We start from the raw sequence: 56,185 nt of genomic DNA, 5'->3' as shown, positions 1-56,185 counted from the left end.
GCAGCCAGTACGTCAGCCGGGTGCATCCGGCCGGCACGGTCAGCGTCTGGCCGACCGACTCGGTGTGCGTGGAACCGTAACCGGCGAGCCACGCGAAGCGGGTCCCGGTGTGCGCCGACTGGCCCGAGTGGGCGCCGATGGTGCCGGTGTCCCCGGTCCACGGCGAGCTGCCGCTCTCGAAGCCGCCGTTGACGACGGGAGCGGTGTCGCACCCGTCGTCGCCACCGTCGTCGCCGGTGCCCACGGCACGCTGCCAGATGGTGTAGGCGATGCCGTCCGCCGCGCGGTCCAGGCCGGTGGTGTTGATGTTGTCGAGGTTGTCGCACGACCGGTGGTAGCACGGGTCGTACGAGGACCCGGCGGTGCCGCCCCACTTGGCGGCCTGCGCGGAGGTCTTGCGGGCACTGGCGCCCATCGCGTAGCCCGAGGTCGGGATGCCGTACTGCTCGAAGGAGTAGTCGTCGCTGCGCCCGGCGCCCTCGGTGTTCTCCTCGGGCCGCAGGCCCAGCGAGTCCCAGTAGGCCTTCATCGGCGCGGCGGCTGCCGAGGTGACGTGGTTGATGAAGTAGCCGCCGTTGGTGGAGGCGATCATGTCGAAGTTGTAGTACGCCGTGATCGCGGAGCGCTGCGCCGAGGAGAGCGAGCGGACGTAGAAGTCGGAGCCGTTGAGGCCCTGTTCCTCGTCGGTCCACCAGGCGAAGCGGACCCGGCCCTTCATCGTCGGGTTCTGCCGCGCCAGGGTCAGGGCGTTCTCCAGGAGGGCGGCCGAGCCCGAGCCGTTGTCGTTCATGCCGGGCCCCGCCGAGACGCTGTCGAGGTGGGCGCCGAACATGTACACATCGTTCGCGTCGCCGTGCGGCCACTCGGCGATCAGGTTGGGACCGGCGCCGCTGCTGCAACCGGAGGTGCACGGCTGCTCGGTGACGGTGTAACCGGCCGCCTGCAGCTTGCCCTTCACGTAGGCGACGGAGTCGCGGTATCCCTGGCCGGTCGAGCGGCGGGTGCCGCCGTTGCGTCCGGCTATGGAGTGCAGTTCGGTCAGGTGCGCCTTCACCTTCGTCACGTCGACGTCGGGCGACTGGGCGGTGGGCGCGGTGCCGGCGGCGACGGCGGGGAGTGTGCCGAGGCCGAGCACGACGGCGAGGGACAGGCTCGCCACGGCGAATCTTCGTTTCACCTTGGTCCTCCAGAAGTGGCTGAGGGGTGGCCACGCATGGCATGTACGCATGGCGTGTACATGTCGGAGCGGCGAAAGACTCACAGGGGGAGCCGGGGCAGTCAATGGAACGGACGCCCGGGAGAGCAGGTTGTCCGAAAGAAGAACCGTGTGTTCGTTATCCGGACAGGAGGGGAGAGGCGAAAGGCCGGCCCGGACGGAGCCGGACCGGCCTGCTGCTGAGCCGAGGAGCGAGGCGGTTACGCCAGCCCCGGCCCCCGTACCGGAATCGTCGTGAACGTCGGCGCGGGCGCCGGGTCCTGGAAGAAGTCGTTGCCCTTGTCGTCCACCACGATGAACGCCGGGAAGTCCTCGACCTCGATCTTCCAGACCGCCTCCATGCCGAGCTCCTCGTACTCGACGACCTCGACCTTCTTGATGCAGTCCTGCGCGAGCCGCGCCGCGGGCCCGCCGATCGAGCCCAGGTAGAAGCCGCCGTGCGCGTCGCACGCGTCGGTGACCTGCTTGCTCCGGTTGCCCTTGGCCAGCATCACCTTGGAGCCGCCCGCCGCCTGGAACTGCTCGACGTAGGAGTCCATGCGCCCGGCGGTGGTCGGCCCGAAGGACCCGGAGGCGTAGCCCTCGGGCGTCTTCGCGGGGCCCGCGTAGTACACCGGGTGGTCCTTCAGGTACTGCGGCATCTCCTCGCCCGCGTCCAGCCGCTCCTTGATCTTGGCGTGCGCGATGTCGCGGGCCACCACCAGCGGACCGGTCAGCGAGAGACGGGTCTTGACCGGGTGCCTGGTCAGCTCGGCGAGGATGTCGTCCATGGGCTGGTTGAGGTCGACCTTGACGACGTCGCCCTCGGAGTCGAGCTGCTCGTCCGTCGTCTCCGGCAGGAACCGGGCCGGGTCGGTCTCCAGCTGCTCCAGGAAGACGCCCTCGGCGGTGATCTTCGCGACCGCCTGCCGGTCGGCGGAGCAGGACACCGCGATGGCGACCGGGCAGGACGCCCCGTGCCGGGGCAGCCGCACCACGCGCACGTCGTGGCAGAAGTACTTGCCGCCGAACTGCGCGCCGATGCCGATCTTCTGCGTCAGCTCGAAGACCTTCTCCTCCAGCTCCTTGTCCCGGAAGCCGTGCCCGAGCGCCGAGCCCTCGGCCGGGATCTCGTCCAGGTAGTGGGCGGAGGCGTACTTCGCGGTCTTCAGCGCGTACTCGGCCGACGTGCCGCCGACCACGATCGCCAGGTGGTACGGCGGGCAGGCGGCCGTGCCGAGCGAGCGGATCTTCTCCTCCAGGAACTTCATCATGGAGGACTCGTTCAGGACGGCCTTCGTCTCCTGGTAGAGGAACGACTTGTTGGCCGAGCCGCCGCCCTTCGCCATGAAGAGGAACTTGTAGGCGCCGCCGTCGGTCGCGTACAGCTCGATCTGGGCCGGGAGGTTGGAGCCGGTGTTCTTCTCCTCCCACATGGTCAGCGGGGCCATCTGGGAGTAGCGCAGGTTCAGGTTCTTGTACGCGTCGTAGATGCCCCGGCTCAGGGCCTCCTCGTCGCCGCCCGCCGTGAGCACGTTCTGGCCGCGCTTGCCCATGATGATCGCCGTGCCGGTGTCCTGGCACATGGGCAGCACGCCCGCCGCCGCGATGTTGGCGTTCTTCAGCAGGTCCAGGGCGACGAACTTGTCGTTGCCGGACGCCTCCGGGTCGTCGATGATGCGGCGCAGCTGCGCCAGGTGGGCCGGGCGCAGGTAGTGCTGGATGTCGTGAACGGCCTCCTCGGCCAGCTTGCGCAGCGCCTCGGGCTCCACCTTGAGGAACGTCCGCCCGTCGGCCTCGAACGTAGCGACACCCTCGGCGGTCACCAGCCGGTACGGAGTGGTGTCCTCGCCCTGGGGGAGCAGATCGGTGTACGCGAACTCAGGCATCTCGCCCATTCCTCACTCGACATCACGCGCGGCTGGATTCCTCAGCAACGACGGCTGGCCTCCATTGGCAGCGCCAACCAGCGTAAAACCTGCCGACGGCGCCGAGCTTGTGAGGTAAGGCTCAGTGGATCCGGGACCGGTCCGCGACAAGGTTGTCCACAGGGCTAGTCGCGATCTATCGCGTTTCGGTACGCTACTGCCGTGGACCTTCAGAAGCACGCCCCAGCCGCCGCCCCGCGCACCTCCGAGCTGCGCGCCTCGGACGCCGACCGCGACCGCGTCGCCGACATGCTGCGCGAGGCCCTCGCCGAGGGACGGCTCACCGCCGACGAGCACGCCGAGCGCGTCGAGGGCGTGCTGGCCGCCAAGACCGTGGGCGAGCTGGACGTCTTCGTGCGCGACCTGCCCGCCGCCCATCGGGGACCGGAGACCACCGCCCCGGCTCCCCACCGCCCCACCGCCGGCGCCATCCCGGCGGAGCCCGACGAGAACGTGGTGGCGGTCTTCAGCAGCGCCGTCCGCAAGGGCCGCTGGCGGGCGAACCGCCGCATCCACGCCTACGCGGTCTTCGGCAGCGTCGAGATCGACCTCAGCGAGGCGGTCTTCGAGTACCAGCAGGTCGTCATCAAGGCGTTCTCCGTCTTCGGCAGCGTCGAGGTGCGCGTCCCGGAGAACGTGTTGGTGCGCGGCGCGGGCGGCAGCGTGCTCGGCAGCTTCGAGGTCCACACCCTCGACTCCAGCGAGGCCGAAGCCCCCGTCATCTACATAGACGGCTGGGCCGTACTGGGCAGCGTGGAGGCCCGCCCCAAGCGCGGCAAGGTCGTCGCCGACATCCTCGACCGGGTGCACCGGCGCGTCGAGAAGGGTTTGCGCAAGCACGTGTAGGGCAGCACCGGCAGCGGTCGGGAACCCAGTGCATAGGCGCGCGTACAACGGGTAAGCCTTGACGCATCGTCTCTCGCTAGCGAAGCCGTCGTCAGGAGTAGACCCGTGCTGCAACCGCCGCATTCGTCCCTGCAGGTAGCTGCCGTTCCGGCCCAGCGGGTGCCCGTGCGGGACAGGGACCAAGACGCTCCCTGGCACACCGAGGCGGTGTGCCGGCGCGACGAGGCCGGACTGTTCTTCGCCCCCTCCAAGGAACCGACCGCCGCCCGGCTCTCCCGCGAAGAGGCCGCCAAGCGCGTCTGCGCGCGCTGTCCGGTCATGGTCGAGTGCCGCGAGCACGCCCTCCTGCAGCCCGAGCCCTACGGCGTCTGGGGCGGCCTCACCGCCGCCGAACGCCGCGTGGTCCTGGCTCGGCGCCGCCGCCGCGACGTGGAACTCAAGAACGCCGCCCGCACGACGGGCCGCATAGCGGCGGCCGGCTAGAACCCAGACACCCGAAAGGGCACCCTCTCCGCACAGAGGGCGCCCTTTCGACGCCGGGGGCCGCCGCCGACCAGGGGCGCGGGGCGGTGTCCGATCTGCGGCTCCGCCGCGCGGGCGCGACCAGCCACGACGGCGCCGCAGTCGCCACACAACGGGCACCCCCAACTCACTGGGCGCCCAGCGAATCCGACGGAGTCACTTCGCCCGGTCGAAATCCACCGCGCTGTACGCCCGCAGCTTGCTCAGCCGGTGCTCGGAGTCGATCCGCCGCACCGTCCCCGACTTGGACCGCATCACGATCGAGTCGGTCGTCGCCGTCTCCGAGCGGTACCGCACCCCGCGCAGCAGCTCGCCGTCGGTGATGCCGGTCGCGACGAAGAAGACGTTGTCCCCGGAGACCAGGTCGTCGGTGGTCAGCACCCGGTCCAGGTCGTGCCCGGCGTCGACCGCGCGCCGGCGCTCCTCGTCGTCCTTGGGCCACAGCTTGCCCTGGATGGTGCCGCCCAGGCACTTCACGGCGCAGGCCGAGATGATGCCCTCCGGCGTGCCGCCGATGCCGAGCAGCAGGTCGATGCCGGTGCCCTCGCGCAGGGCCAGGATGGAGCCGGCCACGTCGCCGTCGGAGATCAGCTTGATCCGGGCGCCGGTCTCCCGGACCTCCTTGATCAGGCCCTTGTGCCGCGGCCGGTCGAGGATGACGACGGTGACGTCCTCGGGCGTGCGCCGCTTGGCCTTGGCGATCCGGCGGATGTTCACGGCGACGGGCGCGTTGATGTCGACGAAGTCGGCGGCCTCGGGGCCCGTGACCAGCTTGTCCATGTAGAAGACCGCGGACGGGTCGAACATGGAGCCGCGCTCGGCCGCGGCCAGCACCGCGATCGCGTTGGTCATGCCGTTGGCGGTCAGCGTGGTGCCGTCGATCGGGTCGACGGCGATGTCGACCTCGGCCCCGGTGCCGTCACCGACCCGCTCCCCGTTGAAGAGCATCGGGGCCTCGTCCTTCTCGCCCTCGCCGATGACGACGACGCCGTTCATCGAGACGGTGTGGACGAGGGTCCGCATGGCGCGTACCGCGGCACCGTCGGCGCCGTTCTTGTCACCGCGCCCGACCCAGCGGCCCGCGGCCATCGCCGCGGCCTCGGTGACCCGCACGAGCTCCATGGCGAGGTTGCGGTCGGGGGCCTCCGAGGGGACGTCCAGCTCGGACGGGAGATGATGCTCGGTCATCGGAACGCACCTTTCTGATACGACGACGGCCGGATGAGGGTATGGCCACGACTCTATCGTCAGTCCGACAAAATGAGCAGGGGACCCCACGTATGAGCGGAGCGGGCACCTGCGACGATAGGGGGCGTGGCAGGTATGAAAGGCAAGCAGAAGTCGGCCCGGGACATGATTCTGTCCCTCGGGGTCATCGTCCTCGTGGCGGGCGTGATCTGGATCTTCATCCCGCACGACGACGGGGAACCGGACGTCAAGCGGATCGACTACCGGGTCGAGTTGCTGACCGCGCAGCGCGCCGCGTCGTACCCGGTGGCGGCGCCCGAGGGGCTGTCCGAGGACTGGAAGCCGACCTCCGTACGCTTCCGCGGTGACGACGCCGACGCCTGGCACCTGGGGTTCCGGGCCCCGGACGGCGAGTACGTGGCGGTCGAGCAGTCCACGAAGAAGCCGTCCACGTTCATCCACGACGCCAGCCAGGGCGGACAGGTGACCGAGCGGACCGAGGAGATCGGCGGCCGGACCTGGACGCGGTACACGGGCGGCCGGTACGACGCGCTGGTGCTGGACGGCACCGGCGACATGAAGGGCGCGACGACGGTCGTGGCCGGCACCGGGTCGTTCGAGCAGCTCGGCAAGATGGCGGCGGCCCTGAAGCTGGCCTGACCGGCCACCGGCCACCGGCCACCGGGCACCGGGCGCAAGACCTGGACCGCACACCGCGCACCGCGCCCCGCACACTACGACGAAGCCCCCGGCGAGCTGCCGGGGGCTTCGTCGTGATGTGCGGTGCCGCGTGACTCAGACCGTGGTGACGACCTGGTCGTAGGCCAGCCGCGGCGAGCGCGGGAACCAGGCGTCCGGGCCCGGACGGCCGATGTTCACGACCATCAGCGGGGTGTGGTCGTCGTCCAGGAACTCCTTGCGCACGCCCTCGAAGTCGAGGCCGGTCATCGGTCCGGCGGCCAGACCGGCGGCGCGGACGCCGACGATGAAGTACGCGGCCTGGAGGCCGGCGTTCAGGGTGGCCGCGCCCTCGCGGACCGGACGCTCGCTGAAGAAGGCGTCCTTCGCGGCGGGGAAGTGCGGGAAGAGCTCCGGCAGCTCCTCGTGGAACTCGTTGTCCGCGGACAGGATCGCGACCAGCGGGGCGGCGGCGGTCTTGGGCCGGTTGCCCTCGGCCATGTGGGCGACCAGGCGCTCGCGGGCCTCGGGGGAGCGGACCAGCGTGATGCGCAGCGGCGACTGGTTGAAGGCGGTCGGGCCGTACTTGACCAGGTCGTAGATCGCCTGCACCTGCTCGTCGGTCACCGGCTCGTCGGTGAAGGTGTTCGCCGTGCGGGCCTCGCGGAACAGCAGGTCCTGGGCGGCGGGGTCAAGAACGAGAGACATGCGTGATCTTTCTCCGGGGGTGCGTCGGCTCCGCGCGGTGTGGGGACCGGGGGCCGTTGACGCGGACGACACTACGCCAAAGAAGTTCAAGCTTCAACCAAAAGCGGATTGCGGTGATCCGCTTCACATGCCCGCCTGAGTGAAGGGGTCCCGTCGTGTGCGGTGCGCCTATATGACGAAGGGCGAAATTCAAGTCGGACAATTCGCATCTTGACGTATCCCTCGGAGCACTTCGACGCCCAGCTGTGCGCCCTGCGCGACGCCGGCTACCGGACCGACTTCCTGCGCACCGGCCGCACCCCGGGACCGCGCACCGTCCACCTCGCCTTCGACGACGGCACGCTCGGACTGTGGACGCACGCCGACCCGGTCCTGGCCAGGTACGAAATGAAGGCGGCCGCCTATCTGATCACCGGGCAGGTGGGCACCCACCGGCCGTACTGCCTCTCCTGGCCCGAGGTGGAACGGATGGCGCGGCCGGGGCGCTGGGACTTCCAGGCCCACACCCACCTCAGCCACGAACGAGCGGCGGTGGACGCCGCCGGACACGAGCGGTCGGTGCTCACCAACCGGCTGTGGCTCGCGGACGAAGGGCGCGTGGAGACCTCCGACGAGTGCCGGTGCCGGGTCGCGGCGGACCTCGACCGGTCGGTCCGCGACCTCGTGCGGCACGCCCTGCCCCGCCTGCGGCTCTTCGCCTACCACGCTCACCAACGGCGCGGCGCGTCCGCTGCCGGCCGGGCCGCGTGCGGCCGCCCGTGCGCAACGACGGGCCGGAGCGGCAGTGGCCCCGCTTCACCTCGCTGAAGGTCGAGTGACGCGCATCACAGGCGGCCGGCGATCATTTCCCGCGCCGGCCGCGGTCTCAAAGGCACATCACCACTCGTGACCCGTACCCCGTACCCCGCACCTCGTCCACAGGGAGCGCATCGACATGACCGCCACCGTGAAGGGCCCGGCCTCGTACTTCCCGTCCATCGAGAAGAAGTACGGCCGCCCGGTCGCGGAGTGGAAGGACCTCATCCGGTCCTCGCCGCTCACCAAGCACATGGAACTCGTCACCTGGCTCAAGGCCGAGCACGGCCTGGGCCACGGGCACGCCAACGCCCTCGTCGCACACACCCTGGCCGAGGGCACGGCGAAGGAAGGCTAGAGGTCAGAGGTCGATGACGACCTTGCCCCGCGGCGACCAGGCGGGCGATCTCCTCCAGGGCGCCGCGGGCCGCCGGTACGCCGCCGGTACGCCGTCGCCCGGCGATGTTGCAGATGCGGTCGCTTGGGACGCCCAGTTCCCTGGCGGCGTGCACCGTCTCCGTCCCGTGCAGAACCGAGCTGCCGACGGCCATCACCACGATCCTCGACGCCGGCCGTGCGGTGGACGACCTCCGCTCCGACGTCACCGCCGAAGACATCGCCGCCGCTCTCATCGGCATCTTCACCGTGGCCGCCCGGCCGGCCTGACTAGGGCGTGCCATCGCTCCCGGCGGGCGCGTCCTCGGTGCCCGCCTCCTCCTCGGCCAGCGCGGCGTCCAGGCGGGCCCGCGCGCCGTCCAGCCGGCGGCGGCACACCTTCGCCAGCTCCTCGCCCCGCTCCCACAGGGCGAGGGACTCCTCCAGCGTCGTACCGCCGGCCTCCAGCCGCCGGACGACCTCGATCAGCTCGTCCCGTGCCTGCTCGTACCCGAGCGCCTCGGACATCGCCGTCGGCTGCTCCACCTCGCTGGTCATCCACCCACCCTATGCGTCGACTCGTACGGAGAAATCGCCCTCGGACACCCGTGCCCGCAGGGTCTCGCCGGGCTCCACCTCGCCGGGGTCGCGGACCGCGTGGCCGTCGGCCCGCTGGAGCACCGCGTACCCGCGCTGGAGGGTGGCGGCGGGGGAGAGGGCCACCACGCGCGCGTGCGTGTGCGTCAGCTCGGAGTCGGCCCGGTCGAGGTGGTGCCGCAGCGAACGGCGGCCCCGGTCGAGCAGCGCCGTCACCTGCTCGGCCCGCTCCTCGATCATCCGGTGCGGATCCTGTATCGACGGCCGGGCCAGCGCGTGGCCGAGCCCGCGCTCCTCGCGGTCGACGAACGCGGCCACGCACCGCCGGGCGCGGTCCCGCAGCAGCCGTACCCGCTCGTACTCCTCGCCGACGTCCGGCACGACCTTCTTCGCGGCGTCGGTCGGCGTGGAGGCGCGCAGGTCGGCCACCAGGTCGAGCAGCGGGCTGTCCGGCTCGTGGCCGATCGCCGAGACGACCGGCGTGCGACAGGCGGCGACCGCCCGCACCAGCTGCTCGTCGGAGAACGGCAGCAGGTCCTCCACGCTGCCGCCGCCCCGCGCGACGACGATCACGTCCACGTCGTCCCGCGCGTCCAGCTCCTTCACCGCCTGCACCACCTGCGGCACCGCGTGCACGCCCTGCACCGGGACGTTGCGCACCTCGAAGCGGACGGCGGGCCAGCGGTGCCGGGCGTTCTCCAGGACGTCCCGCTCGGCCGCGGACGCCCGCCCGCACACCAGCCCGATCAGCTGCGGCAGGAACGGCAGCGGCTTCTTCCGCTCCGCCGCGAACAGCCCCTCGCGCGCGAGCGCCTTCTTCAGCTGCTCCAGACGGGCGAGCAGCTCACCGACACCCACCGGCTTGATCTCGGCGGCCCGCAGCGACAGCTGCCCCCGCGGCGCGTACCACTCCGGCTTCGCGTGCACGACCACCCGTGCGCCCTCGCCGACCACGTCCGCCACGGCGTCGAACACCTGCCGGTAGCAGGTCACGCTCACGGAGATGTCGTACGACGGGTCGCGCAGCGTCAGGAACACCACACCGGCGCCCGGCCGCCGCGACAACTGCGTGATCTGCCCCTCGACCCAGACCGCGCCGAGCCGGTCGATCCAGCCCCCGATCAGCCGGGACACCTGGCCCACGGGCAGCGGGCTTTCGGGGGTCGAGTTGGCAGCCATGCGCCCGAGCGTAACGGCCGGGTCCGACAATCCGGCACCTGCGAGCCCGTTCCCCGCACCCGCCGACCCACCGCACCAGCGCCCCCTGCCCGCCACCACGCCCGCTGTTCCTGCGGCCCCGGCCTCTCAGCCCGTGCCGCGCTCGTGTCGCCGTGTCTGTGGGGCCTGGGGTCCTGGTTCTTCGGCTCGCGCCGCGCTTGTGTACCCGCGTCTGTGGGTCCTTCGGGCCCGGCCTCTCAGCCCGTGCCGCGCTCGTGTCGCCGTGTCTGTGGGGCCTGGGGTCCTGGTTCTTCGGCTCGCGCCGCGCTTGTGTACCCGCGTCTGTGGGTCCTTCGGGCCCGGCCTCTCAGCTCGCGCCGCGCTCGTGTCGCCGTGTCTGTGGGGCCTGGGGCCCTGGCCTTTCGGCTCGCGCCGAGCCTCTGTCTCCGCGTCCGTCGGTCCTTCGGGCCCGGCCCGTGCGCCGCGTCGAGCCCGTGTCGTGCGGGCCCGGCCTTCCAGTCGCGCCGAGCCGGCGTGCACGCGCGGCCCCCGCCTCACGCTCCCGTCGTCTCCGCGTCCCGCCGCCCCCTCCACTGCACCGCCAGCACCACCAGACCCACCGCCAGCCAGATCGCGCCGACCACCTGGGCCGTCCCCGACGCCTCCACGATCACCGCGACCGTGATCGCCGCGCCCAGCACCGGCACCACCAAGTGCCGCCACCAGCTGACCGTCCCCCCGCCGCGCCGCACCACGAACCAGCCCACCACGCTCGCGTGCAGCAGCGTGAACGCGGTCAGCGCGCCCACGTCGACCACCGAGACCAGGTGGTCGAGACCGTCGTCCCGGCGTGCCGCCCACACCGCCGCCGCCATGGTGATCACCGCCGACACCAGCAGCGCCACGCGCGGCACCCCGGCGTCCGTCCGCGACAGCACCCCAGGCAGCCGCCGGTCCCGGCCCATCGCGAACAGCAGCCGCCCGGCCGCCGCCTGCCCGGCCAGCGCCGCGAACGCCGCGCCGATCGCCTTGCTCACCGCCACCAGATCGTGCAGCCACGTGCCCACCGACGCGTCCACGGCGTCGTAGAACGCCGCCCCCTGCCGCTCCGGCTCCGCCGCAAGCTGCGCCGACGACACCGGTTCGAGGAGCGCCACCAGATACGTCTGCGCCACGAACAGCACGCCCGCCAGCGCCAGGCAGAACAGCAGCGCCCGCGCGACCTTCGCCGAACCGCCGGTGACCTCCTCGGCGAACGTGGCGATCGCGTCGAAGCCCAGGTACGACAGCACCGCCACCGACACCGCCCCGACCACCGCCGACAGCGCGAACGCCCCCTGCGTGCCGTCCCCCGACAGCGGCGACAGCCAGTTGCGCTCGGCCCCGTCCCGCGCCAGGACCACGATCGCCGTGATCACGAAGACGACGAGTACGACGATCTCCATGACGAGCACCAGGAAGCCCACCCGGGCCGCCATCCGCACCCCCCACAGGTTCAGCAGCGTCGTGACGACCACCGCGATCGCCGTCCACACCCACCGCGACACCTCCGGGACCAGCGCCTCCATCGCGATGCCGGAGAACAGGTACGCCACCGCCGGGATGAGGACGTAGTCCAGCATCGCCATCCACCCGGCGACGAACCCGGCCCCGTTGCCGAGCCCCGCGCGCGCGTAGGCGAACACCGAGCCCGCCTGGGGGACCACCCGCACCATCTGCGCGTAGCTGAATGCGGTGAACGCCATCGCGACCGTGGCGACCAGGTAGACGAGGGCGACCGCACCGTGCGACTTGGCGTCCAGCGTGCCGAACACGCCGACCGGCGCCATGGGCGCGATGAACAGCAGCCCGTAGACGACCAGGTCCCTGAAGCCCAGACTGCGCCTCAGCCGCTGTTCCCCACCGGCCCCCGGGGCCGTCGTACCGCTCTGCGCCATGGTGCCTCCGCCAGTGCCTCGGTCCTCGCCCCGGCTTCCGCTTCGGGCTCCGCCTCGGTTTCCGCTTCGGAACGTTCCCGCCAGTCTCCCCGGCAACGCCGCACCCACGCGATCTCTGACCCGCCGAACGCGGCCTTACGATGGGTGCCATGACTGCTTCGCCTGGCCGCCGTGTCCTGCTCGCCGCCCCCCGTGGCTACTGCGCGGGTGTGGACCGCGCCGTGATCGCCGTCGAGAAAGCCCTGGAGCAGTACGGGGCTCCGGTGTACGTCCGGCACGAGATCGTCCACAACAAGTACGTCGTCCAGACCCTGGAGAAGAAGGGCGCGATCTTCGTCGAGCGGACGGAGGAGGTCCCCGAGGGGAACATCGTGATGTTCTCCGCGCACGGCGTGGCCCCCGTCGTCCACGAGGAGGCCGAGCGCGGCAAGCTGGCCACGATCGACGCCACCTGCCCGCTCGTCACCAAGGTCCACAAGGAAGCCGTCCGCTTCGCGAACGACGACTACGACATCCTGCTCATCGGCCACGAGGGCCACGAGGAGGTCATCGGCACCTCCGGCGAGGCCCCCGACCACATCCAGCTCGTCGACGGCCCCGAGGACGCCGCGAAGGTCGAGGTCCGCGACCCCTCGAAGGTGGTCTGGCTCTCCCAGACCACCCTCTCCGTCGACGAGACCATGGAGACCGTCGACGCGCTCAAGGACAGGTTCCCGCAGCTGATCTCCCCGCCGAGCGACGACATCTGCTACGCCACGCAGAACCGCCAGCTCGCGGTGAAGCAGATGGGTGCCGAGGCCGAGCTGGTGATCGTCGTCGGCTCCCGCAACTCCTCCAACTCCAAGCGCCTGGTCGAGGTCGCCCTGCAGGCCGGCTCCCGCGCGGCGTACCTGGTGGACTTCGCCGACGAGATCGACGAGACCTGGCTGGACGGCGTCACCACGGTCGGCGTCACCTCCGGCGCCTCCGTTCCGGACGTGCTGGTCGAGCAGGTCCTGGAGTGGCTGTCGCGGCGCGGCTTCGAGGACGTGGAGATCGTCAAGGCCGCCGAGGAGTCGATCATCTTCTCGCTGCCCAAGGAACTGCGCCGCGACCTGCGCGAGGAGGCGGCGTCCCTGGTGGCGGAGCGGGGCGGCTCCGGGGCGTCGGGGGCCTGACCGGCGGCCGGGCCCACCGCCCGGGTGACCGTCAGTGGTCCGTCGTAACGTAGGGCCATGCAGATCTTCGGCGTGGACATCGGCGGATCCGGGATCAAGGGTGCCCCTGTGGACCTCGACAGGGGCGACCTGGCCCAGGAGCGCTGCAAGGTGCTGACCCCGCACCCGGCCACCCCCGACGGCGTCGCCGACGGGGTCAAGCAGGTCGTCGAGCACTTCGGCTGGACCGGACGGGTCGGCCTCACCTTCCCGGGCGTGGTGACGGGCGGCGCGACGGTGCGCACCGCGGCCAACGTCGACAAGGGCTGGGTCGACACCGACGCGCGGGCGCTGTTCGGCGAGCGGCTGGGCGGGCTCGACGTGACGGTCGTCAACGACGCGGACGCGGCGGGCGTCGCGGAGATGCACTTCGGAGCCGGCCGCGGCCGCAAGGGCACGGTGGTCCTGCTCACCTTCGGCACCGGCATCGGCAGCGCGGTGTTCACCGACGGCCTCCTGGTCCCCAACACCGAGCTGGGCCACCTGGAGCTGGACGGTCACGACGCGGAGAAGCGCGCCTCCAGCAAGGTCAAGGACGACCACGACATGTCCTGGGAGCACTGGGCCCACCGCGTCCAGAAGTACCTCGCGCACGTCGAGATGCTGTTCTCGCCGGAGCTCTTCGTCATCGGCGGCGGGGTCAGCCGCAAGTCCCAGAAGTTCCTGCCCCACATCAAGGGCGTACGGGCCGAGATCGTCCCCGCCCAGCTGCAGAACAACGCGGGGATCGTGGGCGCGGCGATGCACGCGGCCGGCTGAGCGGGAGCGCTCACGCGGGGGGCCGGTTGCGGGCGGCGGCGGCCCGTCGCCGCATCAGCCGGATCCGGCGGACGATCACGGTCGACCCGGCGACCAGCGTCCCGCCGTACAGCCACCCCGCCTCGGTGGCCAGCGCGGTCACGATCCCCATCAGCCGTCCGCCGAGGCCGCCGTCCCCGCTCTCCGCCACGGGCACCAGGCCCACGGCGAAGGCGATCGGCACGACGACCGGGGCGGTCAGCAGGTCGCCCCGGCGCACCCAGAGCGCGGTGAGCAGACTCACCGGCACGAACAGCACCCCGTACGCGGTGAGGGACGCGCCGAACAGCAGCTCGTCGAGGAAGCCCAGCAGGGTCATCACGGCAGCGCAGAACAGACCGCTGCCGAGCCCGGTCAGCCGCGGATTGGGCATCCTCCGCAGGGCACGCACGACCCGGGCCACCGGCGAACCCGCCCCCGGAGCCGGGCGTCGTGGGCGTGCCGGCTGCACGGGCCGTCCCACCGGCCGCCCGGCCACCCGGCCCACCGGCGGCCGCGCGGCAGCGGCACCGCCCCGCCCCTGTGCGGGCAGCGGCGCCCCGCTTCGTCGCGGTCCGTACTGGGCAGGTCGCGTCCTGTGTTGCTCCACTGGACCAACTTAGGTCGGTTTATGTGCCGAATAGGCCGACAGACACGCCGCCGGGCGTGTCTTGGCCAAGCGTTCGACTCCGCGCGGGTCCGGTGCGGCACACCCCGTAGACTGGTGGATCGGCCCCTGCCTGGCCCGCCCATGCCATCCCATCCCATCCCGCCCCTCCGCATCTCACGTACGGGAAGTCGCAACGTGTCGCTCACGATCGGAATCGTCGGTCTGCCGAATGTCGGCAAGTCGACCCTGTTCAACGCCCTGACCAAGAACGACGTGCTCGCGGCCAACTACCCGTTCGCCACGATCGAGCCCAACGTCGGCGTGGTGGGCGTCCCCGACCCCCGCCTGACGAAGCTGGCCGAGATCTTCTCCTCCGACAAGATCCTCCCGGCGACGGTCGACTTCGTCGACATCGCGGGCATCGTGCGCGGCGCGAGCGAGGGCGAGGGCCTGGGCAACAAGTTCCTGGCCAACATCCGCGAGTCCGACGCGATCTGCCAGGTCATCCGCGCCTTCAAGGACGAGAACGTCGTGCACGTCGACGGCAAGGTCTCGCCGAAGGACGACATCGAGACGATCAACACCGAGCTGATCCTCGCCGACCTCCAGACCATCGAGAAGGTCCTCCCGCGCCTCCAGAAGGAGTCGCGCATCAAGAAGGACATCGCTCCCAAGGTCAAGGCGGTCGAGGAGGCCAAGGACATCCTGGAGAAGGGCGACACCCTCTTCTCCCAGGGCATCCTCCAGGGCAGCGAGCGCGCGGAACTCCTCCACGACCTCCACCTCCTCACCACGAAGCCCTTCCTCTACGTCTTCAACGTCGACGAGGACGAGCTGACCGACGACGACTTCAAGGACCAGCAGCGCGACCTGGTCGCCCCCGCCGAGGCGATCTTCCTCAACGCCAAGCTGGAGGCGGACCTCGCCGAGCTGGACGAGGACGAGGCCCTCGAACTCCTCCAGTCCGTCGGCCAGGACGAGCCCGGCCTCGCCACCCTCGCCCACGTCGGCTTCCGCACCCTCGGCCTGCAGACCTACCTGACGGCCGGCCCCAAGGAATCCCGCGCCTGGACCATCAAGAAGGGCGCCACCGCCCCCGAGGCCGCCGGTGTCATCCACACCGACTTCCAGAAGGGCTTCATCAAGGCCGAGGTCATCTCCTTCGACGACCTGGTCGAGACGGGCTCGGTCACCGAGGCCCGCGCGAAGGGCAAGGCCCGCATGGAGGGCAAGGAGTACGTGATGCGGGACGGGGATGTGGTGGAGTTCCGCTTCAACGTGTAGCGGCTGACATATCACCACGTCGCTGATCTGGCAAACATGCAGGTCAGGGAGGGTCCGACTCTTCGGGGTCGGGCCCTTAGTTCGTTCCCGTGCCGGGATGGGATGAGGGGGCTCGTGCTGGGATGTGCGCAGTTTGGCGTTCGGTGGCGGGGAGTTCGCGAGCGAGATTGCCTTCACGTCTTCTTCACGGCGATATTCCGCGGTCCGGATCCTGCGGAACGTTCCTCGCTGATGCTTTACCCGGGGCGTGACCCGGCTCGGCCGCCATGGCACGTTCAGCTGCGCACCGAGCGGGACTTGGAGCGCGCCCAGGACCTGTTCCGGCTGAGCTACGCCGCACTGTGACGGGCTAGGAACAGGTATTGCGTGCCGTGTGGCGGTGACGGTTATGGATCGTCGTTGTGCTGCCTTTCGACGGGCAATCACGAAGTGGCGGTGGAGGTACAAGTATTCGGCGGCTCCCCGGTTTCGGTAACCGGGGAGCCGCCGCTATATTGCCGCCGCCTTCCCACGCGGCCCTGCTACTGCTGCGGTCCTCTGCTGAGGTTGGTTTCCGGCGTCGGCCCACGTTCTTCGCCGCGGCGAGATCGCTGACCAGGTGACCATCCCTACTCGGATCCGGTTCCGCCACCGCTAGAAGCCGTCGTCAAATGGCGCGCCCACATCAGGAGCGAGTCGAGGGTGATGGCTGCTTGGTAGGACGCGGCGGTCTTGTCGCATCGGGTCGCGATGCCGCTTGTCATCCCTGAGGCGGAAATTGGCGGTGTGACGTACTCCCATCACACCAAGCGCGATTGCGGGCAGTGGGATGACGACGCAGGGGCCGTGAGCAGCGAGGCTCGATGTGTGTCCGGTCCGAACCCCGGCCGACCCTCTCTTGCCTTACCACCTCATGATCTAGAGCGGAGAACTCTGCCGTGGCCAAACTCCTCTATCGACTGGGCCGTATGGCCTTCCGGCAACGCCGGTATGTCGCCCTCCTCTGGGTGGCGCTGCTGGCCGTCGTCGGCTTTGCCGCGGCCAATGCCCCGGCAGCGCCGGACGACGAGACCGGGATGCCGGGCACTGAGTCGCAGCGGGCCTTCGACCTCATGGATCAGCGCTTCCCCGGTGGCAAGTCCGACGGTGCCGACGCCCGGCTGGTCTTCGTCGCCCCGAGCGGGCAGAAGGTGACTGCTACCGAGAACAAGCACGCCATCGACGATGCCGTGGCTGACATCGCCGAGGGGCCCCAGGTCGATGCTGCCCTCAGCCCGTTCGAGTCGCAGGCGGTGAGCAAGGACGGCTCGACCGCGTACGCCACCATCACCTACAAGGCCAAGGCCACCGACCTCAGCAAGGACTCCAAGTCGGGTCTTGAGGACGCGGCGCAGGCTGCTCGTGATGCGGGTCTGAGGGTCGAAATCGGTGGTTCGGCGCTCGCCAAGGACGAGTTCGGCGGTTCGAGTGAGCTCTTCGGTGTCGCGGGCGCGGCCGTGATCCTGCTCATCACCTTCGGATCGCTCGCCGCTGCTGGCATGCCGCTGCTGACGGCTCTGATCGGTGTTGGGGTTGGTGTGGCCTCGATCACCGCGCTGGGCAGCACGCTCGGTTTGTCCGAGACAACCAGCACGCTCGGGGTGATGCTCGGCCTGGCGGTCGGCATCGATTACGCCATGTTCATCGTCTCCCGCTACCGCGAGGAGCGGTCGAAGGGCCATGAGCCCGAGGAAGCGGTGGGTCTGGCGGTGGGCACAGCGGGCTCCGCGGTGGTCTTCGCCGGTCTGACGGTGGTGATCGCGCTGGCGGGGCTGTCCGTCATCGGTATTCCCATGCTCATGAAGATGGGTCTGGCCGCGGCCGGCGTAGTCACCCTTGCTGTGGTGATCGCGCTGACGCTGGTGCCGGCGCTGCTCGGCTTCTTCCAGCATGCGGTGCTGCCCCGCAAGGCACGCAAGGCCGAGAAGCCGGCCGTGGCCGTGGCCGACAAGCCCAACGCGGGCACCCGCTGGGCCCGGTTCGTGCTGCGTCGCCCGCTGTCTGTGCTCCTGTTGGGAGTAGTTGGCCTGGGTGTGGTGGCCGTACCGGCGATGGACCTGCAACTGGGTCTGCCCGGCGACGAGGTGAAGCCCACGTCCACGACGGAGCGCCGCGCCTATGACGATCTCGCCAAGGGGTTCGGCCCCGGCTTCAACGGCCCGCTGACCGTGCTCGTCGACGCGAAGGGCGTCAAGGACCCATAGGCGACGGCTGACACCGTGGTCGCCGAGATTGCGAAGGTCGAAGGAATCGTGTCGGTCTCCCCGCCGCGGTTCAACGAGGCGGGCGACACGGCCATGGTGAGCGCCGTGCCATCCACGGCGCCGACCGACAGCAAGACCGACAAGGTCATCCACGGCGTACGGGGGCAAGCGGCCCGGTTCAAGGTGGACACCGGAGCGACGGTCCTGGTCAGCGGCATGACGGCGATGAACATCGACGTGGCGCAGAAGGTCAAGGGCGCCCTGGTTCCCTATCTCGCCGTGGTCGTCGGCCTTGCCTTCCTTCTCATGATGGTCGTTTTCCGCTCGGTCCTGGTGCCGGTGAAGGCGGCGCTCGGTTTCCTGCTGTCGGTCAGCGCCGCACTCGGCGCCGTTGTAGCGGTCTTCCAGTGGGGCTGGCTCGCCGGCCTCCTGGGCGTCGAGGAGACCGGGCCGATCCTCAGCATGATGCCGCTCTTCATGATCGCAATCGTGTTCGGTCTCGCGATGGACTACGAGGTCTTCCTCGTGACACGAATGCGGGAGGCGTACATCCACGGCGACCGGCCCGATCAGGCGATCGCCTCCGGCTTCCGCACCAGCGCGCGGGTGGTCGTGGCCGCCGCCCTGATCATGATGGCGGTGTTCGGCGGCTTCATCGGTGCCGGCGCATCGATGATCAAAATGATCGGCTTCAGCATGGCATCGGCCGTCTTCTTCGATGCCTTCGTCGTACGGATGGCGATCGTGCCCGCGGTCCTGGCACTGCTCGGCGACAAAGCCTGGTGGCTGCCCCGGTGGCTGGCGAAGATCCTGCCGCGGGTGGATGTGGAGGGCGAAACGCTGACACGAACACATGAGGAGGGTGCCGCGCCGCAGAACCCTGCCGGGCAGGAGTCGGCGCTCGTGCGCTGACGGAAGGAAGCGCAGGCCGCCCGTGCCGACACGGGCGGCCTGCGCGCATGTCACGGCGCCGTCACCCATCATGGTCCAGAGCCCGAGGAAAGAATCCCGATGAGCACCACTTGGCAGCGGTATGTATGCGGTCGGCCCCGGACGCTCGACGTGGTGGTGGCCCTGGCGCTGTTCGGGCTCTCCTTTCCCGGCAGCATGCTCAAAGCGCCCGACTACAGCAACTACACGGGCGTGCTGGCACCCTCCGCCGTGCTCCTTGCCGCCCTCGGATGCATCGTGCTGCTGTGGCACCGGGAACACCCCCGGGCCGTCGTGGCGGCGACCACCGGATGCACGATGGCGATGGAGGCCCTGGGCTTCCAGCTCACGCCCCTGTTGATGGGTTCGCTGATGGCCGCGCTGTACTCGCTGGCGGCGCACACCGGACGGGAGACCACGAGGACGTACACCATCGTCGCCACCGCCCTGCTGGTGGTCACCTCGCTGGTATTCGGCCCCGGCGGATGGCTGTCGGCCTCGCACTTCGTGGCCGTTCCCTGGACCTTGCTGCCCGCGGTCGCGGGCAGTTTGGCACGGCTGCGGCGCGGCTACCTGGCCGCCGTGGAGAACCGGGCCGAGCACGCGGAGCAGACCCGCGAGAACGAAGCCCGCCGTCGGGTGGGTGAGGAACGGATGCGGATCGCGCGGGAACTCCACGACGTCGTCGCCCATCACATCACCCTGGCCAATGCACAGGCGGTCGCCGCCGCACGGCTTATCCACAGCCGCCCCCAGCAGGCGGAGGAACTCCTCGGCCAGCTCGCGGGCACCACCACGTCCGCGTTGCGCGAGCTCGGGGCCAGCATCGGCGTGCTGCGCCAGAGCGACGATCCTCAGGCGCCGCTGGAGCCGACCCCCGGGCTCGACCGGTTGCCCGACCTCATCGAGTCCTTGCGGCAGCTCGGTCTCGAGGTGAGCGTCACGACCGAGGGAGCGGAGCAGCAGCTGTCCCCAGGCGTTGACCTGACGGCGTACCGGATCATCCAGGGGGCGCTCACCAACGTCTCCAAACACGCCGGCACCGATGAGGCAGCGGTGCGTCTCGTCTACCTCCGCGACTGTCTCAGGATCACCATCGCCGACGCGGGGCGGGGAACGGCCCGCCCCGCGGCCGAGTCCACCGGCTACGGACTGATCGGCATGCGAGAGCGAGCCTTGTCCTTGGGCGGACGGTTCTTCGCCGGGCACCGTTCGAAGGGCGGATTCGAGGTCGCCACCGAGCTGCCGCTGCACACCCGCGAACGCGAACCGTCCCAGCCCGGCTCGCCGCGCGGGCCGATCAGCGAGGAGAACACGACGTGACCATCCGCGTCCTGCTGGCCGACGACCAGACGCTGCTGCGCTCGATGTTCCGGATGCTGATCGAGCTGAGCGACGACATGGAGGTCGTGGGAGAGGCCGCCGACGGTACGCAAGCCGTCGAACTGGCCCGCACCCACCGTCCCGACGTCGTGGTGATGGACATCCGCATGCCCGGCCTCGATGGTCTGGCCGCCACTGAGATGATCTGTGCCGACGACACCCTTACCGACACTCGCGTGCTCGTCCTGACCACTTTCGAGATCGACGAGTACGTCGCGCGGGCCATGCGGGCCGGAGCGAGCGGATTCTTCGGCAAGGACACCGGGGCGGATCAACTGGTGGCTGCCATCCGTACGGTGGCGGCAGGTGACGCTCTGCTCTCTCCGCGGGCCACGAAGGCGCTGATCGCCCAATTTCTCGCTGCCCCGAAATCGTCCGGGCTGCCCCCCGTACTCGACTCCCTGACCCCACGAGAGCGGGAAGTGCTGACGTACGTCGCCGCCGGCCTTTCGAACGACGCGATCGCACAGGAGCTCGTGCTGAGTCCCCTGACCGTGCGCAGCCATGTCCAAAGAATCATGAACAAACTCAGCGCGCGGACCCGGGCGCAACTCGTCACCATCGCCTACCAGTCCGGCCTGGTCCGCCCGGCTCGCCCGGCGTGAAACCGGTAGCGGCGCACGTTCCAGTGTGCGCCTGGGCTCGGAGCGCTTACGCGTCCTGGTTCACCTGCGCGAGGTGCGTGTCCATGGCGGCGCACATCTCCCCCAGCAAGCCCCTGAACTGGTCGAGGAGTTCGGACGGGTAGCGGCCGACGATGGCGTCCATGGGCGCGGCCAGCGGGCGGAAGAATTCATCGGCGCGCTCTTGGATGTGCGGGCTGCTGCGAAGGGTCACCACGCGGCGGTCGCTGTGCTCGCGGCTGCGGACGATGTGCCCGGCGCCTTCGAGGCGGTTGAGCAATGCGGTCGTGGCACCTGACGAGAGCAGGATGCGCTTGCTGAGGCGGGCCGGGGAGATCGGGGCGCCCCGTTCCTCGGCCTCGATGATTTCCAGCAGGGCGGTTGCGTCCGTGGCGTACAGGCCGAGATAGGCGGCGAAGCTGCGGCTGAGCTCGGCATAGTGCCCGCCGTAGACCCTCAGGGCTTCCACCAGCAGCTCGCGCCGCTCAGTCGCGCCGTCGAGGGCCGATTCCTCCATCATCAGCGGCCGTCCTTCCCCTGTATGAACATCGCTGGACCTGCACCCGCAGGTCGCCTTTGACAATCTACCCACCCCAACCTACCTTCATTGTGGAATTGCTTCACCATGGAGGTGTTGAGATGCGGGACTCGACTGCCACCAAGCGGTGGCTTGGACTGATCGCCATCGCCCTGGGCGTGGCGCTGATCGTCGTGGACACGACGATCGTGAACGTGATCACGCCGTCGGTCGTCGAGGACCTGGGCGTCAACTCCTCGCAGGCGCAGTGGATCCAGGAGTCGTACGCGATCGTCTTCGCCGCGCTGCTCCTGCTCACCGGACGCCTGTCGGACATGCTCGGCGCCCGCCAGGTCTTCACCTGGGGTGTCGTGGTCTTCGGTGCCACCAGCTTGCTCGCCGGTCTGGCGCCGAACGGCGAGCTGCTGATCCTCGCTCGCTTCCTGCAGGGCGCGGGTGCGGCAATGATCCTGCCGACCTCACTGGCGCTGCTGAAGGCCAACTTCACCGGCAAGGCCCGGGGCCAGGCGTTCGCGGTCTGGGGCTCGACCATCGGGGCGGCCGCCGCGCTCGGCCCTCTCCTTGGCGGCTGGCTGTCCGAGCACGTCTCGTGGCGCTGGGCGTTCGGCATCAACGTGCCGCTGTCCGTCCTTGTCGCGTTCGGCGTGGTGCGCTATATGGCCCGCTCGCCCCGGACCAAGGGGCGCATCGACGTACTCGGCGCAGTGCTGTCCGTCATCGGGCTCGGCCTGCTCGCGTTCGGGCTCGTCGAGGGCCGCATCTACGGCTGGGTGGTCAGCATCCACCCGCTCAGCATCCTTGGCTTCGACTGGGACAGCGGGCCTTCGCCCGTCCTGGTCGCGCTGATCCTCGCCGCCCTCGCGCTGGGCCTGTTCGTACGCCGCCAGTCGAAGCTGACCCGCGGCGGCGACGCCTCCAGGGCGATGATGGACGTGCGGCTGTTCTCCATCGCCTCGTTCCGCAACGGCAACATCGCCACCCTGATCATCGGTGTCGGCGAGTTCGGCATCGTCGCGGTGCTCCCGCTGTGGCTGCAGTTCACGCTCGGCTACAGCGCGCTGCAGGCCGGGCTCGCCCTGGTGCCCGTCGCCATCGGCAGCTTCGTCGCCAGCGGCGCCAGCTTCCAGATGGCTGCCAAGATCTCGCCGCTGATCCAGCTGCGCATCGGCCTCGCACTCGAAGTCGTCGGCCTGGCCGGCGTCGCTCTCGTGGCCGCCCCGGGCACCTCCTGGTGGGCGATCTCGGCGATGCTCTTCCTGTACGGCATCGGCGTCGGCTTCGCCACCGCCCAGGTCACCAACGTCGTCCTCGCCGACATCCCGGACGACAGCAGTGGTCAGGGCTCCGGCATCCAGAGCGCCTTCCGTCAGCTCGGCTCCGCCCTCGGCATCGCCGCGCTCACCACGGTGTTCTTCACGACCCTCAGCTCCAAGCTGCACGACAGCCTGGCCTCCTCCGGCCAGTCCGGGGCCGACGCCGACAAGTTCAGCCACGCGGTCACCGACAGCGCGGGCGCCGCGATCGGCCCGCTGGCCGGGAACCCGCAGACGGCCTCGGTCGCCGATGCGGCCCGCTCGGCGATGTCCGACGGTGTCGCCATCGGCGGCTACGTCGCAGCAGGGTTCGTCGCACTGGGCCTGCTCGCTTCCCTGCTCATCCCCGCCATGCCGCCACAGGTGCAGGCCGAGACCGAGAGGGCAGAGACCGAGGCCGGGCCCGTTCTGCCGTGACCGACAGCTACCCGTCACGCCCGTGACCTACGTCGGCCCGTCACGCCCCGTGCGTGGCGGGCGGGCGTCTTCGCCGCGCCGCCGGCGAAGACGCCCTGCCGGCGCAACGCAACGGGCGCCCATCCGGACACCGATTGAAGATCAGCCCATGGATGCTCCCGCTCCGCAGCCGCCCAGCAGCACCGAAACACAGCACGCGTCCTGGGTTGAACTGTTCTTCGATCTCGTGGTTGTGGCGGGTGTCATCCAGCTCGCGCACTTGCTGCATTACGGCCGGCATGGTGGCCATGGCGAGCTCGGTCTCCGGGATCCGCGGCGACCGCGCGGCGGTCTTCGTCGTCGGCTACGTCGCGCTGCGCTTCTTCGCCGGTCTTGTCTGGCAGCACGGCAAGGTCGTCATGGACTGGCCGTTGTCCCAGATGGCCGTCGGCGCCCTGCCCTGGCTCGTGTCCCTCTGGGTTGCAGCCCCCACCCGCTATTGGCTCTGGGCGGCCGGGATCGCGCTGGACGTACTCGTTCTGTTCACCGCCTCAGGAGCGCACGCCCTCGAGAGAGCACGCAAGCGGCTCAACGAGGCCGTCCACCACGGCCGGCGCGCAGCCCGGCTGCCCACCCTGGAACCTGCCTATGCCAACGTCCCCCACCTGGCCGAACGCCTCGGCCTGTACGTCATCATCGTGCTCGGCGAGGGGGTCATCCAGCTCGTGTCCTCGACCGCGGACGCGCACTGGGACCTGTCCGTCGTCGCGGTCGCTGTGGGTGCGTTCACCCTGCTCGTGGCGCTGTGGGTGCTCTCGCTGCTCCATGGATTCGCGGGTGTCCCGCGGCTGACAGCGACAGCCCTGCCCACCCGCTTCGTCATGCTCCTGCACTGCTTGGTCACCGCTGTACTCGCCGCGCTCGCCGCGGGTCTGGGGGCCGCGATCGAACACGCCCAGGACCACGTGCCGCCGGGCGTCCGCTGGCTGCTCTGCGGGAGCATCGCCGCTTTCTTCGCGATCAGCTTCATCGCCGGCATGGCCGCCCGGCGTTCCCTGCTGATCGCCGGCGTTCCCGCGCTGGTCGCGCCACTGCTGTTGGGTCTGCTCGGTACGGGCCTGAACGTCGGCTGGTTCGTATGGATCCTGACGCTGGTCGTAGTGGGGCAGGCCGCCTCCACCTTGGTCGCCCGGTCGTAAACGGCGACTGCCCGCTCAAGAAGGGCCGCCTGCCGGTCCGCACGGTCATCGCGTTTGACAACCCGCCGACACCACTTTACCTTCATGGTAGAATTACTTCACGATGGAGGCACTCGGCGTGCGTGACCCGTCCCCCACCCCTGACAAGACGACCGAGCCCTATCGGTGGCGCTGGCTGATCCTGGCGGTGATGATCGTCGCGGAGATCATGGATCTTCTGGACGCCTCGATCGTTAACGTCGCCGGACCGGACCTGGAGAAGTCCCTCGGTGCCGGTTCCGTCGGGCTGCAATGGGTGATCGGCGGCTACGCCCTCACCCTGGGCGCCGGGCTCGTACTCGGCGGCCGGCTCGGTGACCGCTACGGCCGGCGCCGGATGTTCCTGATCGGACTCGCGGCCTTCACCGCGACCTCCCTGCTGTGCGCGGTCGCGCCGAGCATCGAGCTGCTGATCGCCTTCCGACTGCTGCAGGGCATCGCCGGCGCGATGCTGCTGCCCCAGGGCCTGGGCCTGCTGCGGGAAAACTTCTCCGGCCCCGAGCTCACCAAGGTCTTCGCGATCTTCGGACCCGTCCTCGGTCTCGGCGGCATCATCGGCCCGGTCCTGGGCGGCTTCCTCATCGAGGGCGACTTCTTCGGCCTGGGCTGGCGGTCGGTGTTCCTGATCAACCTGCCCATCGGCATTGCGGCACTGATCGTCGCCTGGAAGTTCGTACCCAAGAAGGCGGGCGACCGCACGGTCCGGGTCGACATGACCGGCGCCGCCCTGATCGTGGCGTCCTGTGCCCTGCTGGTGCTGCCCCTCAACCAGGGGCAGGAGGAGGGCTGGCCGCTGTGGACGTGGCTGTGCATGGCCGCCTCGGTGATCGGGTTCGGCCTCTTCGCCCTCCAGCAGCGCCGCACGGCCGCCGTGGGCCGCGAGCCGCTGGTGACCCCGGGCCTGCTGCGCAAGCCGGCCTTCACCGTCGGCCTCGGCGGCATCGCCCTGTTCTTCGGCGGACTGATCGGCACCCAGCTCGTCCTGACCCTGTTCCTCCAGATCGGCCAGCACTTCAGCGCCGGTGACGCGGGCCTGGGCAACCTGCCCCTCGCGGTGGGAACCGCGATCGGCGGCGCGTTCCTCGCCGACAAGATCGGCCGCAAGGTGCTCCAGATCGGACCGCTGGTCCAGCTGGCCGGCGCCGCCCTGCTGTGGTTCGAGCTCGACGGCCTCGACGCCGCCTCGTTCTCGATCTGGGACGTCGCTCCCGGCGTGGCGGTGGCGGGCATCGGCGCCGGCATGGTGATCGCCGCCCTGTTCAGCTTCATCCTGGCCGCGGTCGACGACGACGAGATCGGATCCGCCTCCGGTGTCCTGTCGGCGGTCCAGGCGATCGGCGGCTCCATCGGCGTCGCGGTCTTCGGCTCGGTGTTCTTCGCCCAGGCCAAGACCGGCGACTTCACCGGCGGCTTCCACCGCGCGCTGATCGTCCAGGCATGTCTGCTGGTGGTCTTCTTCGCGATCACCTTCCTGCTGCCCAAGAAGGGCCGCCCCGAAGAAGAGCAGCACGGCGTCTCCCCCGAGACGGCTGCCGACGACTCCGGCGCCAAGCAGCACCTCACCGTGTGAGCCCCGGCCGGGGACCGTGCACGACAAGCGGCCCGAACGGGCCGCGCACCGGGGCCGCTTCCCGATACGGGAGATGGCGAGGAAGCCGAAAGGGAGCGTCATGACACACCGGAACGTGCTGATCGCGGGAGCCGGCATCGCCGGTCCGGCCCTGGCCCACTGGCTCGGACGGCACGGAATGCAGGCCACCCTCGTCGAGCGGGCTTCCGCCCCGCGGGAGGGCGGACAGACTGTGGACCTGCGCGGCGCCGGGCGGGACGTCGCCCGCAAGATGGGCCTGGAACGCACCCTTCGGGCCCACGCCACCCGCGAGGAAGGCATCCGCTTCGTCAACGCGGCGAACCGCATCAAAGCCGCCTTCGCCAGCGGAGCCTTCAGCGGCCAAGGCCCGATCGCCGACCTGGAGATCCTGCGCGCCGACCTGTCCCGCATCCTCAACGAGGACACCCACCCGCACACCGAGTACCTGTTCGGGGACGAGATCACACAGCTGTCCGACACGGGGAAGAGGGTCGACGTCACCTTCCGCAACGGGCCGGACCGTGTGTTCGACCTCGTCGTCGCCGCCGACGGAGCCCGCTCCCGCACCCGCGACCTGACCTTCGGCGACATCACTGACATCCGCCCCGTGGGCCTGACGACCGCGTACTTCACCATCCCCCGCCAGCCCTCGGACGGCAGCTGGGCACGCTGGCACAACACCACCCAAGGACGCACAGCGACCCTGCGCCCCGACAACCAGGGCACCACCCGCGCCTGTCTGTCCTACCTCTCCCCACCCCGCGGAGACGAACGCCTGGCACCGGATGAACAGAAGCAACTGTTGCGTCGTCTGTTCGCCGGCGCCGGCTGGGAGATCCCGCGCATCCTCACCGCCATGGACACCGCCGACGACTTCTTCCTCGACTCCGCCACCCAGATCCGCATGCCCGCGTGGTCCCGGGGACGCATCGCCGTCATCGGCGACGCCGCATACTGCGCCTCACCTCTCAGCGGCATGGGCACCAGCCTCGCCCTCGTCGGCGCCTACATCCTGGCCGGCGAACTCGCCCACCACGCGCATCACAGCAACGCGTTCGCCCGCTACGAGCACCTCCTCCGCCCCTATGTCACCCGCGCCCAGCAGTTGCCGCGCGGCGTGCCCCGCATCGCCTTCCCCCGTACCCGGGTCGGTATCCAGACCCTCAACACCGTACTGCGCGCCGCCTCCCGGCCCCATATCGCCAAAGCCCTCAACCGCTTCCTCGTACCACCTGCCGACACCTTCAAGCTGCCCCCGTACGGCCTTTAGCGGTCATGATCGCTCGCTGCACTGTGCTGGGCCTCGTCGGCAGGGGCTGCAACACCAATCCGCTGTCCGGCTTCAGGCCCCGACTTGGCCACCAGCCGCAAACGGCCACTCGCAGCACTCAGGTCGCCGCATCCTTGCCGCACCGACTCATACCCGGAGAAGCTCAGACGTCCTTGACCTGTACGCGGTCTCCGCACAGTTTCGACCAGTCGTCGCGGTCCGAGGTCAGCACCAGGACGGGCGCCGGGGAGCGGAGCGCCATCGCGGCGACGAGGGCATCGATGGCGTACTTGTGGCCGTGCAGGCCACCGGCGTCGCTCAGTAGTTGCACCGCGGTGAGGCTGTCCGCTTGGGTGACGTCCTGCACCTGAAGGCGGGAGAGAAGCCAGCGCAACCGGGCGGTATCCGTCTTCCCGTAGACGGCCTCCACTACCGTCAGAGCCGACACGAGGACGGGCACGCCTACGCGCCGTGCGGCCTCGATCCGGGTGATCATCTGGCGATCGTTACGCAGCAGTAGCGACAGTGCCTGGGAGTCCAGAACCAGGGACCTGGCCGAGGGATCCTTCATGCGGCGCTGTCGTTCGACGCGTACGGCGCCGGTGCGTCACCGAACAGTTCGTGCTGCGCGGCCTGGACCTCGGCCTCGCTCAGTGGTTCGTGCTCGGCCTCGTAAGCGGCCACGATCTCGGCGAGGCCGTCCATCGCCAGTTGGTGCCGAACCGCCGCGGTCACGTAGGCGGACACGCCGCGCTTGCCGGTGCGCGTGCGTAGCGCACCGAGGAGTTCCGAGGGCATCGAGACGGAGATGTTCTCCGTGCCGCCGGGGCGGGGTGACTTCATGACGCCAGTCTAGTACAGGAACTATTACACCGGGTGGAATGCTGCACAGCCCGCATTCGGCGGCGTAGTCTCGGCGCCACTGGATCTTCTTGTACTTTGTTGCGGATCCCGTGCTGGGATGGTGCTGGGATGCGTCTGTATTTCCGCAGGTCACAGCCTTGTCGTGGAATCCCGCTTCAACGTGTAGCGGGTGACCTAACGCCACGTCGCCGACCTGGCGAACATGCAGGTCAGAGGGCCCGGCTCTGCGGGGTCGGGCCCTTGGGTTTCCGGGCTGCGGGTCGTTCCGGTCGCCGGTTTCGGTAAGCGGTGGTCCGGCGCTGTGTTGCCGCTCCATTCCCCTCTTGGTGGAGGCCGGGCGCCTACGGAGTCAACTCTGTGCGTAGGACGGGATACAGGGCGAACCGGGTGTCCCATGAAGCGTGGCGGCGTTCGAAGAACTCGCGGCGCGCCACGGGATCGGCGGCGAACGCGGCGTCCTTCGCCAGCTTTGCGCGGAACTCGTCGGCGAGCGCCGGGTCCTGCTCCAGCATCTGCGCGGCGAAGATCTCGGTGACGTACGGCTCGACGTAGACCTTCTGCTCGAAGTGGCTGTTGAAGAAGCCCCAGGCGGCGAGAGAGTCCGGGCTCTGCGGTTCGAGGAGTGTCATCAGCAGGCGCGCGCCGGGCTGTGCGATCGGCACGAACAGGCCGCCGCCCGGCAGCGACTGCGGTTCCGCGCGCCACGTGCCCTGCACGGTGAGCTGCATCCGGCCTTCGAAGGGGGCCGTGGAGAAGTCCGCGCCCGTCGCGCGGAACACCTCGGTCCGCAGGTGGTCGACGGGGCGGTCCAGCGTCTCGTACGACAGTCCGTGCAGGGTCAGCTTGTCGGCGATCAGCGGCGCGTAGGACCTGGGCACGAGGTAGCCGCCGCGTGGCGCGCGGACCGTGACGGACGGCAGTACGCCGCTGTAGTAGGGCACGCGCCAGATCTGCGGGGTCGTGGGGTCGTATACGGGGACCGGCTCGCCGGAGACGGGGGACACGTGGCGGGTGTATGCGTAGCCGCGGAAGTCGATGACGGTGGTCGTTGAGGTCGTTGAGGTCGTTGAGGTCGCTGTGGTCGCTGTGGACGGGTTCGGCGAGGCCGTCTCGTTCGCCGGTTCGCTGCGGTCGACCGTGATGTCGAGGATCACGTCCTCGCCTCCCAGGAGGGCGGCCCGTTCGTCGGCCGCGCGCACCGCTGCCGCCCACGCGGGGGCGTGTACGGCCATGAGGTCGGCTAGTCCGACGATGGCGTTGCGGGTGACCCGGACTCGGGTGGCGTACTCCTTCCAGGAGTGGGTTTCCACCAGCACGGTGTACCGGTTGCGGGTGGGGAAGTAGCCGGTGGAGAAGCGTGGCGAGTACGCGGTGACCATGAAGCCGGAGGTGGGGTCGTCCTCGATGGCCAGGTCCGGGTAGAACGGCAGCGCCAGCGAGCCCTGTGCGGACAGTTTGCCGATCAGTGCGTCGCGCAGGCCGATGCCGGTGGGGCGCAGCTTCGGGTCGCCGAGATGGATCGGTTCGACCTGGATGGAGACGTCGGGTTCGAAGTCCGCCCCGTCGGTGACGTGCAGGTCCGCGGTGACCAGGGGGTCCCAGTCGCGGATCAGGGCCAGCATCGCCTGCATCTCGGGCGAGTCGGCCTTGGTGTAGTCGCGGTTGAGGTTCAGGTTGTGCGCGGTCGCGCGCCAGCCGGTCTCCTCAGGGCCGGTCTGGTTGGGGCGGTTCCAGCGTCCGGTGCGCTCGTGGCCGTCGGTGTTGAAGGCGGGGACGAACAGGATCGCGAGGTGCGCGAGCGGGTCCTGCTGCGGCGCGTGGGTCTCGATGGGGGACCCGCCCGTCGCGTCCGCCAGTGGCTCGCCGCCGAGGAGTTCGCGCAGTGCGGCGAAGCCGGCGTCTTTTCCGTCGCTCTCACCGGGATGGATACCGGCCTGGACGAGGAGCAGCGGGATGCCCTGTTCGCGCAGTGCCTGAGGGGTGAACGCGCCGGTGCGGGAGACGAGCAGGGCGCGCATCGGGCGTCCCTCGGCCGACTGCCCGTAGACGAAGCTGCGCACCGCGCCCGGCCAGCGCTCGGTGAAGCCGGCGCACAGTGTCTCCACTTCGTCGAGGCGACCGGTCAGGCGGAACCGCGACTGCTCGGCGAGGGTTTCCAGGGGCATCGAGAGCTCTCCAAGTACGTTGAGTGGGGGATGAGTTGGTGTGATCCTCAAGGTACTCACCTTCCGGAGGCGAGGGCCGCACCGGCGCTGGCCGCCACGACCAGGGCGACGGCGCCGACGTCGAGGAGCGAAAGGGTCTGCCCGAGCACGAGGTAGCCGGCCACCGCGGCCACCGCCGGGGCCAGCGTGCTCAGCACCCCGAACACGGACGGGACCACCCGGCGCAGGGCCAGCAGTTCCAGGCTGTACGGAATCGCCGACGACAGCACCGCGACCGCCGCGCCCAGGCCGAGTGTCACCGGGTTCAGCAGCGCGCTGCCGGACGAGGCGGCCCCGATCGGCAGGCTGATGACGGCCGCCACCGCCATGGCGAGGGCGAGACCGTCGGTCTTCGGGAACCGGCCGCCGGTGTGTGCCGACAGCAGGATGTACGCCGCCCACAGGGCTCCCGCGCCCAGCGCGAACGCGACGCCCGCCCCATCGAGTTGGCCGAGACCGCCCCGGCTGAGCAGGGCCACCCCGGCCAGCGCGAGAGCGGCCCACAGCCAACTCGCCGCACGCCGGGCCAGTACGACCGAGAGGAGGAGCGGGCCGAGCACCTCGAAGGTGACCGCGGTGCCGAGCGGGATGCGGGCGATGGACTGGTAGAAGAGGAGGTTCATGCCCGCCACAGCGGCGCCGAACGCGACGACGGCCGCCCAGTCCGCGCGCCGGTAGCCGCGTCCGCGGATTCCCGGACGGCACACGGCGAGCAGCACGAGCGCCGAGAGCACCAGGCGCAGGGTCACGACCCCCGCGGCGCCGACCCGCGGAAACAGGGACGTGGCCAGGGCCGCCCCGAACTCCTGCGACAGCAGCCCGCCCAGGACGAGGCCGATCCCGGCGCCCTGCCCCGCGCGCAGGTTCCCGGGAGCGGTGGGGGAGGAAACGGGCGGAGCCGTGTGAACAGTGCTCATGCCCGACACGCTAGAGGCCCACGACGGCGGCGCGGAAATGCCGATTCTCCAGCGCTTATGCTCTGTAGGCATGACCATGGAACTGCGTCACCTGCGGGCCTTCCTCGCCGTCGCGGAGGAGGGCTCCGTCACGCGCGCCGCCGCGCGCCTCGGCATCGGCCAGCCCGCGCTCTCCCGCACCCTCAAGGCGCTGGAGACGCATCTCGGCGTACGCCTGGTCGACCGCTCGACCCATCATCTGCGCCTGACCGACGCGGGCCGGTCCTTCCGCATCCGCGCCGCGGCCGCCCTCAACGCGGCGGAAGCCGCCTTCGATCCCGCCCGCGTGGGCCCCTGGCCGCTGCGGCTGGGACACGCGTGGTCTGCCCTCGGCCGCCACACCTCCACTGTCCTGCACCGCTGGCGGCAACTACACCCCGAGATGCCGCTGCAGCTGTTGCGTACCGACGACAGCCTCGCCGGCCTCGCCCGGGGCCGGGTCGACGCGATCATCCTGCGGGGCCCGCTCGCCGCGTCCGGCCTGGACAGCACCGTTCTCTTCCATGAGCGGCGGACCGCGGCCGTGTCCCTGCACGGTGACCTGGCCGACCGGGCCGAGCTCACCCTGGACGACCTGGCAGGACGGACGCTGATCATGAACGTCGTCTCGGGTACCACCACACTGCGGCTGTGGTCCCCCGAGCATCAGCCACGGGCCGTCACCGAGGTCGGCAACACCGACGACTGGCTGGCCGCCATCGCAGCCGACGAGGGCTTCGGCATCACCACCACGGCGACTGCCGACGTCTACCCCTACCCCGGCGTCGCCTACCTGCCCCTCACCGATGCCGCACCGGTTCCCGTCCACCTCGCCTGGTCCAGCCCGCCCGGCCACCCGGCGGTACTGGACCTCGCCGCCTTCATCCGGGAGACCATCCACCCGCACGCCGCCGCGGACTGACGACCGGCCGCACCCGCCGGTCCGGCCGACCCTCATCGTCAGAGGGCAGTCCCCCGTGCCTTCGCGGGCCGCAGCACCGGTTCGAGCAGGTCGCGTAGTTGTGCGCGGGCGGTGATGCCCAGCTTGGGGAAGACCCGGTAGAGGTGTGAGCCGACCGTGCGGGGGGAGAGGAACAGCTTCTCCCCGATCTCGCGGTTCGTCAGGCCGTGGGCCGCGAGCTGGACGATCTGTTGCTGCTGAGGGCTGAGCCCGGTGAGGGCACCGGGCGCGGCGGTGTTCGCCTCGATGCCCGCGGCTCGCAGTTCTGCCTTCGCGCGGTCGATCCACGGCCGGGCGCCCAGTCGCCGGAACGTGTCGAGGGCTCCGGTGAGCAGGGGGCGGGCCTCCGCCACACGACGCTGCCGGCGCAGCCACTCTCCGTAGTCCAGCCGGGTCTGCGCCCGCTCGAAGGGCCACTGCTCGCCCGCTTCCCCGGCCAGCGCCGCCCGGAAGTGGCGTTCGGCACGCTCCGGTTCGGCGAGCAGGGCACGGCCTCGCTCGACCAGCAGGAAGAGCCGTGCCGACATGCCGGGGCCCAGGTGCCGTGCCGAGCGCTCCAGCAGTCGTGCGGCGGGTTCGCGGTGTCCTCGGCGGACGGCCGCCGCGGCGAGTTCGGCCAGGACGGTGGGGGAGACGTGGTAGTGGACCAGGTCGCCGTCCTCGGTGAAGGCGGCGCGGAACTGCGCGTACGCGCTGTCGTAGTCGCCCTCGGCCACCGCCGCCAGCCCCAGGGCGCGGCGGGCGAAGACGGCGACGGAGCGGCTCTCCAGGGGATCGACGAGGGCCAGCGCCCGCTCGGCGCTGTCGCGTGCCTCGGCCGCTTCACCGAGCAGCGCCAGCACGGTCGCGTCGAGGGTTCGTGCGCACGCCTCGGCGTGATCCAGTCCGGCCTGCGAGGCCACCTCCGCGATCTCGGCGGCCACCGAGCGGGCGTCGGCCCAGCGGCCCTGCTCCAGATAGGCCCAGCCGGCGGCGCAGGCCAGACCGGCCGGCAGCGGGCCATGGGCCTGCCAACGGCCGAACGCCTCGTCGAAGGTCCTGGTCGCGAGGGGGGTTTGGTCGAGGAGCCAGGCCACGACGGCGAGCGCCGTCAGTGATCCGGCCTCGTCCCCGGCCGCGGCGATCAGCCGGGGCAGCGCCGCGGCGAGGGACGCTCCCGCGCCGGTGGGATCGGAGACGGCCAGTACCCAGGCGCGCAGCGCACCACCTGCGGCGGAGTCCGGCACATCGGCGAGCAGGGCCTCGATCCGCTGCCGTTGGGACTCCTCGCCCGAGTAGTAGCGGACCACCGCCGCCGCGGCGAGCGCGTCCAGCAGGCGGGGCGACCGGGTGGCCGCCGCCTCGTCGGCTACGCGCGACAGCAGCGCGAAGGCGGCCGTGTGGTGCGGACCCATGGTCATGAGCCGCCCCGTCGCCAGCGCGGCCCGGCCGATCAGCGCCGGGTCGTCACTGCGCTCCCGTACGCCGGCGGCCAGGTGTTCCACCCAGCCGAGCTGACCGGTGAAGACGGCCGTGTCCGCGGCGTCGGCCAGCAGGGCCGCCTGGTCCGCGCGGTGCGGGCTGAGTTCCGCGGCGCGCTCCAGAGCGGCGGCAGCGGCCGCGTGGCCGCCCCGGCGCCTGGCCCGGCCCGCTGTTTCCCTGAGAGCCGCCGACACCTGCTCGTCGGGCCGTACGGCCGCGGCGGCGAGGTGCCAGGCGCGGCGGTCGGGCTCCTCGCCCAGCAGTCGGGCGAGGGCGAGGTGGGCCCGCCTGCGCTGCTCGAAGGGCGCGGCGTGGTAGACCGCCGAGCGGACGAGCGGGTGGCGGAAGGAGACCCCGGTGCCGTCCCGCCGTACGAGACCGGCCCGTTCGGCGGGCAGCCACACCGTGTCGTCGGCCTCGGGCAGGCCCCGCGCGGCCACCGGGGCGTCCGCCGCGTCGGCGGTGGCGAGCGACAGCAGGGCGCGGCGGGAGGCTTGCGGCAGGTGCCGCAGGTGGCGCGCGAAGATCTCTTCCAGCCGGTCGGTGACGGGCAGCGGGCCCTCCACTTTGCTGCCCTCCGGCTGTCTGTGCGCCGCGGCGCGGGCGAGTTCGACCAGGGCCAGCGGATTGCCCGCCGCCTCCCGCAGAATCCGGGCCCGGGTACGGCCGGTGGGCCGCTTCGGCTGCTCATCGAGCAGCCGGTTCGCCGCGTCACCGCTCAACGGCCCGATCCCCAGGCGCTCGTAGCCCTTGTCGAACCCGGGCAGTGCGGCCGCGGCGCGCACGCCCATCAGCAGCGTGACGGGCTCGCTGTCCATGCGCCGGGCCAGGAAGGAGAGGACGTCCAGTGACGCGCGGTCGATCCACTGGGCGTCGTCGACCACCACGAGCAGCGGTGCCGGTTCGGACAGGTCCGACAGCAGGGTCAGCACTGCCAGGCCGACGAGCAGGGCGTCGGGGGTATTGGCCTGATCGGCCAGTCCCAGGGCCGTCCGGAGCGCGGAGCGCTGGCGTGCCGGGAGGCCGTCCAGGCTGCCCAGCACCGGGCGGAGCAACTGGTGCAGGCCGGCGAACGCGAGCGGCGTCTCGGACTCGCTGCCCACCGCCCTCAGTACCCGCCGGCCGGTACCGCGTGTCAGCCGCACGGCGAGGTCGAGCAGGACGCTCTTGCCCGCACCGGGGTCGCCTTCGACGAGCAGCACCGAGCTGCGGGACCGGTCGGCGGCGACGCGGCTCCTGATCTCCGCGATCTCGGCCTCCCGGCCCAGCACGGCCGGACCGGGGCCCGCGGGCGAGCCGTCGTCCGCTCGGGCGCGTTCACCATTCTTCACGGATGCTCCAGGAACTGAGACAACCCTGACGGCAACGTGGCCGGGCCGCGGCCGTATTCCTGCCGTCCCCCAGCCGCTCACGGTCGGTCACCGCCGGTCGCGGCCGCCCACCACGGGTCCGGGCGGACACCGGTGCAGTCACATGACGCATACCGCCGCCCGTCACCCGCGACGCACCCTTGCGGAACAGGGCGTGCGTTCACGCCCGGCCCTCTGGAGATCTTCTGAACTGGAGCACCCCTTGGACACCATCACCCTGGGCGACGTCACCGTGACCCGGGTCCGGGAGTACTACGGCCCCGTCGGCATGACGCCCGAGGCGTTCGTCCCGGACAGCCCGGCCCAGGCGTGGGACACGCACCGCTCCTGGCTGGTCCCGGACTTCCTGGACGCCGAGACCCGCATCGTCAACACCGCCATCCAGACCTGGGTCCTGCGCAGCGAGGGCCGGACCATCCTGGTCGACACCGGCGTCGGCAACCACAAGGACCGGCCGTACGCGCCGGTGTGGAGCCGCCTGGACACCGACTTCCTGGGCAATCTCGCCCGCGCCGGGGTCCGGCCCGAGGACGTCGACATCGTGATCAACACCCACCTGCACGTCGACCACGTCGGCTGGAACACCTACCTCGACGGCCGGACCTGGGTACCGACGTTCCCCAACGCCACCTACCTCATGGCCAGGGCGGACTTCGACTACTGGAACCCGGCCAACGAGATCAAGACCCTGCTCGGCCGCGGCAACCAGAACGTCTTCGAGGACAGCGTCGCCCCCGTGCACGAGGCCGGTCTCACCCGGCTGTGGGAGGACAGCCACCGCATCGACTCCAACCTGCGCCTCGAACTCGCACCAGGCCACACCCCCGGCTCGTCGGTGCTGCGGCTGGAGTCCGGCTCCGACCGGGCCCTGTTCGTCGGCGACCTGATGCACAGCCCGATCCAGATCCACGAGCCCGACGCCAACAGCTGCTTCTGCGAGGACCCCGCCGAGGCCCGGGCCACCCGCCACCGGCTCCTGGGCTCGGCGGTGGACAGCAACGCCCTCGTCTTCCCCGCGCATCTCGGCGGCCACGGCGCCGCCGAAGTCGTCCGCGAGGGCGGCAAGTTCGCCGTCAAGGGCTGGGCGCCCTTCGCCAGGTACACCGAGTCGGTCTGAGGCCCGCGGAAGGACACGCGAGATGAACCACCACCCCGAACCCGTCGTGACCACCGCACAGGGCGCCGTCCGCGGCCTGCGCCGGGGCGACACCCGCACCTTCCTGAACATCCCGTACGCCGCTCCGCCCCGCGGCGCCGGCCGGTTCGCCCCGCCGCGGCCCCACCAGCCGTGGGACGGCGTACGGGACGCCACCGCGCCGGGACCCAACGCCCCGCAGTCCGAACGCAGGCTCGGCGACGTCGACATGACCCCCTACTTCGGCACCGGCTGGAGCCGCGGCGAGGACTACCTCACCGTCAACGTCTTCACGCCCGCCACCGGGGCCGGTGAACTGCCGGTCATGGTCTTCGTCCACGGCGGCGGCTTCGTCGCCGGATCGACGCGGGCCACCCTGTACGACGGCTCCGCCTTCGCCCGTGACGGCGTCGTCCTGGTCACCCTCAACTACCGGCTCGGCATCGCCGGGTTCCTGGACATCCCCGGGGCGCCCGCCAACCGCGGCCTGCTCGACGTCGTCGCCGCGCTGCGCTGGGTGCGGCAGAACGTCTCCGCCTTCGGCGGGGACCCGCACAACGTCACCCTCTTCGGCCAGTCGGCCGGGGCGACCGTCGTCGGCGGCGTCCTCGCCACCCCCGGGGCCGACGGGCTGCTCCGCCGCGCGATCGTGCAGAGCGGCAGCGGCCTGGGCGCGTTCACACCCGAGCAGGCCGCCCGCGTCACCGGGGCCGCGGCCCTGGCCCTGGGCATCGAGCCGCACGTCGACGCGTTCGCCGGCATCCCCGACGAGCGGCTCGTCGAGGCGGCGTCCGGGCTCGCGGGCATCGACCTGCGGACCGGGACCCACGGCGACCCGCTGATCGGCCTCAGCCCCTTCAGCCTGGTCCTCGGCACCCAGCCCGCCGCATCCGTCGCCGCCGGCCGCGCCGCCGACGTCGATCTGCTGGTCGGCACCAACACCGAGGAGGGCAACCTCTACCTGGTCCCGGTGGGCAAGTACGCCACCTCGACCGCCGCCGACGTCGACGAGGCCGCCGCACGCGCGCACCCCGATCCGGCGCGGCTGGTCGAGACCTACCGTGCGTCACGCCCCGGGGCGTCCTTCGGGCAGCTGCGCTCCGCCGTCATGGCCGACGCTCTGTTCGGCGCGGGCAGCCGTGCGCTGGCGAGCGCCCATGCCGACCATGCCGACCATGCCGACCATCCGCGGGGCGCCACCTACGCCTACGAGTTCGCCTGGCGGTCCCGCGCCCTGGACGGAGAACTCGGCGCCACCCACGCGGTCGAACTGCCCTTCGTCTTCGACCTCGCGGACCGGCCCGAACTCAACGGCCCCGCCGCCCTGCTCGGCCCGGAGCGGGCCCCCGCGGACCTCGCCGCCCGCGTCCACGCGACCTGGATCCGGTTCGCCCGGACCGGCGACCCCGGCTGGGACCCGTACGACACCGACCGCCGGGCCACCATGCGCATCGACGCCGAGTGGCGCCAGGTCGACGACCCCCGCGGCCTGGAACGACAGGCGTGGAGCTGACCGCGGGTCACCCCCGGGGGCCGGGTCCGGGCGCGCCCAGGCCATCGAGGGCGATCCCCATGAGCCGGGTGGCGTGGTGGGCGGCGTCGGGGATGTGCTCGGCCGCGAGGGACACCGCGTTGGCGAGGGAGAGCAGTTCGAGGGCGGTCACGTCCTCGCGGACGGTTCCGTCGTCCTGGGCGCGGGCCAGCAGGCCGGCGCCGGCCTCCAGCAGCAGTTGCTCACAGCGCGAATCCCGCGCGGACGCCGCATTCGTGCCGGTCGCCTGCAGCAGCGAACGGGCGGCGCCGCGCGTGACGGCACCGAAGACCGCCAGGGACGTCAGCCACCGCGTCAGAGCGGTCGCCGGCGGGTGTTCGGCCGCCAGGGACCGGGCCTCGCCGCACAGCTGCGCCACGCGCTCCTGGAAGACGGCCTGGAGCAGGCCCCACCGGGACGGGAAGTGGCGGTGCAGGGTGGCCGAGCCGACGCCGGCCCGCCGGGCGATCTCCTCCAGGGAGGCGTCGGCTCCGTGCCGGGCGACCTCGGCCGCGGCGGCCCCGAGGATCCGGTCGTAGTTGCGGCGGGCGTCCGCACGCTTGGGCGGGCCCGGGTTCTCCCAGCTCACACTCGTGGTCTCCTTCCTCGCCGGCGAAACGGGGTGACACCCCATTCTTGCACCGCCGTGGGGCTGCGTCGTTTGACAGGAAGTGGGGGGTGGCCCCATATTCGAGAAAAAGCGGAGGGGTACCCCGTTTTTGCCGCACGACACAGGAGACGAAGGCATGCGAGCCGTACAGTTCGACCGTTTTGGCCCGCCCGAGGTTCTGCGCGTCGACGACGTCCCCACACCCCGCCCCGGACCGGGAGAAGTCCTCGTCGAGGTGCACGCCGCGAGCGTGGACGCCGGTGAGACCGCCTTCCGGGCGGGCAGGATGCGCCGGGTGACCCGCGTCCGCTTCCCCCGCGGCCTGGGCAGCGACTTCGCCGGCCGGGTCGCGGCCCTCGGCAGCGGCGTACGCGCCTGGAGCGTGGGGGACGCGGTGTGGGGGCTGATGCCGCACCTCACCTTCGGGGCGATCGCGGACTACGTCGCCGTGCCCGAGCAGCGGCTGGCCCGGGCGCCGGAGAACCTGGACCTGCTCGAAGCCGCCGCCCTGCCGGTGGTGGGCACCACCGCGATGACGGCCCTGAGCGGCAAGGCACGACTCCAGCCCGGGGAACGGCTCCTGGTCCGCGGCGCCACCGGCGGCGTCGGCAGCGTCGCCGTGCAGCTGGGCAAGGCGCTGGGCGCGCACGTCACCGCCCTCGCCGCCGCCCGCAACCTCGACTGGATCACCCGGCTCGGGGCGGACGAAGCCGTGGACTACCGCACGGCCCGGCCCGAAGACCTCGACCGGTTCGACGTGATCGTCGACGTCGTCGGCACCGACCTGGGCGCCTACCGGGCGCGGCTCGCCCGCCGAGGGCGTCTGGTCGCCCTCTCCTTCGACTCGGACCGCGTCGTTTCCTCCATGCTCGGCACCGCGCTGCGGGCGGCTGCCACTCCCCGGCGCGTCAAGATGTTCAGCAACAACCCCTCGGCCGACCGGATCGCCGAACTCACCCGGGCCGTCGAGGCGGGCACGATCCGGCCGGTGATCGACACGGTCTTCCCCATGCGGGACATCGCGGCGGTCCATCACCGGCTCGAAGCCGGCGGCGTCCGCGGCAAGTACGTCGTCGACCTGCGGCTCCCCTAGTTCACGACCCGCGGATCCCCTGGTCCGGCGCGTCAGTGCGTCAGGGCGTCAGTGCGTCACCGCGTCACCGCGTCAGTGCTTCAGCGCGCACTCCGCTGCCGCCACGACCGTGCGGGTCTGGAGTTCCACCTGGGCGGCCACGGGTACCCAGCGCAGCCGCAGGGACGTCTCGAAGTCCGCGCACCAGGCGCTGAAGAGGGCCTCCAGCTCGTGGTGGAGCCCGGCGGCCGCCGGGGCGTCGGCCGCGTGCAGCAGCCGCAGCAGGAGTCCCGCCGCGCGGAGCGGCTGGCGGCGCGCGACGACCTCCAGGGCGCCGATCCCCGCCGTCGTCAACGCGGGGGAGCCGTCGGTGCGCGGTCCCGCCTCCGCCTGCCGGACCAGGGGGCCCCAGGAGTCGGCCACCAGGTCGTACAGGTCGTCGGCCATCCACTCCAGTACGCGTACGGGTGAACTGTCCTCGGGGGCCGGCAGGAAGCCGCGGGCCTTCTCGAACACGGCGGTCACCTGCCGGCCGCCCTCCCGCACCAGCCCGGACAGCGCGCGCAGGGCCCGGGCGGGGGCCGCGTGCGGGGTCCGGTCGTCCGCCGGGGCGGTGGCCCACAGCGGTACCTCGACGATCGCCGTGGCACCGCCGTACCGCCGGGGTGCGCACCAGGTGGACAGGCCGATGTCCTCGGACCCGGCCGCCGCCCGCGCACTGCTGCCCGGCGGCGGCAGGACATGGATGCCGGGGGCCGGGTTCTCCCAGTACAGGGCGTCGTACGTGCCGTGCTGGACCGGGACCCCCAGGTCGGCGGCGGACGCCGCGAAGGGGGCGGCGAGTTCGGGGAGGTCGCGGGTCAGCTGGGCCCAGGTGCCGCCCGCGTCGACGTTGTGCAGGGAGCACTGGAGGACGGGGCGCAGGTCGTCGATCACGTCGAACAGGGCACGGCTCTCCGGGAGCGACCGGCCGACGATCGGCGCCCACTCCGGCTGTTCCGCGGCGACCGGGCGGAAGGCGGCGCGGTAGTACGGCGCCAGGGCCGGGGCGGGGCCGGCCGTCGCGGTCTCGATGCCCTCGCTCAGCGCGGCGCCGTCCGGGTCGAGGCACAGGACGATGTCCCAGGTGACGGCGTCGGGGTCGGTCGCCGGGGAGCGCCGGTCGCCGCCTGCGACCCGCTCCGCCAGCGCCAGTGCCGTCGCTCCGCCCACCGGCTCGTCCGGGTGCGGCCGGGCCACCACCAGGACGTGCCGGGGCCCGTGGCCCACCGACAGCATCAGGATCGGGCGGCCCGCCCGCGACGTGCCGACACGGCGCAGGCGGCCGGTCCCCGGGAACCGGGAGACCAGCCGTCGCGCCGACTCGGTGACCTCCGCGACCGTGGGGTATCGGTTCATCGGGCGGGTCAGGTCAGGCTCCGCCGTCGCCGCTCTCGTCCGCCATGCCGTCTCCTTCCGACGGTGCCCGTCGAGGCCCGTGAGTGCCCGTGGGTGCCTGTCGTGCTTGTCGTGCTTGTCGTGCCTGTCGTGCCTGTCGTGCACGTCGCGCGTCGTGCCGCTGCCAGCGTCCGTTCACCGGATCACCGCTGTCAATGTCCGGTGCCGCCCGCGCAGTCGGAGGGAGCGAGGTCGGCGCGAAGACGAGGGTGCGCGTCAGGCCGGGAAGACGTGGTCATGGGTGACGTGGCGGGAGCGCAGCAGCAACTCGCCCTCCGCACCCCGGACCAGGACGTCGTGCACCAGGCAACTCGGGCCGAACTCGGGCGCCTTGACGTCGGCGTGCACGGTGAGCACCAGGCAGTAACTCGTCGCCGTGATCGAGCCGTCGGACGCCTGGCTCAGCGCCGTGTGGTCGAACCAGTGCCGGCGCTGGATCCTGCGGGCGTCGAACTTGCGGTGGAAGTCCTCCAGGACGGCGGTGATCCCGGCCCGGCTGTGGGCGGCGGGCAGCGCGGGCGAGTGCTTGAACTCGCCGTCCTCGGTGAAGGTCGCGGCGTAGCCGGCGAAGTCCCGGCCGTCCAGCTTCTGCATCTGGTGGCCGTAGAACGACAGGACCTCGGCGTACAGGCCGGTGGGAAGCGCGGTGATGGTCATACGGCCACGGTCGCCCCGCGGCCTCGAAGTTCCCTCGAGCCGGGTTCGAGTGGGCGCTGCCAGGCTCGTCGCCATGAGCACCGTGACAGTGATCGGGGCGGGCACGATCGGCCTGGGATGGATCAACCTGTTCAGCGCCCGCGGGCTGACCGTACGCGTCAACAGCCGTCGGCCCGACGTCCGGCGCGTCGTGCGCGAGGCGCTCGAGCTGTTCTCCCCGGGGCGGGTGGACGAGCTGGCGGCGCGCATCGAGTACGAGCCGGACGTCGGCCGGGCGGTGACCGGGGCGGACGTCGTCTCCGAGAACGCACCCGACGACCTGCCGCTCAAGCAGCGGTTGTTCGCGGAGATCGGCGCGGCCGCCCCGGACCACGCCCTCGTGCTGTCCTCGACGTCGAAGCTGCTCCCCGACGAGCTGAGTCGGGACATGCCGGGGCCGGGCCGGCTGGTCGTCGCGCATCCCTTCAACCCACCGCACATCGTTCCGCTGGTCGAGGTGGTCCACTCAGAGCGCACCGACCCGGAGGCCGTCGAGAGGACGCTGGCCTTCCTGGCGTCGGTCGGTCGGACCCCCGTCGTGGTGCGCAGGGCACTGCCCGGCTTCGCGGCGAACCGGCTGCAGTCGGCGCTGCTGCGCGAGAGCATCCACCTCGTCCTCGAAGGCGTGGTGACCGTCGAGGAGCTCGACCGGATCGTCACCGACTCGATCGGCCTGCGCTGGTCCACCATCGGGCCGTTCCACGCCTTCCACCTGGGCGGCGGTCCGGGCGGCCTGCGCAAGTGGCTCGAGCACCTCGGCAGCGGCCTCGAACAGGGCTGGCGCGGGCTCGGACAGCCCGCCCTCACCCCGCAGGCCGTCGAGGCCCTGGTCGCACAGACCGAAGCCGCCTACGGAGACCGGCCCTACGCCGAACTGGTCCGGGACCGCGACGACCGGCACCTCGCCGTACTGGCCGCCCTGGAGCGGACCGGGCAGCCCCAGGAGGAGACCAAGTGATGCGTGCCGTGCAGTTCGACCGGTACGGGGACCCCGACGTGCTGTACGTCGCCGAGCGTCCCGTCCCCGAACCCGGCCCCGGCCAGGTGAGAATCGCCGTCGACGCCGTAAGCGTCGGCCACGCGCAGACCCAGATGCGGCGCGAGGCCTTTCCCGCGCCGATGTGGCGGCCCGTCTTCCCCGTCGTCCTCGGCGGCGACGTGGTCGGCCGGATCACCGCGGTGGGACCCGACGTCACGGCCCTGCGGCCGGGAGACCGGGTAGGTGCGTTCACCCTCTACGGCGCCTACGCCGAGCAGGTCGTCGTCGACGCCGTCACCGTCGTACCCGTGCCCGACGAGCTGGACGCCGCCGAGGCCGCGGTCCTCCCGGGCACCGGACTGATCGCGCTCGGCATCCTGCGGACCGGAGGACTGCGCAAGGGCGAGACGGTGCTGGTCCACGCGGCGGCCGGCGGGGTGGGCCACATCGCGGTCCAGCTCGCCCGGGCGGCCGGCGCCGGCCTGATCGTCGGCACCGCGGGCGCGGCCGCCAAACGCGAGTTCGCCCGCGCGACGGGCGCCGACGCCGTCGTCGACCACCGCTCCCCGCACTGGGCCGACGAGGTCCGGGAACTCACCGGGGGACGTGGCCCCGACCTGATCCTCGACGGCATCGGCGCCGAGGTCCTGCAGCAGGGAGTCGGTCTGCTCGCTCCGGGCGGCCGGCTGGTGTTCTACGGCTCGTCCGGCGGCGAGCTGGCGATCCCGAGGGTGTCGGTGATGGACCTCATCGGCATCAAGTACGTCACCGGCTTCGCCCTGTCGGCCTGGCGCGGTGGCCGCCCGCAGGAGTACGAGGCGGGCGTCGCCGAACTCACCCGGCTGCTGGCCGAAGGACAGATCACGTCCGCGGTGCACGCGCGGCTGCCGCTGGAGCGGGCGGCCGAGGCGCACGCGGTGGTCGAGGCCCGGGCCCAGCTGGGCCGGGTCGTGCTCGTCCCCTGAAATGTCCGAGCATTCCTATGAAATGTCCGAGCATTCCTGATCCAAGAGCCCGAAGGAGACCCTTCCATGACCTCGTCGCTGCACCACGCGATACGTCTGACCACCGCGTCCGCCATCGCCCTGGGCGGACTCGTGACCCTGGGGACCAGCGCGCAGGCCGCGAGCACCGCCGTGCCGTACGAGTGCCGCACCTGGGTGCAGGGCAACACGCACCCGGTCTACGACTACGAGCGCGGCTTCGACGTCACCGTGCCCGCCACGGTCCGCGCGGGCAAGAAGTTCAAGGCCACCTACGACCCCGACCCGATCACCGCCTTCGCCGAGTACAACGAGATCGTCAACGACGTGCGGATCGCCTACCGGATCCCGGAGGGCGCGAAGGTCCGCAAGGTGCGGCTCACCGGAGGCAGCGGCCTCGGCGACTCCGACGTCCGGGTCAGGGTCAAGGGCCGGGACATCGTCGTCAGCGCCTCCGGCCCGTTCCAGGGCGGCGTCGAGTTCGACCTGCCGACACTGAAGGTCACCTACAAGGCGCCGAGGACCACCGGACCGCTCAACTTCGTCTCGGGCGGCTCCAGTTACGAGGACCCCGGCTTCTACTGGTACCGCTACCAGCCGATCCTGGACGAGTGGGGCCCCTTCGAGTGCTTCCCCGACCCGGCGAAGCCCGAGACCGTCCTGGCCAGCACACAGGTCAAGAAGCACAAGTAGTCGCGGCAGCATCGGACGAACAATGGAGAACGCATGCCCAAGGCCGTAGCCATCCACCAGTTCGGCGGGCCGGACGTACTGGGCCTCGTCGATGTCCCCGAGCCCGTGCCGGGGCCGGGCCAGGTGACTGTCCGAGTGCGGGCCACCGGAGTCAACGGGTTCGACTGCCGGGTGCGCTCCGGCGGCATGCGCGGTCGCTATCCGGTCGAGTTCCCGCAGATCATCGGCAACGAGTTCGCCGGGATCGTCGAGCGGACCGGACCGGAGGCGGCCGGGTTCGCGCCCGGCGACGAGGTGCTCGGATTCGCCGTACTGCAGTCCGGCACCGAGGTGCTCGCCGTCGGCGCGGACCAGATCACCGGGAAGCCGCCGGAGCTGTCGTGGGAGGTCGCGGGATCCCTCTCGGCCGTCGGGCAGACCGCCGACATCGCCCTGGCCGAACTGCGGGTCGGCCCCGGGGACACCGTGCTCGTGCACGCCGCGGCCGGCGGCGTCGGCAGCCTCGCCGTCCAGCTCGTCCGGGAGCGGGGCGGCACGGCGATCGGCAGCGCCGGCGAGCACAACCACGACTACCTGCGGTCGTTGGGCGCCCTGCCCGTCGCCTACGGGCCGGGCTTCGCCGACCGGGTGCGGGCGCTGGCCCCGGACGGCGTCGACGCCGCCCTCGACTGCCACGGCGGACCGGAAGCGCTCGCCGTGTCGCTCGAACTCGTCGCGGACCGGGCCAGGATCGCCACCATCGCCAACTTCCGCGCCGCGGCCCAGGAGGGCATCGTCATGCCGCGGGTGGTGCGGTCCGCCGAGCGGCTCGCCGCGCTGGCCGCACTCTGCGCCGAGGGCCGGCTGCGGCCGCACGTCGAGGCCGTCCTGCCCTTCGCCAAGGCGGCCGAGGCCCATCACCGGCTGGAGCAGGGCCATGTGCGGGGCAAGCTCGTCCTGGTGCCGGACCTGTGACGGCGAACCCCGGCCGTCCGGGCGGCCCGGCGGACCAGGGCCACCCGCGCCGCTGGGCCATCCTCGGGGTGCTGGTCCTCAGCCTGGTCGGCATCATCCTCGACAACACCGTGCTCAACGTGACGCTGCGCACCCTCACCGACCCGGAGCAGGGCCTGGGCGCCTCGCACAGCCAGGTGGAATGGGTGCTCAGCGCCTACACCCTGGCCTTCGCGGCGACGCTGTTCACCTGGGGTGTGCTGGGTGACCGACTGGGCCGCAGGCGGGTACTCCTGCTGGGACTCGCCCTGTTCGGACTGTCGTCCCTGGCCGGGGCCTACGCCGGATCGCCGGAGCAGCTCATCGCCGCCCGTGCCTGCATGGGGGTGAGCGGCGCGGCGGTGCTGCCGAGCACCCTCGCCACCATCGCCGCCGTCTTCCCGCCGCGTGAGCGGCCCAAGGCCCTCGGGATCTGGGCGGCCTCGGTCGGCTTCGCCCTCGGCATCGGGCCCGTCACCGGCGGGCTGCTGCTCGCGCACTTCTGGTGGGGCTCGGTCCTGCTGGTCAACGTGCCCCTCATGGCCGGGTGCCTGGTCGCGGTGGTGCTGGTGGTGCCCGAGACCCGGGGCGTGGCGGGCAGGCGCGTCGACGCGGCCGGACTGCTGCTCTCCATCGCCGGTGTCGTGCCGCTCGTCTACGCGATCATCGAGGCCGGCCGGAGCGGCGGGGTCACCCGGCCCGCGGTCTGGGCAGCCGGCCTGGCGGGCCTCGGCCTGCTCCTCGTGTTCCTGTGGCACGAGCGCCGTACCCCACAACCCTCGCTGGAGCTGGGCTTCTTCCGGATGAAGGCCTTCTCCACCGCCGTCGCCGCCGTCGCCTTCGTCAGCTTCGCGATGATGGGCTTCCTCTTCTTCAGCGCCTTCTACCTGCAGAGCGTGCGCGGCTACACACCCCTGCAGGCCGGGGGGTGCACCGTGGCACTGGCCGTCGCGAACGTGGTCTGCGGACCGCTCAGCACGGTCCTGGTGCGCTCGATCGGCCCCCGCACCGTGTGCGCGGCGGGCATGCTGGCCGTCACCGCCTCGCTCTGCGGGGTCACCTTCGTGACCCAGCACGCCCCGATCTGGCTGATCCTCGTCCTGTTCGCCGCACTGGGGGCGGGCGTAGCATGCGTCATGCCGACCGCGGCCGTGTCCGTCATGAACGCGATCCCACGCGAGAAGGCGGGCGTCGCCTCGGCGATGAACAACACCGTACGCCAGCTGGGCGGCGCCCTGGGCGTCGCGGTGCTCGGTTCCCTCATGGGCGCCGCGTACCGCAGCGGCATCGAGGACGAGCTCGCCGTACTGCCGCCCTCCGCGCGGCACCAGGCCGGCGAGTCCCTGGATGCCACCCTCCTGGCCGCGACTAGGCTGGGGGAGAGCGGACTTGTCGGCCCCGCGCGCCAGGCATTCCTGGATGCCATGCACCTGGCCGCCGGGGCGGCCGCCGCGGTGGCGTTCGTGGGCGCCCTGGCCGTGCTCCGCTGGCTGCCCTCCTCCGTCACGACTCCGACGCCCCCGGCAGGGGCCGTGCCCGGCCGGGAGCAATCCGATCACCTCAAGGTCCAAGGAAGCTGACATGCCTTTCACTCCTGACGAGCTCGAGTACTACGCCTCCCAGAACCTCGGCCGGCTGGCCACCGTGGCGCCCGACGGCCAGCCCCAGGCCAATCCCGTCTCGTTCCGTGTCAACACCGAGACCGGCACGATCGACATCGGCGGACACAACCTGACCGCCAGCAAGAAGTTCCGCAATGTCACCAAGCACGACCAGGTCGCCTTCGTCGTCGACGACCTGATCTCCACGCAGCCGTGGAACGTACGCGGTATCGAAGTGCGCGGCCGGGCCGAGGCGCTGACCGACGCGCAGCCGCCGCACCCCTACTTCGGTACCGCGATGATCCGTATCCACCCCACGCGCATCATCACCTGGGGCCTCGGCGGCGACGCCGCCCAGCGCGGCCGCGACGTCTGACCCAGCACCCTTCGACTCCGCTTCGAGCGGACCTCGACGCCCTCTTGCCAAGGTGGAGCCCGTAGGACGGGTACACCACGGGGAGGGCGGCTGGATGAGCACAGAGATCTTCCATGAGGAGTTCGCCGGCGGGCTGGTGACCGAGGGACCGGGCGCGCCGTGGCGGCTTCGCCCGGTCGACGGTCTCCCGGCGGGAGACGGGCTGGTCCGCGGCGGACCGGACGGCCTGGTGGTCGTGCCGAGCGCCGCCCACCCGGGGACCCGGCGGCCGGCGTTCACCGAGCCCAAGCCCGGGCCGGACGGCACCCCGCTGCATCTGCGGTGGGGTGCCTTCACCACCGGCGGCACCGCCGGCGCGCGCGCGGCGTTCACCGCCGTCCCCGGCGAACGGCTCTCGGTCAGGGCCGAGATGGGGCTGCGCGGCTTCGGCCTGCGCTCCCATCCCTACGACGACGTGAGCGAACCCACCGCGGACGCCCGGCTGGGCGCGGGCGGCCTGATCTCGGTCGATCTCGAGTCCGGGATCATCTTCGACTTCTTCCTCACGCACAGCCGGCTCTACGCGGTCTACGAGCGGCTCGCGCTGCGGCCGGACGCCGAGTTCGCGGCCTTCACCTACTGCGTCCCGGTCGCGGACCGCACCCCCGGCACGCTGCACCGGCTCGAGGTCGGATACGACGCCGCGGCCGGCACCGCCCACTGGACGGCCGACGGGCAGGAGGTGCTGTCCGTGGACCGGATCGGCTTGCGCGCACTGGACGCGCGCTGGCTGCGGCGGGACAACGGCGGCCGGGAGGAGGCCGTACGGCCGCGCGGACTCAGCTTCGGCCTCGGGCTCTTCCTGGAGCGCCATTTCGGCCAGGGGGTGCGGCTGTCGGTGCGAAGGCTGTCGGTGCTCACCTCGCCCGCCGGCTCCCGCGACTCGTGACGACGACCAACGAAAGGCACTGCGATGCCCGATGAGAACAAGCCCGTACTGGTCCTCGGCGCCACCGGCAAGCAAGGCGGCTCCGCGGCCCGGTACCTGCTGGAACGCGGCTGGACCGTCCGGGCCTTCGTCCGGGACCCCGGCGCGCCCAAGGCCAAGGAGCTGCGTGAGCTGGGCGCGAGCCTGCACACCGGTGACCTCGAGGACGCCGGGTCGGTGCGCGCCGCGATGAAGGGTGCGTACGGCGTGTTCAGCATCCAGACGCCGATGACACCGGCCGGCGTGGAGGGCGAGGAGCGGCAGGGCAAGATATGCGCCGACGCCGCCCGCGACCTCGGCGTCCAGCACTACGTCCACAGCTCGGTGGGCGGCGCGGAACGGCCGGAGGGCGTGAACTGGCGGCTGTCCAAGCTCGCGATCGAGCAGCGGATCCAGGAGAACGCGCTCCGGTTCACCTTCCTGCGGCCGTCGTACTTCATGGAGAACCTGAACCACGACATGTCGCCGCTCGTCATGGAGGACGGCGTGCTGACCTTCCGCAGGGGGCTCGGGCCGGCCAACACCCTGCAGATGATCAGCGGCCCCGACATCGGGTACTTCGCCGCCGACGCCTTCGACGACCCCGACACCTTCGGCGGCGCCAAGATCGAGCTGGCCGGGGACGAGCTGACCGGCGAGCAGGTCGCGGCCGCGTTCGCCCGGCACACCGGGCTGCCCGCCCGCTTCGTGTCGGTGCCGATACCGGAGCTGCGCCGCACGGGGTTCGAGTGGCAGGCGACCTCGTACACCTGGCTCAACGGCATCGGCTATCACGCCGACATCCCCGCGCTGCGCGCCCGGTTCCCGCGGCTGCTCACCCTCGACCAGTGGCTGGCCAGGACCGGCTGGACCCCGGGGGACCCGGCATGAGCGAGGACACGATGACCCAGGAGCGGCCGTCCCTGACGGCACACGCCCGCCGGATCGCCGAACTCGCCGGGAAGCGGGCGGCCGACGCCGAACAGCAGCGCCGACTGAGCACCGACGTCGTCGGCGCGGTCCTTCGGGCCGGTTTCGCCGCCCACTTCGTACCGGCGGCGCACGGCGGCCGGGCCGCCACGTTCGGGGAGCTGGTGGAGCCCGTCGCGGTGCTCGGCGAGGCCTGTGCCTCGACCGCCTGGTACGCCTCGCTCACGGCGAGCCTCGGCCGGATGGCCGCCTACCTGCCGGACGAGGGCCGGGCCGAGCTGTGGTCCGACGGCCCCGACGCCCTGATCGTCGGTGCCCTGATGCCGCTGGGCCGGGCCGAGAAGACTCCGGGCGGCTGGCACGTGTCGGGCACCTGGCCCTTCGTCAGCGTCGTGGACCACTCCGACTGGGCGCTGATCTGCGCCAAGGTGGGCGAGGAGCCGTGGTTCTTCGCGGTGCCGCGACAGGAGTACGGGATCGTCGACAGCTGGTACCCGATGGGTATGCGCGGGACGGGCAGCAACACACTCGTCCTCGACGGGGTGTTCGTGCCGGACGCGCGGGCCTGCACCCGTGCGGCCATCGCGGCCGGTCTCGGTCCGGATGCCGAGGCGATCTGTCACACCGTGCCGATGCGGGCGGTCAACGGGCTGGCCTTCGCACTGCCGATGCTCGGCGCGGCCCGCGGGGCCGCGGCCGTGTGGACCTCGTGGACCGCCGGGAAACTGGCCGGGCCGACCGGGCAGAACGCCGTCTCGTCCCAGGACCGCGTGGTGTACGAGCACACGCTGGCCCGGGCCACGGGCGAGATCGACGCGGCCCAGCTGCTGCTGGAGCGGGTCGCGGCGGTCGCCGACGCCGGCTCGGCGACCGGCGTACTGGTCGGCCGCGGGGCGCGGGACTGCGCCCTGGCGGCCGAGCTGCTGACCGCCGCCACCGACCGGCTGTTCGCCTCGGCCGGCACCAGGGCACAGGCGCAGGACAGCCCGATGCAGCGCCTGTGGCGTGATGTGCACGCGGCGGGCAGCCATATCGGGCTGCAGTTCGGGCCCGGGGCGGCGCTGTACGCCGGAGAGCTGTTGAGGAGGAGCAACGATGGCTGAAGTGAACGATCCCCGGGTGGGTTTCGTCGCCGTCGTCACCTTCCCGGTGGACGGTCCCGCCACCCAGCACAAGCTGGTGGAGCTGGCCACCGGCGGGGTGCAGGAGTGGATCCGCGAGGTGCCCGGCTTTCTGTCGGCCACGTACCACGCGAGCACGGACGGGACCGCGGTCGTCAACTACGCCCAGTGGGAGAGCGAGCAGGCCTACCGGGAGAACTTCGGCGCCGACCCGCGCTCGGCGAAGCTGCGGGAGGCGCTCAGCTCGCTGCCCGGGCTCCTGGGGCCGCCGAAGGCCGTGTTCATGACTCCGCGGGGGGCGATCCTGCCGTCCTGACCCGGTCGTCCGCCGCCTCGCCGGCTCCGGCCACCAGGCCGGCGATGATGATCTCCAGGCCGAGCTCGAACCGGCGGTCGGAGTCGAGCGAGGTGATCGGGCCGGCCAGATGGACCAGGTTCGGGAAGCTGCCGGCCGGCAGTGACTTCAGGTAGCCGTGGAGCTGGTCGGCGAACATGCCGGCCTGCTCCCGGCCCTGTTCCGTTCCGGGGTTCCGGGAGGACTGCTCCAGGGCCTCCGCCGTGACGAAGGTCGACAGCAGGTCGCCCCCGTAGGCGGCGAGTTCGTCGTGCAGGCCCCCGGAGCGCAGCAGCTTCATGGTGCGCTCCATCCCCACCATCCCGTTGGGTCCCAGCGGCACCCGGTCGATCGCGATCCGTGCCAGGTCCCGGTGGGCCAGGAACATCCTCCGCAGCGACCGGCACATCTCCTTGACCTGCTCCGCCCAGCGGCCGGGTTCCGGTTCCGGGACGTCCACCTCGGTCAGCACGATGTCGAAGACGAGGTCGAGCAGCTCGTCCCGGTTCCCCACGTGCGCGTACAGCGAGGCGTGACCGGTCTTCAGCTCCTGCGCGAGCCGCCGCATGCTCAGGGCGTCGAGTCCCTCGGCGTCGAGGATGCCGAGCGCCGTGACGACGATCCGGTCCTGGGTCAGGGGCATGCGCGGCGGCGCCTTCTTCGGCCGGCGCCACGGGGGCGGCGGAATCTCCTCGGGCATGCGCCTCCTCACCTCGCTTCGCGACACGTGCGTCTCATCGTATGGCATGGACGGCCACCGTTTCTTGACGCGACCACCGTTCCATTATAGAACGGTGGTCGTTCAGCGACCTGTAGTCGAAGACCCGGGGGACGCCATGAGTTCCGTTGAAGCCGACGAGCCGGACAGGGCCGCGGCCCCGCCGTCGGCGTTACCGCCCGAGGACGGTCCCGAACCGGACGGAACCGCGGCCGGACCGCCGCCCTACGCGCGCCGTTGGGCCGCGCTGGGGGTCATCCTCGGCGCCGAGATCATGGACCTGCTCGACGGCACGGTCATGAACGTGGCCGCGCCCGCGGTCCGCGCGGACCTGGGCGGCAGCCTCAGCGTCATCCAGTGGATCACCGTCGGGTACACGCTCGCGTTCGCCGTCCTGCTCGTGGTCGGCGGCCGGCTGGGCGACATCTACGGCCGCAAGCGCATGTTCGTCGTCGGCGCCGTCGGCTTCACCGCGGCCTCCGTGCTGTGCTCGGTGGCGACCGGTCCCGAGATGCTCACCGCCGCACGCTTCCTGCAGGGCGGACTCGGCGCGCTGATGATTCCGCAGGGGCTCGGTCTCATCAAACAGATGTTCCCGCCCAAGGAGACGGCGGCGGCGTTCGGCGCGTTCGGGCCCGCCATCGGCCTGGGCGCCGTACTCGGCCCGATCGTCGCCGGGTTCCTGGTCGACGCCGACCTGTTCGGCACGGGCTGGCGGTCCGTCTTCCTGATCAATCTGCCGATCGGCGCGGCCGTGATCGTCGGCGCGGTCCTGCTGCTGCCCGAGGGCAAGGCGCCGGTGCGGCCGAAGTTCGACGTCGTCGGCATGGCGCTGGTGACGTCCGGGCTGACCCTGATCATCTTCCCGCTCGTCCAGGGGCGCGAACGCGGCTGGCCCGCATGGGCGTTCGTGCTGATGCTGGCCGGCGCGGCCGTGCTCGTCGGCTTCGTCGCCCACGAACTGCGCCAGGAGCGGCGCGGTGGCGCCACGCTCATCGAGCTCAGCCTGCTGCGCAGGTCCCGCTACGCCGCGGGGCTGGCGGTGGCGCTGGTGTTCTTCACCGGCGTCTCCGGAATGTCGCTGCTGCTCGCCCTGCATCTGCAGATCGGGCTGGGCTTCAGCCCCACCAGGGCCGCGCTGACCATGACGCCCTGGTCGGTGTTCCTCGTCGTCGGCGCGATCCTGACCGGGGCGGTGCTGGGATCGAAGTTCGGCCGCAAGGCCCTGCACGGCGGGCTCGTGGTGCTGGCCCTGGGCGTGCTGATCATGCTGTTGACGATCGGCGACCAGGCCGGCGGGCTGACCAGCTGGGAACTCGTCCCCGGTATCGCCGTGGCCGGGCTCGGCATGGGCATCATGATCGGGCTGCTCTTCGACATCGCCCTGGCCGACGTCGACAAGCAGGAGGCCGGTACCGCCTCCGGCGTCCTCACCGCGGTCCAGCAGCTCGGCTTCACCGTGGGCGTCGCGGTGCTCGGGACGCTGTTCTTCGGGCTGCTCGGCTCACAGGCCACGGCGAGCGTCGACGACGGGGCCAGCCGCGCCCGCGCCGAACTCGCCGCCGCCGGGGCGAGCACGGCCGAGCAGGACCGGCTGCTGGCCGACCTGCGGGTGTGCCTGCGGGAATCGGCGAGTCAGAAGGACTCCGAACGGACGCCGGACAGCTGCCAAAGCCTCCAGCAGGCCCGCCCGGCGGTGGCCGAGGCCACGGCGCGGGCCTGGCGGACGGCCCACACCGAGAACTTCAGCACCGCGATGGTCCGCACGCTCTGGGTGGTGATCGCCCTGCTGGCGGTCTCCTTCGCACTGGCCTTCGGGCTGCCGCCCAAGCCCCGTGAGGAAGAGGGCTTCTGATGACACGCACACTGCTGTCCTGGCCCGGCGGACGCCGGCTCAAGTGGCTGGTGCTCGCGGCCTGGATCGGTCTGCTGATCGTGCTCCAGCCGCTGGCCGGGAAGCTCGGCGACGTCGAGTCCAACGACGCCGCCGCCTGGCTCCCCGGCAACGCGGAGTCGACCGAGGTGCTGGAGCTGTCCGAGAAGTTCCAGCCGGCCGACACCAGCCCGACCGTGATCGTCTACGACCGCCCGTCCGGGATCACCGCCGCCGACGAGGCGAAGGCGCGGGCCGACGCCACGCACTTCGCGGACGGCACCGGTGTGGTGGGCGAGCCCTACGGCCCGGTGCGCTCGGACGACGGCAAGGCCCTGCGCACCGTCGTCAACGTCCACCTCGGCAAGGACGGCTGGGAGGGGCTCAACGCGGCCGCGAAGGACATGCGGGCGATCGCGCGGCCGAGCGCCCCGGACGGCCTCGGCGTCCATATCACGGGCCCGACCGGTTACGCCGCCGACTCCGCCGAGTCCTTCAGCAGCGCCGACTTCAAGCTCACGCTGGTCACCCTCCTCATCGTCGTGACGATCCTCGTCGTCACCTACCGCAGTCCACTGCTCTGGCTGCTGCCGATGATCTCCGCGGGCATGTCCCTGGTCATCTCGCAGGCCATCGTCTACCTGCTGGCCAAGAACGCGGGACTCACGGTCAACGCCCAGACGGCGATGATCCTCACGGTCCTGGTGCTCGGCGCGGCCACCGACTACGCGCTGCTGCTCGTCGCCCGCTACCGTGAGGAGCTGCGGCGGCACGAGGACCGGCACGAGGCCATGGCCGTGGCGCTGCGCCGGGCCGGGCCCGCCATCGTGGCCAGCGCCGCCACCGTCGCCGTCAGCATGCTCGTCCTGCTGCTGGCCGCGCTGAACTCCACCAAGGGCCTTGGCCCGGTCTGCGCCGTCGGCGTGCTGGTCGGCCTGCTGTCGATGATGACGCTGCTGCCCGCCCTGCTGGTGATCTTCGGACGCTGGATCTTCTGGCCGGCCAGGCCGAAGCACGGTACGGAGCCCGACGTCACCCGGGGTCTGTGGTCGCGGATCGCCCGGCTGGTGTCCGGCCGTCCGCGTACGGTCTGGGTCACCACCAGCCTGGTGCTGGGCGCGGTGGCCACGCTGGCGGTCACCCTGAACGCCGACGGCCTCCAGCAGAAGGACGGTTTCAGGACCAAGCCGGAGTCGGTGGTGGGCGAGGAGATCCTGACCCGGCACTTCCCGGCCGGCTCCGGTGAACCCATGGTCGTCATCGCCGAGGGCGCCTCGGCGGGCGAGGTGCACGCCGCACTCGAGACCGTGCCCGGCGTCATCGAGGTCGCGCCACCACAGGTGAAGGACGGCCTCGCCTATGTCGAGGCGACGCTCGGCGCCGGGGCGGACTCGCCGGCGGCCATGAAGTCGGTCACCGCGGCCCGCGAGACACTCGCCCGGCTGGACGGTGCGCAGGCACTGGTGGGCGGCAGCAGCGCCGTCGTGCACGACATGCGGGAGGCGTCCAGCCGCGACCGCGGTCTGATCATTCCGGTGATCCTCGCCGTCGTGTTCTGCATCCTCGCGCTGCTGCTGCGCGCACTGGTGGCGCCGCTGCTGCTGATCGCGAGCGTGGTGCTGTCCTTCTTCACGGCGCTCGGCCTCGCCGCGCTCTTCTTCAACCACGTCTTCGACTTCGCGGGAGCCGATTCGGCCTTCCCCCTGTGGGTCTTCGTCTTCCTGGTCGCCCTGGGCGTCGACTACAACATCTTCCTCGTCACCCGGATCAAGGAGGAGAGCGACCGGCTCGGTACCCGGCAGGGCGCGCTCAAGGGCCTCACCTCGACCGGTGGCGTGATCACCGCGGCCGGGCTGGTGCTGGCCGGGACCTTCGCCGCGCTGGCCACGCTGCCGCTGGTCTTCATCGCGGAGCTCGGATTCACCGTCGCGGTGGGCGTCCTGCTCGACACCATGATCGTGCGATCGGTCCTGGTCACCGCGCTCACTCTCGATGTCGGCCGGTGGATGTGGTGGCCGCACCGGATCTCCCGGCGCGAGGACCCTTCCGAGGACGGGGCCGTATCAGGAATGCCTGGTTCTATTGATTCGGAGGCCTCGGCTCCTGCCTCTCGGTAAAATCCAGCAAAAATTAATCAGTGCAGCTCGCTGCACTGATTAATTTTTGATCAATAGGAGATCGCTTGTGACGGCAAGCACATTGAAATCTGTTGAGTAGGCCTGTTATTGTCGCCCCAGGAGACGCAGAATCTCGACGGGGGACAGATGAGATTCAACTTATTGGGACGTGTCCATGTAATCACCGATGCGGGATGTGTAATTCCGCTTAAATCCTCGAAGGCCACCCAGCTCCTTGTGCTGCTGCTCCTCAGGCGGCACGAGGTGGTGGGATCGGGGGTGCTCATCGAAGAGTTGTGGGCGGACGACCCGCCCCGCAGCGCGATGACGACGCTGCAGACGTACGTCTACCACACCCGCCGGCTGCTGGGGGAGCAACGGGTGACGAGCGACGACCGGGAGTTGGTGCTGACCCAGCCGCCCGGATACTTCGCTCTGATCGAGGAGGACGAACTCGATGTCGCGGTCGCCGAGCGTCTGATCCGGACCGGCGGCCGGCTGATCGAGGAGAACCGGCTCGAAGAGGCACTCGCCTCGTTGGACGCGGGACTCGATCTCTGGCGGGGCCCGGCGCTGTCCACCGTACCGTGCGGCCGGGTGCTCGAAAGCAACATCGCGCACCTGGAAGAGCTGCGGCTTTTTGGAATGCAGCTCCGTATCGACGTGAATTGGCGGCTGGGTCGAATAGGGCCGATGATTCCGGAACTCCGGGCCCTGGTAATTTCGCATCCGCTGAACGAGACGCTGCACGCCAAGCTGATGGGCGCACTCTGCCAGATGGGCAGGCGCGCGGAAGCGCTGGAATCGTATCGGAATCTCCGGCGGATTCTGTCCGACGAACTGGGGGTGGATCCGACGCCGGAAATCCAGCGTATGCACATGGAGATTCTCAACGGTGAGCAGGTGCTCGTGTAGCCACCTGGCCCGGGAACGCGGTGGAGCCCCTCGCAGCCTGCGAGGGGCTCCAC

At 71.2% G+C, this 56,185-nt stretch carries 50 protein-coding genes and 2 pseudogenes (1 of these 52 cut by a window edge); 34 read left to right on the top strand and 18 right to left on the bottom strand.

All coding sequences use genetic code 11. The annotated features are described in order from the left end of the window. Together ACFV9J_RS22880 and ACFV9J_RS22875 are read right to left on the bottom strand one after the other, a co-directional pair. Nucleotides 1–1,228, bottom strand: partial view of a M28 family peptidase gene (locus ACFV9J_RS22880; RefSeq protein WP_385356708.1) — the 5' portion only. Its footprint begins 233 nt before the window's first position; 1,228 of the gene's 1,461 nt are visible here — the first part of the coding sequence; the start codon lies at nt 1,226–1,228; the stop codon falls past the left edge of the window. Between the two features lie 188 nt (nt 1,229–1,416). Then, on the bottom strand, nt 1,417–3,084 hold the full coding sequence (locus ACFV9J_RS22875) for a fumarate hydratase (RefSeq protein WP_385356707.1): 1,668 nt from the start codon (nt 3,082–3,084) through the stop codon (nt 1,417–1,419). Nucleotides 3,085–3,285: 201 nt separating this feature from the next. Here ACFV9J_RS22875 and ACFV9J_RS22870 point away from each other — a divergent pair, with 201 nt between their 5' ends. Both ACFV9J_RS22870 and ACFV9J_RS22865 read left to right on the top strand, forming a co-directional pair. Then, the gene (locus ACFV9J_RS22870) at nt 3,286–3,969 is read left to right on the top strand and encodes a DUF1707 domain-containing protein (protein WP_385356705.1); all 684 of its coding nucleotides are present in this window, start codon (nt 3,286–3,288) and stop codon (nt 3,967–3,969) included. Nucleotides 3,970–4,074: 105 nt separating this feature from the next. Next, nucleotides 4,075–4,452: a WhiB family transcriptional regulator gene (locus ACFV9J_RS22865; RefSeq protein ID WP_003973931.1), complete on the top strand. Its 378-nt coding sequence runs from the start codon at nt 4,075–4,077 to the stop codon at nt 4,450–4,452. 195 nt (nt 4,453–4,647) lie between these two features. On the opposite strand, the gene glpX is transcribed toward ACFV9J_RS22865, so the two are convergent. Beyond that, complete coding sequence (gene glpX, locus ACFV9J_RS22860; protein ID WP_385356703.1) at nt 4,648–5,679, bottom strand: class II fructose-bisphosphatase; 1,032 nt, start codon at nt 5,677–5,679, stop codon at nt 4,648–4,650. A gap of 135 nt (nt 5,680–5,814) precedes the next feature. Between glpX and ACFV9J_RS22855 the strand changes: the two genes are divergently transcribed. After that, nucleotides 5,815–6,339 carry a DUF4245 domain-containing protein gene (locus tag ACFV9J_RS22855; protein WP_385356863.1) on the top strand — a complete coding sequence of 175 codons (525 nt, stop codon included), beginning with the start codon at nt 5,815–5,817 and terminating at the stop codon, nt 6,337–6,339. 135 nt (nt 6,340–6,474) lie between these two features. Here the strand turns inward: ACFV9J_RS22855 and ACFV9J_RS22850 are convergent, their stop codons facing one another. Then, the gene (locus ACFV9J_RS22850) at nt 6,475–7,065 is read right to left on the bottom strand and encodes a malonic semialdehyde reductase (RefSeq protein ID WP_385356702.1); all 591 of its coding nucleotides are present in this window, start codon (nt 7,063–7,065) and stop codon (nt 6,475–6,477) included. A gap of 210 nt (nt 7,066–7,275) precedes the next feature. On the opposite strand from ACFV9J_RS22850, the gene ACFV9J_RS22845 reads away from it, so the two are divergent. The 3 genes from ACFV9J_RS22845 to ACFV9J_RS22835 all read left to right on the top strand — a co-directional run bounded on the left by ACFV9J_RS22845 (nt 7,276) and on the right by ACFV9J_RS22835 (nt 8,526). Further along, nucleotides 7,276–7,872, top strand: coding sequence for a polysaccharide deacetylase family protein (locus ACFV9J_RS22845; RefSeq protein WP_385356701.1), 597 nt, complete (start codon nt 7,276–7,278; stop codon nt 7,870–7,872). Between the two features lie 127 nt (nt 7,873–7,999). Beyond that, complete coding sequence (locus tag ACFV9J_RS22840; protein WP_385356699.1) at nt 8,000–8,218, top strand: DUF4287 domain-containing protein; 219 nt, start codon at nt 8,000–8,002, stop codon at nt 8,216–8,218. Nucleotides 8,219–8,331: 113 nt separating this feature from the next. Beyond that, nucleotides 8,332–8,526 (top strand): hypothetical protein, encoded by a 195-nt coding sequence (locus ACFV9J_RS22835; RefSeq protein ID WP_385356698.1) that lies wholly within the window; start codon nt 8,332–8,334, stop codon nt 8,524–8,526. On the opposite strand, the gene ACFV9J_RS22830 is transcribed toward ACFV9J_RS22835, so the two are convergent. From ACFV9J_RS22830 to ACFV9J_RS22820, 3 genes are all read right to left on the bottom strand, one after another. Beyond that, the gene (locus ACFV9J_RS22830) at nt 8,527–8,793 is read right to left on the bottom strand and encodes an exodeoxyribonuclease VII small subunit (protein ID WP_385356697.1); all 267 of its coding nucleotides are present in this window, start codon (nt 8,791–8,793) and stop codon (nt 8,527–8,529) included. Nucleotides 8,794–8,802: 9 nt separating this feature from the next. Further along, nucleotides 8,803–10,011 (bottom strand): exodeoxyribonuclease VII large subunit, encoded by a 1,209-nt coding sequence (xseA, locus tag ACFV9J_RS22825; protein ID WP_385356696.1) that lies wholly within the window; start codon nt 10,009–10,011, stop codon nt 8,803–8,805. Nucleotides 10,012–10,544: 533 nt separating this feature from the next. After that, complete coding sequence (locus tag ACFV9J_RS22820; RefSeq protein ID WP_385356695.1) at nt 10,545–11,927, bottom strand: APC family permease; 1,383 nt, start codon at nt 11,925–11,927, stop codon at nt 10,545–10,547. A 140-nt stretch (nt 11,928–12,067) separates the two neighbouring features. On the opposite strand from ACFV9J_RS22820, the gene ACFV9J_RS22815 reads away from it, so the two are divergent. After that, a complete protein-coding gene (locus ACFV9J_RS22815) occupies nt 12,068–13,084 on the top strand; it encodes a 4-hydroxy-3-methylbut-2-enyl diphosphate reductase (RefSeq protein ID WP_385356694.1) in 1,017 nt (338 codons plus the stop codon). A 57-nt stretch (nt 13,085–13,141) separates the two neighbouring features. After that, entirely contained in the window at nt 13,142–13,882 is a 741-nt protein-coding gene (gene ppgK, locus ACFV9J_RS22810; RefSeq protein WP_385356693.1) for a polyphosphate--glucose phosphotransferase, read from the top strand. Nucleotides 13,883–13,892: 10 nt separating this feature from the next. On the opposite strand, the gene ACFV9J_RS22805 is transcribed toward ppgK, so the two are convergent. Then, nucleotides 13,893–14,510 carry a DUF6542 domain-containing protein gene (locus tag ACFV9J_RS22805; protein ID WP_385356691.1) on the bottom strand — a complete coding sequence of 206 codons (618 nt, stop codon included), beginning with the start codon at nt 14,508–14,510 and terminating at the stop codon, nt 13,893–13,895. A 195-nt stretch (nt 14,511–14,705) separates the two neighbouring features. Between ACFV9J_RS22805 and ychF the strand changes: the two genes are divergently transcribed. From ychF to ACFV9J_RS22780, 5 genes and pseudogenes are all read left to right on the top strand, one after another. Next, entirely contained in the window at nt 14,706–15,794 is a 1,089-nt protein-coding gene (ychF, locus tag ACFV9J_RS22800; protein ID WP_385356690.1) for a redox-regulated ATPase YchF, read from the top strand. 235 nt (nt 15,795–16,029) lie between these two features. Beyond that, nucleotides 16,030–16,139 (top strand): annotated as a pseudogene (locus ACFV9J_RS22795) (transporter); the annotation flags it as partial. Between the two features lie 572 nt (nt 16,140–16,711). After that, nucleotides 16,712–18,928, top strand: a pseudogene (locus tag ACFV9J_RS22790) (MMPL family transporter). Nucleotides 18,929–19,027: 99 nt separating this feature from the next. After that, nucleotides 19,028–20,269 carry a sensor histidine kinase gene (locus tag ACFV9J_RS22785; RefSeq protein WP_385356688.1) on the top strand — a complete coding sequence of 414 codons (1,242 nt, stop codon included), beginning with the start codon at nt 19,028–19,030 and terminating at the stop codon, nt 20,267–20,269. Then, nucleotides 20,266–20,934, top strand: coding sequence for a response regulator (locus ACFV9J_RS22780; protein ID WP_385356687.1), 669 nt, complete (start codon nt 20,266–20,268; stop codon nt 20,932–20,934). Before ACFV9J_RS22785 ends, ACFV9J_RS22780 begins: the two co-directional genes overlap by 4 nt. Nucleotides 20,935–20,980: 46 nt before the next feature. Here the strand turns inward: ACFV9J_RS22780 and ACFV9J_RS22775 are convergent, their stop codons facing one another. Next, on the bottom strand, nt 20,981–21,469 hold the full coding sequence (locus ACFV9J_RS22775; RefSeq protein WP_385356862.1) for a MarR family winged helix-turn-helix transcriptional regulator: 489 nt from the start codon (nt 21,467–21,469) through the stop codon (nt 20,981–20,983). A 122-nt stretch (nt 21,470–21,591) separates the two neighbouring features. Here ACFV9J_RS22775 and ACFV9J_RS22770 point away from each other — a divergent pair, with 122 nt between their 5' ends. The 4 genes from ACFV9J_RS22770 to ACFV9J_RS22755 all read left to right on the top strand — a co-directional run bounded on the left by ACFV9J_RS22770 (nt 21,592) and on the right by ACFV9J_RS22755 (nt 27,298). Beyond that, nucleotides 21,592–23,220 (top strand): DHA2 family efflux MFS transporter permease subunit, encoded by a 1,629-nt coding sequence (locus tag ACFV9J_RS22770; protein WP_385356686.1) that lies wholly within the window; start codon nt 21,592–21,594, stop codon nt 23,218–23,220. Between the two features lie 152 nt (nt 23,221–23,372). Then, nucleotides 23,373–24,398, top strand: a complete 1,026-nt coding sequence (locus ACFV9J_RS22765; RefSeq protein WP_385356684.1) for a low temperature requirement protein A — start codon at nt 23,373–23,375, stop codon at nt 24,396–24,398. Between the two features lie 118 nt (nt 24,399–24,516). Beyond that, entirely contained in the window at nt 24,517–26,007 is a 1,491-nt protein-coding gene (locus ACFV9J_RS22760; protein WP_385356682.1) for an MFS transporter, read from the top strand. Between the two features lie 100 nt (nt 26,008–26,107). Continuing rightward, nucleotides 26,108–27,298, top strand: a complete 1,191-nt coding sequence (locus ACFV9J_RS22755; RefSeq protein WP_385356681.1) for an FAD-dependent monooxygenase — start codon at nt 26,108–26,110, stop codon at nt 27,296–27,298. Nucleotides 27,299–27,461: 163 nt separating this feature from the next. On the opposite strand, the gene ACFV9J_RS22750 is transcribed toward ACFV9J_RS22755, so the two are convergent. From ACFV9J_RS22750 to ACFV9J_RS22735, 4 genes are all read right to left on the bottom strand, one after another. Next, nucleotides 27,462–27,869: a PIN domain-containing protein gene (locus ACFV9J_RS22750; RefSeq protein ID WP_385356680.1), complete on the bottom strand. Its 408-nt coding sequence runs from the start codon at nt 27,867–27,869 to the stop codon at nt 27,462–27,464. After that, nucleotides 27,866–28,141, bottom strand: coding sequence for a hypothetical protein (locus ACFV9J_RS22745; protein WP_385356678.1), 276 nt, complete (start codon nt 28,139–28,141; stop codon nt 27,866–27,868). The genes ACFV9J_RS22750 and ACFV9J_RS22745 overlap by 4 nt, the downstream gene beginning before the upstream one ends. 362 nt (nt 28,142–28,503) lie before the next feature. Then, on the bottom strand, nt 28,504–30,327 hold the full coding sequence (locus ACFV9J_RS22740) for a M14 family zinc carboxypeptidase (RefSeq protein WP_385356677.1): 1,824 nt from the start codon (nt 30,325–30,327) through the stop codon (nt 28,504–28,506). 56 nt (nt 30,328–30,383) lie between these two features. Then, a complete protein-coding gene (locus ACFV9J_RS22735; RefSeq protein ID WP_385356675.1) occupies nt 30,384–31,283 on the bottom strand; it encodes a DMT family transporter in 900 nt (299 codons plus the stop codon). A 70-nt stretch (nt 31,284–31,353) separates the two neighbouring features. Here ACFV9J_RS22735 and ACFV9J_RS22730 point away from each other — a divergent pair, with 70 nt between their 5' ends. After that, nucleotides 31,354–32,223: a LysR family transcriptional regulator gene (locus ACFV9J_RS22730; RefSeq protein ID WP_385356674.1), complete on the top strand. Its 870-nt coding sequence runs from the start codon at nt 31,354–31,356 to the stop codon at nt 32,221–32,223. Between the two features lie 38 nt (nt 32,224–32,261). Here ACFV9J_RS22730 and ACFV9J_RS22725 read toward each other — a convergent pair whose 3' ends face one another. Next, nucleotides 32,262–35,054 carry an AAA family ATPase gene (locus ACFV9J_RS22725; protein WP_385356673.1) on the bottom strand — a complete coding sequence of 931 codons (2,793 nt, stop codon included), beginning with the start codon at nt 35,052–35,054 and terminating at the stop codon, nt 32,262–32,264. A gap of 241 nt (nt 35,055–35,295) precedes the next feature. Between ACFV9J_RS22725 and ACFV9J_RS22720 the strand changes: the two genes are divergently transcribed. Continuing rightward, nucleotides 35,296–36,210: an MBL fold metallo-hydrolase gene (locus tag ACFV9J_RS22720; RefSeq protein WP_385356672.1), complete on the top strand. Its 915-nt coding sequence runs from the start codon at nt 35,296–35,298 to the stop codon at nt 36,208–36,210. 22 nt (nt 36,211–36,232) lie between these two features. Further along, complete coding sequence (locus tag ACFV9J_RS22715; RefSeq protein WP_385356671.1) at nt 36,233–37,741, top strand: carboxylesterase/lipase family protein; 1,509 nt, start codon at nt 36,233–36,235, stop codon at nt 37,739–37,741. A 7-nt stretch (nt 37,742–37,748) separates the two neighbouring features. Here the strand turns inward: ACFV9J_RS22715 and ACFV9J_RS22710 are convergent, their stop codons facing one another. Next, nucleotides 37,749–38,348 (bottom strand): TetR/AcrR family transcriptional regulator, encoded by a 600-nt coding sequence (locus tag ACFV9J_RS22710; protein ID WP_385356670.1) that lies wholly within the window; start codon nt 38,346–38,348, stop codon nt 37,749–37,751. Between the two features lie 157 nt (nt 38,349–38,505). Between ACFV9J_RS22710 and ACFV9J_RS22705 the strand changes: the two genes are divergently transcribed. Next, complete coding sequence (locus tag ACFV9J_RS22705; protein ID WP_385356669.1) at nt 38,506–39,462, top strand: NAD(P)-dependent alcohol dehydrogenase; 957 nt, start codon at nt 38,506–38,508, stop codon at nt 39,460–39,462. Between the two features lie 72 nt (nt 39,463–39,534). Here the strand turns inward: ACFV9J_RS22705 and ACFV9J_RS22700 are convergent, their stop codons facing one another. Beyond that, nucleotides 39,535–40,839: a M14 family zinc carboxypeptidase gene (locus ACFV9J_RS22700; protein WP_385356668.1), complete on the bottom strand. Its 1,305-nt coding sequence runs from the start codon at nt 40,837–40,839 to the stop codon at nt 39,535–39,537. Between the two features lie 255 nt (nt 40,840–41,094). Continuing rightward, complete coding sequence (locus ACFV9J_RS22695) at nt 41,095–41,535, bottom strand: nuclear transport factor 2 family protein (protein WP_385356667.1); 441 nt, start codon at nt 41,533–41,535, stop codon at nt 41,095–41,097. Between the two features lie 73 nt (nt 41,536–41,608). Between ACFV9J_RS22695 and ACFV9J_RS22690 the strand changes: the two genes are divergently transcribed. From ACFV9J_RS22690 to ACFV9J_RS22645, 10 genes are all read left to right on the top strand, one after another. Continuing rightward, on the top strand, nt 41,609–42,532 hold the full coding sequence (locus ACFV9J_RS22690; RefSeq protein WP_385356666.1) for a 3-hydroxyacyl-CoA dehydrogenase NAD-binding domain-containing protein: 924 nt from the start codon (nt 41,609–41,611) through the stop codon (nt 42,530–42,532). Next, nucleotides 42,532–43,518: a zinc-binding alcohol dehydrogenase family protein gene (locus tag ACFV9J_RS22685; RefSeq protein WP_385356664.1), complete on the top strand. Its 987-nt coding sequence runs from the start codon at nt 42,532–42,534 to the stop codon at nt 43,516–43,518. Before ACFV9J_RS22690 ends, ACFV9J_RS22685 begins: the two co-directional genes overlap by 1 nt. Nucleotides 43,519–43,584: 66 nt before the next feature. Further along, nucleotides 43,585–44,229 carry a hypothetical protein gene (locus tag ACFV9J_RS22680; RefSeq protein WP_385356663.1) on the top strand — a complete coding sequence of 215 codons (645 nt, stop codon included), beginning with the start codon at nt 43,585–43,587 and terminating at the stop codon, nt 44,227–44,229. A gap of 33 nt (nt 44,230–44,262) precedes the next feature. Continuing rightward, the gene (locus tag ACFV9J_RS22675; RefSeq protein ID WP_385356662.1) at nt 44,263–45,183 is read left to right on the top strand and encodes an NADP-dependent oxidoreductase; all 921 of its coding nucleotides are present in this window, start codon (nt 44,263–44,265) and stop codon (nt 45,181–45,183) included. Beyond that, nucleotides 45,180–46,781, top strand: a complete 1,602-nt coding sequence (locus ACFV9J_RS22670; RefSeq protein WP_385356661.1) for an MFS transporter — start codon at nt 45,180–45,182, stop codon at nt 46,779–46,781. Before ACFV9J_RS22675 ends, ACFV9J_RS22670 begins: the two co-directional genes overlap by 4 nt. Nucleotide 46,782: 1 nt before the next feature. Next, nucleotides 46,783–47,178 (top strand): PPOX class F420-dependent oxidoreductase, encoded by a 396-nt coding sequence (locus ACFV9J_RS22665; protein ID WP_385356660.1) that lies wholly within the window; start codon nt 46,783–46,785, stop codon nt 47,176–47,178. Between the two features lie 94 nt (nt 47,179–47,272). Beyond that, nucleotides 47,273–48,106 (top strand): DUF6081 family protein, encoded by an 834-nt coding sequence (locus ACFV9J_RS22660; protein ID WP_385356658.1) that lies wholly within the window; start codon nt 47,273–47,275, stop codon nt 48,104–48,106. A gap of 24 nt (nt 48,107–48,130) precedes the next feature. Continuing rightward, the gene (locus tag ACFV9J_RS22655) at nt 48,131–49,015 is read left to right on the top strand and encodes an NmrA/HSCARG family protein (protein ID WP_385356657.1); all 885 of its coding nucleotides are present in this window, start codon (nt 48,131–48,133) and stop codon (nt 49,013–49,015) included. Further along, nucleotides 49,012–50,157, top strand: a complete 1,146-nt coding sequence (gene actVA, locus ACFV9J_RS22650; RefSeq protein ID WP_385356655.1) for an actinorhodin polyketide dimerase ActVA — start codon at nt 49,012–49,014, stop codon at nt 50,155–50,157. Before ACFV9J_RS22655 ends, actVA begins: the two co-directional genes overlap by 4 nt. Further along, nucleotides 50,150–50,491, top strand: coding sequence for an antibiotic biosynthesis monooxygenase (locus tag ACFV9J_RS22645; RefSeq protein WP_385356653.1), 342 nt, complete (start codon nt 50,150–50,152; stop codon nt 50,489–50,491). Before actVA ends, ACFV9J_RS22645 begins: the two co-directional genes overlap by 8 nt. Here the strand turns inward: ACFV9J_RS22645 and actII are convergent. Continuing rightward, entirely contained in the window at nt 50,457–51,236 is a 780-nt protein-coding gene (actII, locus tag ACFV9J_RS22640; protein ID WP_385356651.1) for a TetR family transcriptional regulator ActII, read from the bottom strand. The two genes, ACFV9J_RS22645 and actII, sit on opposite strands and share 35 nt — an antisense overlap. A gap of 109 nt (nt 51,237–51,345) precedes the next feature. Here actII and ACFV9J_RS22635 point away from each other — a divergent pair, with 109 nt between their 5' ends. The 3 genes from ACFV9J_RS22635 to ACFV9J_RS22625 all read left to right on the top strand — a co-directional run bounded on the left by ACFV9J_RS22635 (nt 51,346) and on the right by ACFV9J_RS22625 (nt 56,132). Then, entirely contained in the window at nt 51,346–53,082 is a 1,737-nt protein-coding gene (locus tag ACFV9J_RS22635; protein ID WP_385356649.1) for an MFS transporter, read from the top strand. Continuing rightward, nucleotides 53,082–55,217, top strand: a complete 2,136-nt coding sequence (locus tag ACFV9J_RS22630) for an MMPL family transporter (RefSeq protein WP_385356648.1) — start codon at nt 53,082–53,084, stop codon at nt 55,215–55,217. Before ACFV9J_RS22635 ends, ACFV9J_RS22630 begins: the two co-directional genes overlap by 1 nt. A 147-nt stretch (nt 55,218–55,364) precedes the next feature. Next, nucleotides 55,365–56,132: a BTAD domain-containing putative transcriptional regulator gene (locus ACFV9J_RS22625; RefSeq protein WP_385356646.1), complete on the top strand. Its 768-nt coding sequence runs from the start codon at nt 55,365–55,367 to the stop codon at nt 56,130–56,132. Nucleotides 56,133–56,185: the final 53 nt, after the last annotated feature.

The organism is Streptomyces sp. NPDC059906, from assembly GCF_042730645.1.
Lineage (GTDB): Bacteria > Actinomycetota > Actinomycetes > Streptomycetales > Streptomycetaceae > Streptomyces > Streptomyces rubrogriseus.
This window is presented reverse-complemented; position numbering and strand designations above follow the sequence as displayed.

What these genes read in the sequence shown, in the direction of transcription:
- ACFV9J_RS22875 (WP_385356707.1), bottom strand. Translation starts at nt 3,084, where the DNA reads ATGCCTGAGTTCGCGTACACCGATCTGCTCCCCCAGGGCGAGGACACC.
- glpX (WP_385356703.1), bottom strand. Translation starts at nt 5,679, where the DNA reads ATGACCGAGCATCATCTCCCGTCCGAGCTGGACGTCCCCTCGGAGGCC.
- ACFV9J_RS22855 (WP_385356863.1), top strand. Translation starts at nt 5,815, where the DNA reads ATGAAAGGCAAGCAGAAGTCGGCCCGGGACATGATTCTGTCCCTCGGG.
- ACFV9J_RS22850 (WP_385356702.1), bottom strand. Translation starts at nt 7,065, where the DNA reads ATGTCTCTCGTTCTTGACCCCGCCGCCCAGGACCTGCTGTTCCGCGAG.
- ACFV9J_RS22840 (WP_385356699.1), top strand. Translation starts at nt 8,000, where the DNA reads ATGACCGCCACCGTGAAGGGCCCGGCCTCGTACTTCCCGTCCATCGAG.
- ACFV9J_RS22835 (WP_385356698.1), top strand. Translation starts at nt 8,332, where the DNA reads ATGCGGTCGCTTGGGACGCCCAGTTCCCTGGCGGCGTGCACCGTCTCC.
- ACFV9J_RS22830 (WP_385356697.1), bottom strand. Translation starts at nt 8,793, where the DNA reads ATGACCAGCGAGGTGGAGCAGCCGACGGCGATGTCCGAGGCGCTCGGG.
- xseA (WP_385356696.1), bottom strand. Translation starts at nt 10,011, where the DNA reads ATGGCTGCCAACTCGACCCCCGAAAGCCCGCTGCCCGTGGGCCAGGTG.
- ACFV9J_RS22820 (WP_385356695.1), bottom strand. Translation starts at nt 11,927, where the DNA reads ATGGCGCAGAGCGGTACGACGGCCCCGGGGGCCGGTGGGGAACAGCGG.
- ACFV9J_RS22815 (WP_385356694.1), top strand. Translation starts at nt 12,068, where the DNA reads ATGGGTGCCATGACTGCTTCGCCTGGCCGCCGTGTCCTGCTCGCCGCC.
- ppgK (WP_385356693.1), top strand. Translation starts at nt 13,142, where the DNA reads ATGCAGATCTTCGGCGTGGACATCGGCGGATCCGGGATCAAGGGTGCC.
- ACFV9J_RS22785 (WP_385356688.1), top strand. Translation starts at nt 19,028, where the DNA reads ATGAGCACCACTTGGCAGCGGTATGTATGCGGTCGGCCCCGGACGCTC.
- ACFV9J_RS22775 (WP_385356862.1), bottom strand. Translation starts at nt 21,469, where the DNA reads ATGGAGGAATCGGCCCTCGACGGCGCGACTGAGCGGCGCGAGCTGCTG.
- ACFV9J_RS22770 (WP_385356686.1), top strand. Translation starts at nt 21,592, where the DNA reads ATGCGGGACTCGACTGCCACCAAGCGGTGGCTTGGACTGATCGCCATC.
- ACFV9J_RS22765 (WP_385356684.1), top strand. Translation starts at nt 23,373, where the DNA reads ATGCTCCCGCTCCGCAGCCGCCCAGCAGCACCGAAACACAGCACGCGT.
- ACFV9J_RS22755 (WP_385356681.1), top strand. Translation starts at nt 26,108, where the DNA reads ATGACACACCGGAACGTGCTGATCGCGGGAGCCGGCATCGCCGGTCCG.
- ACFV9J_RS22750 (WP_385356680.1), bottom strand. Translation starts at nt 27,869, where the DNA reads ATGAAGGATCCCTCGGCCAGGTCCCTGGTTCTGGACTCCCAGGCACTG.
- ACFV9J_RS22745 (WP_385356678.1), bottom strand. Translation starts at nt 28,141, where the DNA reads ATGAAGTCACCCCGCCCCGGCGGCACGGAGAACATCTCCGTCTCGATG.
- ACFV9J_RS22740 (WP_385356677.1), bottom strand. Translation starts at nt 30,327, where the DNA reads ATGCCCCTGGAAACCCTCGCCGAGCAGTCGCGGTTCCGCCTGACCGGT.
- ACFV9J_RS22735 (WP_385356675.1), bottom strand. Translation starts at nt 31,283, where the DNA reads ATGAGCACTGTTCACACGGCTCCGCCCGTTTCCTCCCCCACCGCTCCC.
- ACFV9J_RS22730 (WP_385356674.1), top strand. Translation starts at nt 31,354, where the DNA reads ATGACCATGGAACTGCGTCACCTGCGGGCCTTCCTCGCCGTCGCGGAG.
- ACFV9J_RS22715 (WP_385356671.1), top strand. Translation starts at nt 36,233, where the DNA reads ATGAACCACCACCCCGAACCCGTCGTGACCACCGCACAGGGCGCCGTC.
- ACFV9J_RS22705 (WP_385356669.1), top strand. Translation starts at nt 38,506, where the DNA reads ATGCGAGCCGTACAGTTCGACCGTTTTGGCCCGCCCGAGGTTCTGCGC.
- ACFV9J_RS22700 (WP_385356668.1), bottom strand. Translation starts at nt 40,839, where the DNA reads ATGAACCGATACCCCACGGTCGCGGAGGTCACCGAGTCGGCGCGACGG.
- ACFV9J_RS22695 (WP_385356667.1), bottom strand. Translation starts at nt 41,535, where the DNA reads ATGACCATCACCGCGCTTCCCACCGGCCTGTACGCCGAGGTCCTGTCG.
- ACFV9J_RS22690 (WP_385356666.1), top strand. Translation starts at nt 41,609, where the DNA reads ATGAGCACCGTGACAGTGATCGGGGCGGGCACGATCGGCCTGGGATGG.
- ACFV9J_RS22685 (WP_385356664.1), top strand. Translation starts at nt 42,532, where the DNA reads ATGCGTGCCGTGCAGTTCGACCGGTACGGGGACCCCGACGTGCTGTAC.
- ACFV9J_RS22680 (WP_385356663.1), top strand. Translation starts at nt 43,585, where the DNA reads ATGACCTCGTCGCTGCACCACGCGATACGTCTGACCACCGCGTCCGCC.
- ACFV9J_RS22675 (WP_385356662.1), top strand. Translation starts at nt 44,263, where the DNA reads ATGCCCAAGGCCGTAGCCATCCACCAGTTCGGCGGGCCGGACGTACTG.
- ACFV9J_RS22665 (WP_385356660.1), top strand. Translation starts at nt 46,783, where the DNA reads ATGCCTTTCACTCCTGACGAGCTCGAGTACTACGCCTCCCAGAACCTC.
- ACFV9J_RS22660 (WP_385356658.1), top strand. Translation starts at nt 47,273, where the DNA reads ATGAGCACAGAGATCTTCCATGAGGAGTTCGCCGGCGGGCTGGTGACC.
- ACFV9J_RS22655 (WP_385356657.1), top strand. Translation starts at nt 48,131, where the DNA reads ATGCCCGATGAGAACAAGCCCGTACTGGTCCTCGGCGCCACCGGCAAG.
- actVA (WP_385356655.1), top strand. Translation starts at nt 49,012, where the DNA reads ATGAGCGAGGACACGATGACCCAGGAGCGGCCGTCCCTGACGGCACAC.
- ACFV9J_RS22645 (WP_385356653.1), top strand. Translation starts at nt 50,150, where the DNA reads ATGGCTGAAGTGAACGATCCCCGGGTGGGTTTCGTCGCCGTCGTCACC.
- ACFV9J_RS22635 (WP_385356649.1), top strand. Translation starts at nt 51,346, where the DNA reads ATGAGTTCCGTTGAAGCCGACGAGCCGGACAGGGCCGCGGCCCCGCCG.
- ACFV9J_RS22630 (WP_385356648.1), top strand. Translation starts at nt 53,082, where the DNA reads ATGACACGCACACTGCTGTCCTGGCCCGGCGGACGCCGGCTCAAGTGG.
- ACFV9J_RS22625 (WP_385356646.1), top strand. Translation starts at nt 55,365, where the DNA reads ATGAGATTCAACTTATTGGGACGTGTCCATGTAATCACCGATGCGGGA.